The following is a 48,252-nucleotide window of genomic DNA, read 5'->3' on the forward strand; positions in this document are numbered from 1 at the left end:
TCGCCAGGGTGCGGGCGGCCGTGTGGGCGCGCCGCGACGGCCTGGTGGTCATCGCCCGAACCGACGCGATGCGTGGTCTGGGCCTGGACGCGGCGATCGAGCGCTGTCGGCTGGCGGTGGACAGCGGTGCCGACGCGGTCATGGTCGTCGGGCTGGCGGAGCTGTCCCAGGTCCGCAGGGTCGCCACCGAGGTGGATGCACCGCTGGTCGTGCTGGTGCACGACTCCGGCGGGCTGTCCGACTGCTCACCCACCGACCTCGGGGCGGCCGGCGCCGCCCTCGCCGTCCATCCCGGCACGGTGCGCGCCGCGGTCGTGGCCGCGGCCGGACGGGCGCTGCGCGCGCTGCGCGCCGACGGGACCAGCGTCGCCGTCCGCGGCGATCTGGCCACCGCGGCGGAGTGGAACGAGGTGACGGCCGTGGCCGCACACCTGGAGATGGAGCGGCGCTTCCTGGACGCCGGTGGCCTCCCGGCCGACGTCACGGGAACAGGGCGGTGAAGCGCCAGTCCAGGACCGGGCGGGGTTCCTCGCCGGGGACGGACCGGGCCGTCACGCGGGACCGGAGGTCGACCGCCCGCCCGGCGGGCAGCTGACGCGTGCCCTCCACGTCGACGACGCTGGCGAGCGTGTCCCCCTCGCGCACCGGACCCAGGTGGTCGCAGTGCCGCCAGGACAGCACGGTGAGGATGTCGGGGAAGGCTCGGGTCACCTGGCTCAGTGCGACGCCGATGGTGTGGCCGCCGTAGACCAGCCGGCCCGAGGCGCTGGACGCGTCGTCGTGGTGCGCCCGGGCGACGTTCAGGGTCAGTCGGGCCAGCTCGGGGGCGCTGGAGACGACGTCGCCGCCGGTGACCGACCACGCCCGACCGGCCTCGAGGAGGGAGCCGGGCGCCGCGCCGTACAGGTCTCCGACCGCCGCGAGGTCCCAGCCCCACGCGCCCGGGTCGGCGGCGACGGCGTCGGTGCCGACCAGGGCCAGGTCGTCGGCGGCACCGGTGCGGACGCCCTGGTCGCGCAGCGGCAACATCGCGCAGCGCCAGTAGTCCAGGACGGGGCGCCCCTCCTGGTCGCTGGTGGTGATCCGCAGGGCGGCCAGGCCGGTCGCCGGCCGGCCCTCGCGGACGGTGTTCTGGCGCAGGGCCACCACCTCCGTGCGGCTGTAGAGGGTGTCGCCCAGGGAGGGCAGCCGCCGGAAGGCGAGCCCCCGGTAGAAGAGGTTGGCCACCACGTGGTGGGTGACCGACGTCGACTGGCCGATGGAGACGTCCCAGACCAGGGACGGCGCGGCCGGCGGCCGGTCCTGCCCGGTCACGCGGCGGCCGAACTCGTGGTCCAGCGCGATCCGCAGCCGGTCGCCCACGATCGACTGGTGGGTGGCGGCCAGCCCCTCGGTCAGCGTCAGGCCCGACGCATTGTGCAGGACCTGCCCGACGCGCAGCTCCTCGAACCAGGGGCCCTCCGCCGTCAACCGCTCGTCCACCGTGCTCACGCTCCGTCCTCCGCCGGATCTCCTGCTGACCGTGCCAGGACCCGGCGGGCCGCGGCGGCCACCGCCTCGTCCAGCATCTGCCCGTGCAGCTGCGCCGCCCCGGCGCCGGCGACGGCCGCTCGGGCCAGGGTGTCCAGCACCTCCCGCGCGGCGGCCACCTCGCTGCCGGAGGGGGTGAAGGCCGCCGTGATCGGCTCGAGCTGGGCAGGGTGGATCGCCCACTTGCCGTCGAAGCCGAGGTCCCGGGCCCGTCCGACGTCCCGGGCGAAGTGCTCGTCCACGCCGACGCCGAGGTGCGGTCCGTCGATGGCCTGGATGCCGGCCGCGCGGGCCGCCACCAGCAGCGCCTGCTGCGCCGGCAACCACAGGTCGAGCCGGTCCGGCGCGGGGGCGGTCATGCCCAGGGACGCGGCCAGGTCGGCGTAACCGAGGACGAGCGAGACCAGCCGGGGGCTCGACCGGGCGATCTCCTGCACCCGTTCCAGCCCCGCCGCCGTCTCGATCAGCGCCTGCACGGTCATGGGCACGACCGCCGCGCGGCCGGCCTCCGCGCCGGCGAGCAGCCGGTCGACGAAGGCCAGGTCGCCGGCGCTCTCCACCTTCGGCACGACGACGGTCGCCGGCGGGCGGGGGAGGACGGCCAGGGCGAGCAGGTCGGCGTGGCACCAGGGGGAGCCGGGCGCGTTCACGCGCACCGTCAGGATCGGCGCCCGGCGCGGCTCGAGGTCGTGCAGGGTGGCGACGAGCAGCTCGCGTGCGGCGTCCTTGTCGCCCACGGCGACGGCGTCCTCCAGGTCGAGGACGAGCTCGTCGGCCGCGCTCCCCAGTGCCTTGGCGACCTTGCGGGCGTCACCGGCGGGCACGGAGAGCACGCACCGGCGCCGGCCCGGCGGTGGAGGGACGGCGGATCCGGTCATCTGCGGCCTCCTCGAGAAGGGACGTGAACCTCGCACATCCGGGAGAGCGACTGATATTGTGTATTTTGTACCATCGTACGTGGCCGCTCAGCCACCGTGTGAATGGAGACCGCGTGACCACCCTCGCCGCACAGCTGGCGCAGTGGGCCGCCGGCCTGGCCCCCACGGACCAGGACCTCGAGCTCGCCGACCGCTCCCTGCTCGACACCCTCGCGGTCACCGTCGCGGCGACCGACGACCCCATCCGCCAGGTCGCCGCCGACCTGCCCGAGGCGGCGCGCTGGGCGACCCTCGGCCACGTCCTCGACTTCGACGACCTGCACATGGAGTCGACCACGCACATCAGCGTGGTCACCGTCCCCACGGTGCTGGCCGCGGGTGGTGGCGCTCGGGCCTACCTCGCGGCCGCCGGTGTCATGGCTCGGCTCGGCACGGCACTGGGCTGGCCGCACTACTCCAGCGGCTGGCACGCGACCTGCACCGCCGGAGCCCCGGCCGCGGCCGTCGGCGCGGCCGTCTCCCTCGGCCTGGACGCCGACGGCATCGCGCGTGCGATCGCCCTGGCCGTGCCCGGCGCCGGCGGCGTCCAGCGGGCCTTCGGCACCTCCGCGAAGTCCCTGCAGGTCGGTTTCGCGGCGGAGGCCGGCCTCCGTGCCGCGCGGCTGGCCGCCGCCGGCGCGACCGCCGACCTGACCGCCCTCGACCAGTGGCTGGCGCTGGTCGGGGGGGACCCCGCCCGTGCCGACCTGTCCGGGCCGGCCGTTCCGGGTGGCCTCGCCATCAAGGTCTACCCGTGCTGCTACGCCCTGCAGCGGCCGATCAGCGCCGTCCGGGACCTGCTCGACGGCGGCGTGCAGCCCGGCGACGTCGACCGCATCCGGTTGCGCACGCCGGCCGGCACCGTCCAGCCGCTCATCCACTCCCGGCCCGGTACCGGCCTGGAGGGCAAGTTCAGCCTCGAGTACTCGGTGGTCGCGGCCCTCCTGGACCGCTACCCCGGCTTCGCCAGCTTCACCGACGACGCCGTCCGCCGGCCGGAGGTCCGGGACCTGGTCGAGAAGGTCGACATCGAGCTGACCGAGGGCGGCGACTGGCTCCTGACCGGCACGCTCGACGTCGAGCTGGTGCTGCGGGACGGCAGCACGCGGACCACCGGCCTGGACCTGCCGCCCGGTTCGCCCGGCCGTCCGCCGTCGCCCGAGGAGATGGCGGCGAAGGTGCGGGACTGCGCGGGACCCGCGGCCGACGCCGTCCAGCAGGTGACGTGGGCCGACGCGGCCGACTTCCTGCGCACGACCGTGGACCGGGCACCGATGAGCCACGCGCCCGTGTCGGCGTCCGCGGCCTCGACCGAGGCCTCCTGATGGTGCGCCCCCTCGACGGCATCACCGTGGTCAGCATCGAGCAGGCGGTTGCGGCCCCCTTCGCCACCCGGCAGCTGGCCGACCTGGGCGCCCGGGTGATCAAGGTGGAGCGGCCCGGGGCCGGTGACTTCGCCCGCGGGTACGACGAGTCGATCCAGGGGCAGTCCAGCTACTTCGTGTGGCTCAACCGCTCCAAGGAATCGCTGACCTGCGATCTCAAGTCCCCGGACGGGGTCGCCGTCGTCGAGCGCCTGCTCGAGACCGCCGACGTGTTCGTCCAGAACCTCGCTCCCGGTGCCGCGGCGCGGCTGGGACTGGGCGCGCAGCAGCTGCGGGCGAAGTTCCCCCGGCTCATCGTCTGCGACGTCTCCGGCTACGGCAGCACCGGGCCGTGGTCGGGTCACAAGGCCTACGACCTGCTCATCCAGTGCGAGGCCGGGCTGGTGTCCCTGACCGGCACGCCGGAGCAGCCGGCGAAGGTGGGCATCTCCGTGGCCGACATCGCAGGGGGCATGTACGCCTACAGCGGTGTCCTCACCGCCTTGCTGCAGCGGGGGATCACCGGGGAGGGCTCCGTCGTCGAGGTCTCCCTCTTCGAGTCCCTCGCCGAGTGGATGGGCTCCCCCGCGTACTACACCGCCGGGTCCGGCCGGTCCCCGGCCCGGGTCGGTATGGAGCACGCCACGATCGCGCCCTACGGCCCCTTCACCGTCGGCGACGGGGCCGTCGTCCTGCTCGCCGTCCAGAACGAGCGCGAGTGGAAGTCGCTGTGCGAGCAGGTGCTCGGGGACCCCGCGCTGGCCACCGACGAGCGGTTCGTCCGCAACTCGGCCCGCGTGGCCAACCGCGAGGAGCTCAACGCGCTCATCACCGCGCGGCTCGGGCGGCTGGACGAGGCGCAGGCGGTCTCGCTGCTGCAGGACGCCGACGTCGCCCACGCCCGGGTCAACGACGTCCAGGGCATGCTCGACCACCCGGTGCTGTCGGGCCGCGGCCGCTGGCGCACCGTCGGGACCCCCGGTGGCCCCGTCCAGGCGCTCGTGCCGCCCGCGACGGTGAGTGGCGTGGAGCCGCGGATGGACCCGGTGCCCGCCGTCGGCGAGCACACCGACCAGCTCCTGGCCGAGCTGGGCTTCGACGCCGACGGCGTGGAGCGCCTCCGCCGGGTGCGTGCCGTATGAGGTCCCTCGTCGCCTCCAGTGCTCGACCAGTGCCCTACGAGAGGAGCTCCTCATGACCGAGCTGAACGAGGAAGAACAGGCCATCGTCGACACGGTGCGGGAGTTCGTCGACCGCGACGTCCGCCCCGCCGTCCGGGACCTCGAGCACGCCAACGAGTACCCCGAGAAGCTCATCGAGCAGATGAAGCAGCTGGGCATCTTCGGGCTGGCCATCCCCGAGCCCTACGGCGAGGTCGGTGTCTCGACCGTCTGCTACGCGCGGGTCACCGAGGAGCTCGCGCGCGGCTGGATGAGCCTGGCCGGAGCCATGGGCGGTCACACCGTGGTGGCCAAGCTGCTGCTGGCCTACGGCACGGAGGAGCAGAAGGAGCGCTACCTGCCGCGCATGGCCACCGGCGAGATCCGCGCGACGATGGCGCTCACCGAGCCCGGCGGCGGGTCGGACCTGCAGGCGATGCGCACCACGGCGGTCAAGGACGGCGATGACTACGTCGTGACCGGATCCAAGACGTGGATCACCAACGCCCGCCGCTCCCAGGTCGTGGCCCTGCTGTGCCGGACCGACCCCCAGGCCTCGCCGCCGCACCGCGGCATGAGCATCCTGCTGGCCGAGAAGGGCCCCGGCTTCGAGGTCTCCCGCGACCTGCCCAAGCTCGGCTACAAGGGCGTGGAGAGCTGCGAGCTGTCCTTCGACGGCTACCGGACGCCGCAGTCCTCGCTCCTGGGCGGGGTCGAGGGCCAGGGCTTCCCGCAGATGATGAAGGGGCTCGAGGTCGGCCGGATCCAGGTGGCGGCCCGGGCCAGTGGCGTGGCCAGTGCGGCACTGGCCGACGCGCTCAGGTACGCCCAGGAGCGCGAGTCCTTCGGCAAGCCCATCTGGCAGCACCAGTCGGTCGGCAACCTGCTCGCCGACATGGCCACCAAGGTCGCTGCCGCCCAGCAGCTGATCTACCACGCCGCGCGCCGCTACGACGGCGGGCAGCGCACCGACATGGAGGCGGGGATGGCCAAGCTGTTCGCCTCCGAGATCGCGGCCCAGGTCACCCTCGACGCCATCCGGGTGCACGGCGGCTACGGCTACTCCACCGAGTTCGACGTCGAGCGGTACTTCCGCGATGCGCCGCTGATGATCGTCGGCGAGGGCACCAACGAGATCCAGCGCAACGTCATCGCCGCGCAGCTGGTCAAGCGGGGCGGCCTGTGAGCCCGCGGGTGGAGCACGCACGCCCAGGGCCGCACCGGTCGGCCCGGGACGGCCGCCCGGGCGCGGCGGAGCGCCGGCCAGGTGCCCTCGTGGGTCCATGGCCGCACGCCCGCCGCTCATCCGGTGATCAGTACAGCTCCTCCGGGAGACCGATCCCGGTGAAGGCGGTCACGTCCAGCAACCGGGCGACCGGCACTCCCGCATTGTCGAGGAAGTCGCAGATCTGCCGGTGGTGGAAGGCCGCATGGAACCGCTGCAGTCGCACCAGTTCCGAGAAGGCGGTGTCGCCGCGGTTCGAGACGACGAACGGGTCGTCGACCTCGGGGAGCTCGCTGACCTCCAGGAGGAACGCCTGCCAGGTGCGCGAAGCCCGTTCCACGTACGTCCTGACCTGCTCCGTGGTGTGCAGGTAAGCCTCGACCTGGAGATCGGCTTCGCCGGTGTACCAGGCGAAGAAGTGCTCCCGGTAGGCCGCGGGCAGCAGGTCGATGGGCCGGCAGACGTTGACGGTCAGGTTGCGGGAGTCGCGTCCCCGGGACAGCGTCGGCTCGAGCAGCTGATCCCACTCGTAGTGCCCGACGAGGCGCACCCAGTCGTCCAGGACGGCCGCGATGTCCCAGGCCATCGGCAACCATGGCTCGGCGGCCGACCCGCTCTCGTCAGGCATCCCGAGGATGCCGCGCAGTTGAACCGGATGGATGATCGGCACGGGATCGCCGTCGACGAGGACCGACGGGATGATCGGCTTGCCGACCGCCTCGTGGCGTTGCTGGCCGGCACCGCCGTCGATCGCGTTGAGCAGCACGAGATCCGTGCCCTGGCTGCCGAGGAACTCCTCGACCGCGGGGCTCTGCAGGAACTGCTTCGCCGCCGCGCAGTGGGCCTAGCCGGGCCTCCAGAACAGCACCAGTTCGCGCATCTGCGCACCCTGCTCCCTCGACGTGTCCGGCGGTGGATTCCAGCCGGGCGTCCGACGGTAGCGCGGCACGCCCCGGTCGGCCTCCCGGTCACCGGGCCGGGGCGCCGATCCTGCGCACGTCCAGCGGTCGTCGTCCTCGATCCACCCGCGGCACCAGAGGTGGACCGAGCTGGGGAGGGGGGCCGGTGACCGGCACGCCCGCCACCGTCGTCGCCGAGGAGCTCAGCGCGGTCCCGCTGCCGGGGTCACTGACCGGTGGCCGCCTGGGCGCGGAGGTGCTCGGCCAGCAGGTCACCGGCGTGCACGATGTGCAGGCGCATCGCCTCGCGTGCCTTCTCCGAGTCGCCGGCCTCGAGCGCGTTCAGCACGTCGTCGTGGTCGTGCAGCGAGGCCTGGCTCCACCCCTCGATGGTGAGGAAGAACGGCTCGGGCACGTACCGGACGGCGACGCTGAGCATCCAGGCCAGCTTGGGCGCGTTCGCGTGCAGGTTGATCAGCCGGTGCACCTGCCGGTTGTGCGCCACGACGTCCTCGGGACGGCCGGTGGCCATGGCGTCGCTGAGCTTCGCCTGGTGGGCGCGCAGCGTGGCGATCCACTCCGGGTTCGTCGCCGCGGCCGCCCGGGCGGCCAGCTCGCCGGCGATCTCCGCCTGCACGAGGAACAGGTCGTGCACGTCGTCGGGCGACAGCGGGGCCACCATGAACCCGCGCCGCGGCTCGAAGGTCAGGAAGCCCTCGCCGCGCAGCGCCTGCAGTCCCTCGCGAACCGGCGTGGCACTCACGTCGAGCTCCTCGGCGATCCGGTCCAGCCGGACGAACTCACCGGCCTCGAGCTGCCCCGACATGATCAGCGACCGGACGTGAGCCGCGACCTCCTCGCTCAACGGCCGGCGCTCGGGCCGCTGCCGAGCGGAGGAGAAGGGGGTCGTCATGGGCACTCGTCTCTCTCCGGGGTGGCAGTCGGCGAGACGGACTTCCGAGAAATGGCCGACCGGAAGAGAAATATATCCTACTGGAAGCGCTCGATGGACAGGAGAATCCGTGATTTCCATGCGAACTGGTGAGACCTCGAGAAGAAGCTCCGGGGGTCTCCGCGCGCCGGCCGCGACCGGGGTCCGGCGATGACCGCGACGGTCGCCGGGCCCACCGCCGGGCTGGCCGCCGGGCTGGGGGCCGCCGCCCGGACCGGACTGCCCGACGACGTCCGCCGCGAGACGGTCCGGTCGCTGCTGAACGTCGTCGGCACCAGCGTGGGCGCCGCCGGAACCCCCGAGGTCGACCTGCTGGTCCGGCACGCCCAGGCGCACGGAGCCGCGGGCTCCTGCCCGGTCCCAGGGCGGCGGGAGACCCTGGAGGCCTCCCAGGCCGCGCTGGTCACGGGCTTCGCCGCCCACCTCGACGACTTCGACGACACCCACCTGGCCACGGTCGTCCACCCGGGTGCGGCCGTGCTCGCCGCCGCGCTGCCGTTCGTGGCGCAGGGCGAGGTCGCACCGCTGCGACTGCTCGACGCGCTCGCCCTGGGCATCGAGGCCCAGTTGCGGGTCGCGCTGGCGATGACGCCCTCCCACTACGACCAGGGCTGGCACGTCACCGGGACGGTCGGGCCGCTGGGTGCCGCCGTCACCGCCGGGCTGCTGCGCGGCCTCGACGACCAGCAGCTCACGCACGCGATCGCGATCGCGTCGAGCACCAGCCTGGGGCACCGGCAGGGCTTCGGGACCATGGTCAAGCCGTTCCACCCCGGCAAGGCGGCGGCGAACGGCCTGCTGGCCGCAGCGCTGGCCGGCCGTGGCTCGACCGGGGCGCCGGCGGCCCTGGAGGGCCCGCGCGGCTACTTCCGCGGCATGGCGCCCTCGGTCGACCTCGACCGCGTGACCGCCGGCCTGGGATCGACCTGGGACCTGCTGGACAACACCTACAAGCCCTATCCGTGCGGGATCGTCAGCCACCCTGCGATCGAGGCGGCGGAACGCCTCTCCGCGCGGCTCGCCGGCACCGCTCCGGTCGCGGTGCGCGTGCGGTGCCACCCGCTGGTGGTCGAGCTGACCGGCAACCCGGACCCGCGCACCGGTCTCGAGGCCCGCTTCAGCACCGTGCACGGTGTCGCGGTGGCCTTGGCCGACGGGCGCGCCGGCCTCGCGCAGTACGAGGACGGGCGGGTGGTGGCCGAGGACGTCACGGCCCTGCGCGGCCTGGTCACCCTGGTCCCGGACGACGCCGTCGCCCGGGACGAGGCGGTGGTGGAGGTCGAGACGGCGGACGGGCAGCTGGTGGAGCACGTGGAGCACGCGCGCGGCAGCCTGGCCAGGCCGCTCACCGACGCCGAGCTCGACGACAAGGTCGCCGTCCTGGTGGAACGGACCCTGCCGGGCCGGGGCGCCGATGTCGTCGCCGCCGTCCGGTCCCTGCCCGAGCGGTCCGACACGGCGTTCCTGATCCCTGCCCTCACCCCGGAGACGACATGACCACCACTGGTACGACCACTACCGCGCCGAGCAGGGTGCTGGCAGGGTGGGCCAGCACCCTGCGCTGGCAGGACCTGCCCGATGGCGCCCGCAGCGCCGCCCGGCGCACCCTCGCCAACGTCGTCGGCCTCGGCGTGGGTGCCGCCGACCACCCCGCCGTGGTCACGGCGATGGGCGCGCTGGGCGACCTGGGTGCCGCCGGCGACTGCTCGGTCCTGGGGCGCGCCGAGCGGTTCGGGATCACCTGGGCACCGCTGGTCAACGGGATCGCCATGCACGTCGAGGACTTCGACGACACCCACCTGCGGACGGTGCTCCACCCGGGCGCGCCGGTGGTCGCCGCGGCGCTGTCGGTCGCCGAGTCCACCGGGGCATCGGGGGCCGAGGTCCTGACCGCGGTCGCCGCTGGTGTGGAGGTGTCCTCCCGGGTGGGCAACGGCATCTGCCCAGGGCACTTCGACCTGGGCTGGCACGTCACCGGCACGATGGGGCACCTGGGCGCCGCGGTGGCTGCCGGGCGGTTGCTGGGGCTGGACCCCGAGGCCATGCACCACGCACTCGCGCTGGCCGCCACGCAGGCCGCCGGTCACACCCAGCAGCTGGGCACGATGACGAAGTCACTGCATCCGGGCAAGGCGGCGGCCGACGGCGTGGAGGCGGCGCTGCTGGCCGCGGCGGGCTTCACCGGTCCCGACGAGCCGATCGAGGGCCGGCGGGGACTCGCGGCCCTCATGGCGCCGGAGGTGGAGCTCGAGGAGATGCTGCGCGACCTGGGGTCGGTGTGGGAGCTGGAGGACAACGCGTTCAAGCCCTACGCCTGCGGCATCGTCAGCCACCCCGTCATCGACGCCGGCGTCGCGCTGCGCGAGCAGGGCGTCGACCCGGCGCAGATTGCCTCGGTGGAGGTCGTCGTCCGGCCGGTGGTGCTGCAGGTGATGGGGGTGGAGGAGCCACAGGACGGGCTGCAGAGCAAGTTCTCGGTCTACCACTGCTTCGCCGTCGGGCTGCTGGACGGCGCTGCGGGCCCAGCGCAGTACAGCGACGAGCGGGCGACCGACGCCGAGGTCGTGGCGCTGCGGCGCAAGGTCCGCGCGGTGACCGATCAGGACATGCCCAAGGACGCCTGCCGGGTCGAGGTCGTGCTCCAGGACGGGACCACCCTGAACGAGGTGGTCGACCACGCCACCGGGAGCGTGGAGCGCCCCATGAGCGACGAGCAGCTCCGGGCGAAGTTCGAGCTCGTCGTCCGCCCGGTGCTGGGGGAGCGGACCGGAGCGCTGTGGGAGGCCGCCTTCGGGCTGGCCGACCTGCCGTCGGTGGCGCCGCTGCTCGAGGCGTCCCGCCCGGCCTGAGCGACGGGCTGCCGACGACCGACCGACCGATCGGCCCGGGTCCCACCGGACACGGGCCGGTCCGTCGTCGGAAACCTGAGTCCGGCCTCAGGCCAGGGCCGGTGGTGGTGCCCGGAAGATGCGCAGCCACAGCGGCATGAGGATGTTCACCGCGATCTGGCGGGACATCTGCGCGATGACCACCAGGTGCAGATCGCTCGGGCTGGCGGCGGCGAGCACGATCATCTCCGGCGCCCCGCCCGGCGCGGTCATCAGCACGCAGGTGAGGAACGACCACGGGGTGAGCAGGGCCAGCGCCACGGCGACGAGCAGCGAGAGGACCATCGTCCCGCCCACGCCGGCCAGCCCGCCCAGCGCCGCCCGACGCTTCACCCGGGCGTCCTGGGCGAGGTACTCGCCGACGGTGATGCCGAGCAGCGCCTGACCGACGATCGAGTGCAGGTAGGGCACCTCGAGGGGGTCGGCGCCGCTCACCAGCGCGCGGTAGGCCAGCGCGGCGACCAGGCCGAACACCATCGGGCCCAGCAGCGAGGCGACCGGCACGTGCAGGCGGGTCGCGATCGCGGAGGCGACGAACGCGCCGCCGAGCAGCAGGATCCAGCTGCCGTAGCCCGCGCCGTCGGTGGGCAGCAGGCTCGGCACGTCACCGGGCTCGACCGTGGGAGCGCCGCCGATGAGCAGGATGACCGGGACGATCGAGACGACCACCGCGACGCGGGCGCCCTGCACCAGCGCCACCAGCGTGGGCGACCTGCCGCGGTCCGCGGCGACCGACGCCATGATGCCGATGCCGCCGGGCAGTGTCGCCAGGCCGGCGGTCAGCAGGTCCACGCCGCCCCAGCGGGCGTAGGCGCGGGCGACGACCACGGCGCCGATGAACGCGATGAGCACCGCGCCGAGCAGCAGGGCCAGGTAGGCGAGCTCCTCGCCCATCGACTGGGCGGCCAGGACCGGGCCCAGGCTCACCCCGACCAGCACCTGGCCGGTCTTGCGCGTGGCGGCGTTGGGAGCGTGGGCGAGCGCCGCCTTCCGGAAGAACGCGCTGACGATCCAGCCGGCCGCGAGCCCGCCGAGGACCCAGACGAACTCCTGCCGCACCAACAGGTACAGCCCGGTGCTGAGGACGGTGGTCAGCAGCAGTTCGGCGGGGAGGAGCCAGAAGCTCCGGGACCGCCCGCCCGCGGACGTCTTCCTCACGCGAGGACCGAGGCCCGGGCGCCTTGTGCTCCGGGGCCGCGAGCTCCTCGGCGCCACGCCGCAGAATAATCGCGCACTGTAATCGTAAGGTCACTCAGTGCCAAACCTGTGGTGTGCCAGGTAACGGACACGTCACTCCTAACGATGGAGGTTGACTTCTGGTGAACTGGACCACACAGTCGTATCACGTACTTCATGCACGATATCGAACCGCCCAGACCCTGGAGGCAGCATGACGACACGCTCCACACGCGCCCGCCGGTTGAGCATCCTGCTCGTCCCGATGTTCGCGGCGGTTGCCTGTGGCAACGCGGCGAGTTCCGGCGGTGGGGGCGGCGACGCCGAGGCCCCGCTCGCCGGCGAGCGGATCAGGTTCATCGTCCCCACGTCGGCCGGCGGTGGCTTCGACACCACGGCCCGCCAGCTGCAGCCATACCTGGAAGAGGCCCTCGACGCCACGATCGTCGTCGAGAACCTCGAGGGTGGTGGCTACGCCATCGGTACCCAGGCTGCCATCAACGCCGGCGGGGACTGCAAGACGATCCTGTTCCACGCCGTCCCGCACGTGACGTTCTCCTACCTGACGCAGAACGTCGACTACACGATCGACGACCTCGCGCCCCTGGCCGGCGTCAGCATCGAGCCGGGCATGTACCGCGTCCGCGACGACGCGCCCTGGGAGACGATGCAGGACCTGATCGACGACGCCAAGGCCCGTCCGAACGAGATCCGGCTCAGCGTCAGCGACCTGACCACCAGCAACTTCGTCGCGGTCAAGCAGCTGCAGGAGCTCACCGGCGCAGACTTCAACGTCGTCCCCTACGACGGCGGTGGCCCTGCCCGTACGGCGCTCGTCGCCGGCGAGGTCGACGTGACCGAGGCCGGTGTCTTCAACAGCCTCGCGATCGACGACGGCACCCGGGTGCTGGCCGTCAACCAGCCCGAGAACCAGTGGCCGGACGTCACCGACGACGCGCCGACCACCAGCGAGGCGCTGGGCATGGAGGTCCCCTCGGACGCCTCCAACTACGGCATGTTCGCCCCGGCCTCCTGCGAGGAGGAGAACCCCGAGGCCTACCAGGCCCTCGTGGACGGCGTGCAGACCGCCATGGAGAACCCGGAGTTCGTGTCGACGCTCGAGAAGCTCGGCGAGGCCGACAAGCTCTTCTACCTGAGCCCGGAGGAGTACGGCGACCTCGCCCAGGAGAGCGCCGACGAGATCAGCGGCATCCTGGAGGAGGACCCGGACGCCTTCGAGGTCGCGAACTGATCGCATCAGCTCGGCACTGAGCCGCTCGGCGGCTCGGACCCGTACAGCACTGGACTCCCCGCTCATCCGTGAGCGGGGAGTCCGCTGCTGTACGGGCGTGGCCCGCCGGTTCGGACGCCCGGCGAGCACCCCGCACGGAACGGGCCCCCCGGTGGCGCTGCCGCCGGGGGGCCCGTCCTGTCGTGCGGAGGTCGGCGGGTCAGCCGGCGGGGGTGGCCGCCGCGATCAGGTCGGCGACGGACGTCGCCCGGTCCACCTGCCACACGCGGGTGGCGAGCAGCTCGGCCCGCTCGCGCCCCAGGATCCCGTCGACGAGGTCGTGGAACTTCTCCTGGAGCTCCTCGTCGGAGATGCGGTTGCCCGGGGTGCCGGTGGCCGCGTCGACGCGGATCGTCAGCTCCCGGCCGTCGGTCAGGCGGGCCGTGGCGATCGCGGCCTCGTGCGGCACCTGGTCGGAGGGGACGACCGAGATGCGGGACATCAGGCTGCGGACGTCCGGCCGCACCACGTTGGCGTCGGTGAACTGCCGCTCGCGGGCGGTGCCCTCGATCAGGGCGATCGAGCAGGCGAACTGGACGCTGAACTTGCCCTCGAGGGCCGTCAGCGGGTTCGTCTTCCCGGTCAGCTCGGCGACCAGCGGGTGCACCTGCAGTTCGATCGACTCGACGTCCTCGGGCCGGACGCCGTGCTCGCTGCCGAGGCTGCGCACCGAGTCGATCGGCGGGTGCGTCACGACGCCGCAGGCGTAGGGCTTGATGCCGTTGCGGAAGATCTCCCACCGGTCGCCCAGCCCGGACGTCAGGTCCTCCGGGGTGGACCTCGTGGACATCACCGAGAACATGCCGCGGCGGCCCTCCAGCGAGTCGGGGGCGGCCACGTAGCCGCCCTCGGCCAGCAGCGCCGACAGCAGCCCCGCCTCGGCCGCGTGGCCGGCGTGGAAGGACTTCGTCATCGCGCCGAACTGCTCGCGGTGCCCGGCGGCCTGCGTGGCCGCCAGTCCGAGGGCGTGCGGCATGAGCGCGGGGGACAGGCCCAGCAGTCGGGCGCTGGCGGTGGCCGCGCCCAGGGTGCCGGTGGTGCCGGTCATGTGCCAGCCGATGTCGTAGTGCTCGGGGTACAGGGCGACGCTCACCCGGGCGCTCAGCTCGTAGCCGAGGGCGTGCGCGGCGAGCAGGTCGGCGCCGGTGCCTCCGCGCCACTCCGCGAGCGCCAGGCCGCTGGCGTACAGCGGGGTGGTCGGGTGCAGGATCGTCGGGATGTGCGTGTCGTCGAAGTCGAAGACGTGCGCCGAGATGCCGTTCACCAGGGCCGCGTCCGTGGCCCGCAGGCGGGCCGTGGTGCCGAGGACCGCCGCCTGCGGCTGACCCCCCATGGCCTGCATCGTCCGCGCGACGATCGTCGGTGCCTCCTCGTGGACGGCGCCGATCGCCGTGCCGAAGAAGTCCAGCAGGCACCGCTTGCTCTCGTGCAGCACATCGGCGGGCAGGTCCTCGGTCCGCGTCCGGGAGACGAAGGTCGCCAGCTCCCGGGTCGCCGCGGATACCCGCTCGTCCATCGTGTCCGGGTCCTGGGTGGTCGCTGGTTCCGGGGCCATGGTTCTCCTTGGGTTGGGTCGGGTCGGATCGGGTTGGCTGGGGGGATCAGTTGCCCTGGTCGTCGCGGGCCGTGCCGGCCACCGGGACGGTCGGCTCGATGCCCTCGGCGCCGACGACCTCCCGCCAGGCGTCGAAGCCGACCTGGAACGCCACGACACCGGCCTCCGGGAGGGAGATCTCGATCGCCTCGAGTATTTCCTGGGGGCTGAGACCCAGGTCGAGCGCGACCCGGATGTGGCTCTGGATGTGCTCCTTGGAAGCCCGCATGACCGTCAGGCTGACGATGAAGATCAGCTCCTTGACGGTGCGGTCCAGGGTGCGCTGTTCGAGGTAGGCGGCCTTGACCAGACCGTTGGCGGCGGTCAGCACCTCGAAGTCGTGCTTGGCCATCACCTTGTGGTAGTCGAGCACGTATCCCCGCGAGCGGACCATGTCGTCGACGTACTGCTGCTGCTGCTCGGGTGTGGCCATGGCTGGGCTCCTCGGTGATCGCGGGCGCCGCGGGCGCGGGCCCGTCGGCTGTGGGTGTGCCTCCTCGCGGCGGTCCGGGCCGCCGCCTCAGTCGCCCCTCGGGCCCGGTCGCACGCCCGCGCGCGCCGCCACGTAGGCGGCGATCTCGGTGTGGTCGGCCCCGGCCTCCCGGTCCTGCGCCGCAGCGATCCACTGCTCGAGGCAGCCGGCCGACAGCGGCGAGGGCGTGCCGGTGTCGTGGGCCAGGTCCAGGGCGGTGCGCAGGTCCTTGACCATCAGGCGCATGGCGAACCCGGAGTCGAAGGTGCCGGAGAGCACGAAGCGCGCCATCTTGACCTCGGTGGCGTGGTTGCGGCCCGTCGACCCGTTGAGAACGTCGAGCATGACGGCGGGGTCCAGTCCGAAGTTCGACCCGATCGCGAGGACCTCGGAGGCGGCGGCCAGGCCGACGGCCGAGAGCAGGTTGTTCAGCGCCTTCATCGCGTGGCCCGCCCCGGCGGGGCCGACGTGCACCGGCTCGCCGAGGGCGGAGAGCAGGGCGTGCACGCGGTCGACGTCGGCAGGTTCCCCGCCGGCCATGATCGCCAGCTCGCCGGTCCGTGCCCGTGCCACGCCGCCGGACACCGGGGCGTCGACGAGCGCGATGCCGCGGCTGCGGGCGCCGGCGGCGAGGGTGACCGTGCTCGCGGGGCGCGACGAGCCCATGTCCACGACCGTGCTGCCCCTCGCCATCACCGCGAGCAGCCCGTCCGGCCCGTCGAGCACGCTCTCGACCGCGGGGCTGTCGGGCAGCATCAGGACGACCGTGCCGGCCGACGCCGCGGCGTCCCGGAGGCCGGCGGCTGCGACGGCCGTGGCCTCGATCGTCCGGGCGAGGGAGACGGTGCGCTCCGGGTCGACGTCGTGCACCGCGAGGGAGTGGCCCGCGCCGGCCAGCAGCGTCGCCATGGGCGAACCCATGGCGCCCAGGCCGAGGAACAGGACATCGTGCTCGTGACCGTGGTCCACCCGGACTCTCCTGCCTGCTGCGGACGCCGAATGCGACGCGTTGCGCGTGCCTCGAGCATCTGTGTTCCAGATCGCACCTACCTGATGTACGGTACATGATCCATGAGGGAGGCTCGATGACTACTTCGTCCCGGTCGACCGGTGACGTGCGGCCCGGAATCGGCAGACGGCTCTGGCTGGTGTCGGTACCGTTGTTCGCTCTCGTCGTGGCAGGCGGGATCCTCGCGGTGTCGGGGGAGATCACCGGCCGCGAGGGCACTTATCCACGGGTGCTCGCCGGGATCATCATCGTGCTGGCGCTCATCTCGATGCGCAGCGACTACGTGATGGCCCGCCGCGACGAGCACGACGGGGCCGGCCCCATGGCCGTGCCCGGCGAGGAGCACGGTGCCCCGGCCGCGCCGCTGCACGAAGAGGGCGCCGAGGACTTCGAGGGCAGTCGGGGCGCGGGCGTCGCCTGGAAGCGCGTGCTGGCGCTGACCGCCGTCACCTTCCTGGCGATCTACCTGATGTCCTGGCTGGGCTTCTTCATCCCCGCCACCCTGCTCGTCGGCGGTGGCCTGATCGTGCTGGGTGTCCGCACCTGGTGGAAGGTCGCCACCTACACGGGCGGCCTCGTCGTGGGCGCCTACCTGTTGTTCGTGGAGGCGCTCGGCGTCCCCTTCCCGCCTGCCCCCTGGAGCTGACGTGCCGTTCGACGAAATCAGCGCCGGGCTGGACCTGCTCTTCCAGGCCGGTCCTCTCGCGTGGCTCCTCCTCGGGGTGACCCTCGGGTTCGTGGTGGGTGTCCTCCCCGGCCTGAGCACCTCGAACACCGCAGCGCTTCTGCTGCCGTTCTCCATCGGCCTGCCGCTGGAGTCCTCGCTGGTGCTGATCGTGAGCATCTACGCCGGTGCTGCCTTCGGCGGCGCGGTGCCGGCCATCCTGGTGAACGTGCCGGGTGAGACCGGGTCGGCCGTGACGGCCCTCGACGGCTACCCGATGGCCAAGCGCGGTGAGGGCGGCTACGCGATCGGCATCGCGCGCATGGCCTCGGTCCTCGGTGGCGTGATCAGCGGGATCGTCGTGCTGCTGGTCCTCGAGCCGCTGGGCGGGCTGGCGCTGAAGTTCGGCGCCCGCGAGATGTTCGTGGTCATCCTGCTGGGCTTCGTCGTCGCCTCCTCGATCATGGGCTCGAACGTGCGCAAGGGGATCCTGGCCGGCGTGCTGGGGCTGCTCCTGGCCACCGTCGGTGCCAGCCCGCTGACCGCGCAGAACCGCTTCACCTTCGACATCCTCGACCTCTACGAGGGCATCCCGTTCCTCCCGGCGCTCATCGGCGCCTTCGCGATCAGCGAGATGCTCCTGCTCGCCGGGTCGAAGGACCCGACGAAGCCGGGCGGGAAGATCGTCGGCCTCGGCGGCATCCGGCAGCAGCTCAGCGATGCGCTGCGCGGTGTCAAGACGACCCTCGCCCATCCCGTCGCGGTGCTCCGGGCGAGCAGCATCGGCATGTTCCTGGGCGTCATCCCCGGCGTCGGCACCTCGATCGCCAACTTCGTGTCCTACGGGCTGGCGAAGCGGCAGTCCAAGGAACCGGAGCAGTTCGGCAAGGGCGAGCCCAAGGGCGTCATCGCCTCGGAGGCCTGCGACAACGCGGTCACCAGCGCCACGCTCGTCCCGACGCTGACCCTCGGCATCCCGGGCAGCGCCACGATGGCCGTCGTCCTGGCCGCCTTCTACCTGCAGGGCATCGCGCCCGGGCCCCGGGTGCTGGTCACCAACAGCGCCGAGGTCTACGCGGTCGTGCTCGCCCTGCTCGTCGCCAGCCTCCTGATCCTGCCGCTGGGGATCCTGCTGGCCGCGCCGCTGACCCAGATCAGCCGGATGCCGATCTCCTTCCTGGTCCCGGGCGTGGTCTTCGTGTCGCTCGCCGGCGCGTTCGCCAGCCGGTCGTCGCTCTTCGACGTCGCGCTCACCGTGATCTTCGGCGTCGTCGCCTACATCATGCGACTGCACGGCTACCCCGTGATCCCGCTCATCCTGGGCCTGATCCTCGGTCCGCTGGCCGAGGAGTACCTGCTGCGCGGGCTGACGCTCGGCAACGACCAGATGAGCTACTTCTTCGACTCCGCCGTCGTCAACGTGCTCTGGTTCCTCCTGGCCGCGATGGTGGTCTACCTGGTGGTCTCCGGGCGCCGGGACGCGGTGCGCCGCCGGCGCCGCGCCGAAGGCTCCGGACCCGCCGGTCCGCAGCTCCTGGAGGAACCTGCGGACCGGCGCGTATCGACCGTGAGCACGACCGCGGGCCGTCCCGGGCCCGACGGCGTGACCGGTGAACGACCGGCGGACGGCGCATCGCCCCCGTCGCAGGCCCCTGACGACAGGAATGCACCATGACCGTTGCGCTGGTGACCGGTGCCACGAAGAACATCGGCTACGCGATCGCGTCCGCCCTGGCGGCACAGGGAATCACCGTCGCGCTCAACGGCCGCGACGAGGCCGTCGTCGGGGAGGCGGTCGAGCGGCTGTCCGCGACCGGGGCCACCGTGCTGCCCGCCGTCGGGGACATCGCCAGCGAGCAGGGCGTCGCCGCGCTGGTCGACGACCTGCTGGGACGGGTGCCCCAGGTCGACATCCTGGTCAACAACGCCGGGATCCGCGCCCACGGACCGCTCGTGGACACCGACCTGGCCGACTGGCAGGCCGTCCTGGACACGGTGCTCACCGGCGCCTTCCTCACCACGCGCGCCCTGCTGGGTGGGATGTGCGACCGCGGGTGGGGCCGGATCGTCAACATCGCCGGCGTGAGCGGCCAGAGCGGGGCGGCGAACCGACCGTCCGTGGTCGCCGCCAAGAGCGGCCTGATCGGCCTCACCAAGGCCACCGCCCACGAGGCCGCCGCTCGTGGCGTCACCGTGAACGCCGTCTCGCCGGGTCTCATCGACACCCAGCGCTCGGCCACGCGCGGCGACCACGCCGTCGCCGACGCCCACTACAAGCAGATGGCCGCGGCCGTCCCGCTGCAGCGCCAGGGGAAGCCCGAGGAGGTCGGCGCCCTGTGCGCGTTCCTCTGCTCGGACGCCGCCGGGTTCATCACCGGGCAGGTCTACGGCATCAACGGCGGCGTCTACATGTGACCGCCGCCTCCCCGCCCCATCCCGCTCCCAGCACTGCTCGAGGAGAAACCGTGCGTTCAGAGATCAGTCCGGAGACAGCCCGGCTGGCGGAGTTCGTCGCCGCGGCCCGGACCGCCGAGGTCCCGCCCGCCGTGGCCGAGAAGGCCGCCATGCACGTGATCGACACCCTTGCCGCCACGCTCTCGGGCTCGTGCCTGCCTCCCGGCGTGCGCGGAGCCGAGTACGTCCAGGACATCGGTGGTCGGCCGGTGGCCACCGTCCTCGGCGCCGGCGGGCTGCGTACCGACGTCGTGTCGGCGGCGCTCGCCAACGGGATGTCGGCACACGCCGACGAGACCGACGACTCCCACGCCGCCTCGATCAGCCACCCCGGTTGCGCGGTCGTCCCCGCCGCGCTCGCCGTGGCCGAGCAGCAGGGCAGCTCCGGGCAGGAGTTCCTGCGCGCCGTCATCGCCGGCTACGACGTGGGGCCGCGGGTGGTGCTCGCGATGGGCCACCCGCGTCTGGACACCGAGCGCAGCGGTCACAGCACCCACGCGCTGGTGGGCCTTTTCGGTGCCGCCGCCGCGGCCGCGGTCCTCTACGGGCTCGACGAGCGTGGTGTGCGGCACACGCTCTCCTACGCCGCCCAGAGCGGATCGGGGGTGACCAGCTGGGTCCGCGACGGCAACCACGTCGAGAAGGCGTTCGTCTTCGGGGGCATGCCGGCGTCCAACGGCGTCCGGGCCGCGGCCATGGTCGCCAGTGGCTGCGACGGTGTCGACGACGTCTTCGCCCAGCAGCCGAACTTCCTCGATGCGTTCTCCGACGACGTGCGCCGCGACCGCCTGGTCGACGGGCTGGGCGATCGGTACGAGGTCGTCCAGACCAACATCAAGAAGTTCGCCGTCGGGTCGCCGGCGCAGGCCGCCGTCCAGGCGATGCTGGACCTCGTCGGCGAGCACGACTTCGACCCCGGCACCGTCGAGGACATCGAGATCGTGTTGCCGCACGACCTGGCGCGGGTCGTCGACGGCCGGGACATGCCCGACATCAACTGCCAGTACCTGGTCATCGGGACGATGCTGGACAAGGCGTTCAGCTTCGCCATGGCGCACGACGACGAGCGGATGCGCTCGCCCCAGGTCGCCGGCCTGATGGCCAGGACCCGGCTGCGGCCGGACCCGGAGAAGGCCGGCGTCCGCACCGCCGAGGTGACGGTGCGCACGTCCGACGGCGGCGAGTTCTACCGCTACGTGCCGGCCGTCCGCGGCACGGTGGACGACCCGATGAGCCGTGAGGAAGTGCACGCCAAGGCGCTCGACCTCATCGCCCCGGTGATCGGGGAGGACTCCTCGACCGCCCTGCTGGGCAAGCTCTGGGCGCTCCAGGACCTCGGGGACGTCAAGGAGATCGTCGACCTGATGGGCTCGCAGGCCGGCGCCTGATCCGTCCACCACGGCGCGTGGACGACACGCGCCCCATCCATGAGCAAAGGTGTTCCCTTGACGAACGACATGCACTTGACCCTCGGCGTGCTCGAGGGCGACGACATCGGCCACGAGATCGTGCCGGCGTCGGTGGAGATCGCCTCGGCCGCCGCCGAGCGCGCGGGGCTGCGGATCGACTGGCGGCACCTGCCCATCGGGCGGCGCGCGCTGGAGCAGGTCGGGCACACCCTGCCCGAGGGGACGCTGGAGACCCTCGGCACCCTGGACGGCTGGATCCTCGGTCCCATCGGCCACCGCGAGTACCCGAAGGTCCCCGAGGCGATCAACCCGCACCCCATCCTGCGGAAGAGCTTCGACCTGTTCGGCAACGTCCGGCCCACGCGCTCGTTCCCCGACATCGGTTGCTTCTACGACGACATCGACCTGGTGATCGTGCGAGAGAACAACGAGGGCTTCCAGCCCGACCGGAACGTGGTCGCCGGCAGCGGCGAGTTCCGGCCCACCGAGGAGGTCACGATCTCCGTCCGGGTCATCTCCCGCACGGGCAGCCGCAAGGTGGCGGAGGCGGCGCTGGCCATCGCGCAGTCCCGGCCGCGCAAGAAGCTGACCATCGTGCACAAGAACACGGTGTTCAAGCTCGGCTGCGGCATGTTCGTCGAGGAGTGCTACAAGGCCGCGGAGAAGTTCCCCGACGTGGAGGTCGACGAGGTCATCGTCGACACGATGGCCATGCGCCTGCTGCGTGACCCGCAGTCCTTCGACACGGTGGTCACCACCAACATGTTCGGCGACATCCTCACCGACGAGGCGGCCGGCCTCGTCGGCGGGCTCGGCATGGCCCCGGGGCTCAGCGTGGGCCGTGGCGACGTCGCGATGGCCCAGGCCACCCACGGCTCCGCTCCGGACATCGCCGGGAAGGGCATTGCCAACCCCTACGCGATGATCGAGTCCACCCGCATGCTCCTGGAGTGGCTGGGTCGACGCCGCGACATCCCCGAGGCCGTGACGGCGTCGGAGTACATGCTCGCCGGCATCGAGGCCGCGCTCGCCGATCCGGCGACCCGAACCCCGGACATCCGCGGTACCGGCACCCAGCGGGAGATGATCGACGGGATCCTCGCCGGGATCGCCGGCTGACGTTCGCGCACGACGACGCGGCCCCCGGGCCGGGCGCAGGGAGCACCCGGCCCGGGGGCAGCTGACCACACCCCGGTGAGCGGCCGTCCCTGCGTGGGGAACCGACCGGGATTTCGCGCGCATCGTGACTCCAGGAACCACGGGTGCCGATGACCCTCCGGCGCCTCGCGGCGATGGGGGACCGGCGGCAATCGTGCCGGTGTGGAGCGTTCCTGCTGCCACAATGGACAATGCGGCAGGGCTCGGTCGCGACTCGCGCCCCTATCCTCCGGCGACGATCCGCCGTGCACCCGGCGGCCTCAGGAAAGAGGTGGACCGATGGACGACACCGACCGCGCTGTGCGTGACGAGCTCGAACGGCGGCTGGCCGTTCTCGCTGTCGAGGAACGGGAGGCGCCGCAGCCGGCATTCCCCCGCTCGGACATGGTCGCCCTCGTCGCGATCGTCGTCCTCTCGATCGTGCTCGGCCTGATCGTGGGGATCGCCTGATGGCCGCGCACGAGGACGTGAGCCGCGAGGCGACCTTCGGGTCGCTCCCGGTCACGCGCGACGAGCGGGTCTGGAACTTCGCCGACTTCACCTGGGTGAACGTCGGCCTGGCGATCGCCACCTGGGCGTTCCTGGTCGGCGGGGCGACGGCCCTGATGGTGGGCTTCGCCGAGGGCCTGCTCGCCATGCTCATCGGGAACGCGATCGGCGTCGTCATCATGCTGCTGGCCAGCGTGGTGAGCAGCCAGCGCTACGGGGTCGAGCAGTACACGATCCTGCGCAGCGTCTTCGGCTTCGGCGGCGTGGCGCTGATCGTCTTCACGATCATCCTGTTCACCGAGATGGGCTGGTCGTCGCTGCTCAGCGTGATGTTCGGCCGGGCGGTCAGCCAGGTCTCCAACGAGAGCCTGGGCACCTCGATCGACCCGAACGGGCTGGCGGTCACCGCCTTCGCCCTGGTCGCGATCGCCGCCGCGTGGTTCATCCTCGCCAAGGGCCCGCTGACCATCCGGTTCCTCAACCGGATCGTGGCCCCCGGGCTGGCGGTCCTCACGGTCGGCATGATCGTGCTGCTCTTCACCGAGACCAGCTGGTCGGAGCTGATGGACGCGGCGCCGTTGGCGCCGTTCGAGGACGACGCGCTCAACTTCGCGATCGCCGTGGAGTTCAACCTCGGCGTCGGCTTCTCGTGGTGGCCGGTCATGGGCAGCCTCGCCCGGCTGACCACGACGCCACGCGCGGCCATGTGGCCGGCCTTCATCGGCCTCTTCGGCGCCACCATCCTGGCGCAGGTGGTCGGCATGGCCGCCGCGCTCACCCTCACCGACTCCGACCCGACGGTGTGGATGGTGCCGCTCGGGGGTGCCTGGCTCGGCGTGCTGGCCCTGCTGTTCGTGGCCTTCGCGAACCTGACGAGCCTGGCCTCGATCGTGTACTCGACGTGCCTGGCGCTGCGGCAGGCAGGTGGCCGGTTCCTCACCGGGGTGCCGTGGCCGTGGCTGTGCGGCGGCTTCTTCGTGCTGCCGGCCGTCCTGGCGTTCTTCCCGGGTCTCCTCTACGACCAGTTCCTGCTGTTCGTGCTGTGGACCGGCGCCTTCCTGGCCGCGATCTGCGGCACGGTCATCGCGGACTACTTCGTGCTCCGCAACCAGCGGATCGACCTGCGCGGCCTCTACGGCCGCGGGTCCGCCAGCCCGTACCACTTCACCGGCGGGTTCAACGTCGCCGCGCTGGTGTCGGTCGGGCTGGGGGCGCTGACCTTCATCCTGCTCTACAACCCGATCACCCTCGAGACCCGCGGGGCCTTCACGTTGCTGACCGCATCGGTGCCCGCGGTGGTGGTGGCCGGCGTCGTGCACGTCCTCCTCACGGTGCTGCTCGTCCGCCGGGCGGGCCAGGGGGGCTACGACGCCGCTCCCGGCGCGCAGCCGGCGGCCGGGACGGCGCAGCAGGACCGGGTGCTCTGATGGCGCGGACCGCACGCGCCGCCGTCCACGACGGCACCGGTGACCGGTTGGAGATCCGGCCGGTCACCGTTGCCGACCCGGGGCCCGGGGAGGTGCTCGTCCGTCTCGGTGCCTCCGGTGTCTGCGGGTCCGACCGGCACGTCCTGGACGGCGAGTGGCACCTGCCGTCGCCGACCGTCATGGGGCACGAGGGGGCTGGCGTCGTCGAGGCGATCGGCCCCGGCGTGCGGGACGTCGCGGTCGGCGACCACGTCGTGCTCTCCTGGTACTACCCGTGCCGGCGCTGCCGGGCCTGCGCGCAGGGCAAGGCGTGGGCCTGCACCGGCACCCGGTCCGGGGAGTGCCTCCTGCCCGACGGCACCACCCGGCTGACCGGTGAGGACGGCGGAACGCTCTACCCGTACCTCGCCGTCGGCACGATGAGCGAGTACACCGTCGTCGCGGAGTCGGCCGCCGTCGCGATCCCGAAGGAGGTGCCCTTCGAGGTCGCCAGCCTGATCGGCTGCTCGATCACGACGGGGGTCGGCGCGGTGGTCAACAACGCGCAGGTGCCGGCCGGGGCCTCGGCCGTGGTGCTCGGCTGCGGCGGGGTGGGCCTGGCCGTGGTCATGGGGCTGGCGCTCGTCGGCGCCAGTCCGATCATCGCCGTCGACACCAGCGAGGCCAAGCTCGATGCCGCGCGCTCCTTCGGCGCCACGCACACCGTGCGGGCGGCCGGCGACGACGTCGCGGCCCGGGTGCACGAGATCACCGGCGGTGGCGCGGACTTCGCGTTCGAGGTCATCGGGCGCACCGAGACGATCGAGCAGGTCCCCGGCCTGCTGGCCACCGCGGGCACGGGCGTGCTCGTCGGCCTGCCGGGCGAGGGGCAGAAGGCGGCCATCGACGTCCTCGAGCTCGCGGAGGCGGGCAAGACGCTGGTGGGATCCAACTACGGGGGAGCGGTGCCCAGCATCGACTTCCCCCGGCTGGCCCGGCTCTACCTCGAGGGCAAGCTCCCCCTGGACCGGCTGATCTCCGACCGGGTCCGGCTGGACGAGGTCAACGAGGCGTTCGACGCGATGCGGGCCGGGGAGCGGACCCGCAGCGTCATCGTGTTCGACTGAGGACGTGGACCGCCACCCCGTCGTCGCCGCCCTGCAGCTGGTCGCCGGCCGCGGCGACAAGGAGGCCAACCTCGAGGCGATCGAGGAGCTCACCGCCGCGGCGGCGCGCGACGGGGCGGTCGTGGTCGTCGCCCCGGAGATGGCCGTCACCGGCTACTGCTGGCCGGACGAGGACGAGGTGCGTGCCCTCGCCGAGCCCCTCGGCGGCCCGGCGGTGCAGCGGCTCACGGCGCTCGCCCGGCGCACGGGTGTCTGGGTCGTCGCCGGGCTGCCCGAGGTGGACGCCGACCTCGGCACCCTGCACAACAGCTGCGTGCTCGTCGGCCCGGAGGGCCTGCAGGGTGCCTACCGCAAGATCCACCCGTTCCTGGCCGACCCCTTCTGGGCCGTCGACGGCAACGCCGTGCCGCCGGTCTGGAACACCCCCGCCGGGCGGGTGAGCCCGATGATCTGCGCCGACCTCGACTACCCGGAGATGGCCCGCTTCGCCGCCCTGGCCGGGGCCGACTGGGCCGCGGTGCCCACCGCCTGGGTCGACGAGCCCGGCCCCAGCGCCACCTGGCGGCTGCGCGCCTGGGAGAACGCGTTGCCCATGGTGGTGGCCGACATGGCCGGTGCCGAGCTGGGCGTCCAGTTCAGCGGCGGCAGCGCCGTCCTGGACCACCGCGGCGGGGTGCTCTCCTCCCGGGACGCCGGACCGGGCCACGTGGTGGCGACCCTGGACCTCGACGCCGCGGCGCGGGCCCGGACGGAGCTGCTCGGCAGGCGCCGTCCTGCCGAGTACCGGCCGCTGGCGTTGAGCAGGCGGTGGCCACGGCGCTCCGTCGACAGCCTGTTCGGCGCGGCCCCGACGGAGGACCGGGTGGTCACGGCCGTCCTGTCGGCCGTCCCCGGGAAGGTGCCCGTGATCCCCGAGGGCGTCGGGCTGGCCGTGCTCCCGGCCTTCCACCTGTGCGGCGGAGCACCGCAGGGGCGCGCGGCCGCCGAGGCGGCCGCCGTCGCCTGGCCCGCTGCGCTGCAGCGCCTGCGCGAACTGGCCGCCGCCGGGGCGTGCGAGGTGGTGACCTCGCTGGTGGAGGCCGGAGACGGCGGAGTGCTGCACCACACCGTCGTCGCCGTCGCGCCGGATGGGGAGCCGGTGCGTCACCGGGTCACCCACCTCGGCCGGCACGCGTCCTGGGCGACCCCGGGCGCCGGGTCCGACCGGCCCGTTCCGCGGCCGTGGGGCCGCCTCGCCCTGCTCGCCGGCGAGGAGCTGGAGGCCTTCGAGCCCTCGCGCGTGCTCGCCGTGCACGACGCCGACGTGATCGCCGTCCCCGCCGCCGTCGACTGGCCGTGGCCGGTGGCCTTCGCCGGCTCCGAGGTGCCGCTCGGGGCAGAGCTGCAGGCGCCCGACCCCTGCTTCGCCCACCCGGCGCGGCTGCGCGCGGGCGACTCGCACGTCTGGATCGCGCTCGCCAACGCCGAGCCGGCAGGGCCCGGGCACGGTGTCCCCGGAGGCGTCTTCGCCCCCGATCACGTCCGCGTGCCCCGTGCCGAGGTGCTCGCCCGGGCGGAGGGCTGGACCGTCCTGGGCTGCGCCACCCGGGCTCCCGACGACCTCGGGCGGACCTGCGAGGACAAGCCGCAGCTGGTGCGCCGTCGGACGGACCTCCTGGCCGGTGCGCTGCTGACGTCGAGGGCCTGAGCCGCCGGGCTCACACCCGGCGCAGGATGTCCGGGCTCAGCTGGTCGACGGCGGTGTGCCCGGTCAGCCCGAGCGTCAGGTCGAACTCGCCGACGACGTCCTCGACGACCTGGCGGACGCCCTGCTCGCCGGCCAGCGCCAGGCCCCAGGCGAACGGGCGGCCCAGCAGCACCGCCGTGGCCCCGAGCGCCACCGCGGTGAACACGTCGGCGCCGCTGCGGATGCCACTGTCCAGCAGCACCGGTACCCGCCCGGCGACGGCGCCGAGCACCTCCGGCAGCGCGTCCAGCGCGGCGATCGAGCGATCCACCTGCCGGCCGCCGTGGGTGCTGACGACGAGGCCGTCCATGCCCTCGTCGAGCGCGCGGCGGGCGTCATCGGGGTGCAGCACGCCCTTGAGCAGGATCGGCAGCCGCGTGCGCGAGCGCAGCCAGGCCAGGTCGTCCCAGCTGATCGACGGTCGCGAGTAGATGGACAGGAACGTCTCGACGGCGGCCCGCGGCAGCGGCGAGCGCAGGTTGTCCCGGAAGCTGCCGGGCCACGCCCGGGCCATCGAGACCAGCGCCTTCACCGCGGCGGGCGTCGGGCGCGGCTGGGCCTGCTCCGGGCCCGGGGCCGCGGCCCGCTCCTCGACGAGCCGGCGGAACACCGGGTCGGAGGTGTACTGGGCGATCCCCTTGCCCAGGGCGAAGGGCAGGTGGCCCAGGTCCAGGTCGCGCGGGCGCCAGCCGAGCATGGTCGTGTCGAGGGTGACCACCAGGGCGTCGCAGCCGGCGGCCTCCGCGCGGCGGACCAGGCTCTCCACCAGCTCGTCGGAGGTGGACCAGTACAGCTGGAACCACCGGGGCGCGTCGCCCATCACGGCCGCGCAGTCCTCCATCGACGCCGAGCCCTGGTTGGAGAAGACCATGGGGACGCCGGTGGCCGCGGCGGCCCGGGCGACCGCGACGTCGGCCTCGGGGTGGACCAGTTCCAGCGCGCCCACCGGCCCGAGCAGCAACGGCGCGGGCAGCCGGCGGCCGAACAGCTCGACGGAGGTGTCGCGGGCGCTGGCGTCGCGCAGCACGCGCGGGACGACCGCCCACTTGTCGAACGCCGCCCGGTTGGCCCGCTGCGTGACCTCGTCGCCGGCACCACCGGCCACGTAGGCGTACGCCCGGGCGTCGAGGGCGCGCTCGGCCCGCTCCTGCAGCCGGCGGATGCCGACCGGGACCGAGGGGGAGCGGCCGAACACCCCCGCCCGGTACACCTCGTTCTGCCGCCGCCGTCCCGCGCCCGCTCCGTCCACGCGGCCACCGTAGTGATCGCGATCTCATCGTGGCCGCCGGGTGGCCGGATCATGGCCGGCTGATGACTCCCACCGGACGGATCCGGGACGAATTCGCAACACGCCGCGCGACACGCACGACACGCGCGTAACGGGCTAGCAACGAAGCGTCACACCAGTCATCATCTGAAACTCCAGTGCATCGGTTGGGGGGCAGCGCTGACGAGCAGTTTCGAGCGGAACGCCGGGCCGACGTGGACCACGTCGGCGCGGTCGGCCCGCGGCGCGCTCTCCGCCGGTGTCGTGACCGGCCTCCTCACCGTGCTGCTGGCGGGAAGCGTGGCCCTGGCCGCCCCCGCCACCGCGATCGGGGACCCCACCCGCCCGGACTCCCGGGTCACCCACGGACCGAGCTGCCGCCCGGGCGGGATCGTCGTCGAGGTGGTCGCCGGCACCTCCTCGTACAGCGTGCGGCTGTCGACCACCCGGCAGCCCGCGGGTGAGGACGAGGTCACCCTGGCTCCCGGCGCCTCCGCCGTGCTCCGGACGGGTGACGTGGCCCCCGGCGAGACGATCGACCCGCGGCTGGAGTTCACCGCCCTCGACGGCTCGGGCGCCACCTACGTCGACGAGCTCGAGGACTACACGCTCACCCGCCCGACGACGGAGGACTGCGAGGCGGCGACGTCCCCGCCGCCGGCGCCCCCGGCTCCCTCGGCCACCGTGCAGCCCGGCAGCCCGAGCCCCTCCCGGACGAGCCCGCGGCCCCCGGCCACGACGCCGCCGAGCAGCACGGGGAGCACGACCGCCGGCAGCACGACCACCGGCACCGCCACCACGAGCGCCACCCCGTCGCGGACGACGAACGGGACCGCCCCCTCCCGCACGTCCGGCGCCGTGCCGACCGTGGACGGGCCGGGCCGCGGGGACGGGCAGGCCGTGGTCCCCGGGGGCACGGTCTCGCTGACCGGCGCCGGCTTCCTGCCCGGCGAGCGGGTCGAGGTCCTGCTGCACGGCACGGACATGGTCCTGGCCACGGCCACCGCGGGGACCGACGGCCACGTGCACGTCGACGTGCTCATCCCCCCGGAGGCGACGCTCGGGCCGGCCACCCTCGACCTCGTCGGGGTGGACTCGGCGCAGTCCGCCGGGGTGCGTCTGCAGGTCGCCGCCGCCGAGCAGGCGGTGGACCCGGCGCCGCGGGGAGCGGTGTCGCTGGCCTCCCTCGTCGCGGCCGCGACGGCGCTGGTGCTCACCGCGGCCGCGCTGGTCTCGGTCGCCGGGAGCCGGCACGCCGAGCGTCGCGGGCACACCGGGCCGCGCACTTCCTGACGGCGGTTTCGCGGTTCCCCGATCAGGGGACGAAGGGCCCGTGCAACGGTCCGAGGACGCGCTCGCGAGTGGTGTCCCTCGGGACGCCACCAGTCTTCCCGGAGTCGCTCCCCGCCCCGCCGAGACGTGGCTGCGCATCGTGCAGGTGCACGACCGCATCACCCGGCGGGTCGACTCGGCTCTCCACCGCCACCACGACCTCTCGCTCACCGGGTTCGAGGCGCTGCGGCGCATCGCCGAGTCACCGGGTGAACGGGCCTCGATGGGTGACGTCGCCGACGCCGTCGGCCTGTCCCGTCCCGGCGTGACCAGCACGATCACCCGGCTGGTCGAGCAGGGGCTGGTCGTGCGGGAGCGGGCGGGCCGCGACCGGCGGCTGCTGCACGCCACGCTGACCCCGGCCGGCCGGGAGCGGGTCGAGGCGGCCGCCGTCACGCACGACGAGCTGGTCGCCCACCTGCTGACCATGCTCGGCGACGACGCCGTGCTGGTCACCGACGCCCTGGCCCGCGTCTCCGCGGCCACCCGCGACCGCCGCTAGGGCCCGGTCGAGGCGCCCGCGCGCCGTCGACCAGGGGCGCCGCCGGTCGCGCCGCGGACGCTTCAAGCCCGTAGTGTTTCGCCGTTCCGAGATCGGGCAGGACGCGATCATGCTCGCGCAGGTGACAGTGGTCGTGCCGACGATCGGGCGTCCGTCGCTCGACGCGCTGCTCGACGAGCTGGCGGCCGCGCCCGGGCCGCGCCCGGCCGAGCTGATCCTGGTCGACGACCGTCCCGCGGGTCAGCCGCTGCAGCCGGACCGTCCCGGGCTCCCGCCCGTCCGCGTGGTGCGCACCGGCGGCGGCGGACCGGCCCGCGCCCGGAACCTGGGCTGGCGCAGCGCGCGCACCGGGTGGATCGCTTTCCTCGACGACGACGTCGTGCCCGACCGCGACTGGTACTCCCGGCTGGAGGTCGATCTGGCCGGCCTGCCGGCCGGCGTCGCCGGCAGCCAGGGCCGGGTGCGCGTCCCGCTGCCGGAGCACCGCCGGCCCACCGACTGGGAGCGCGGCACCGCCGGCCTGGCCACCTCCAGCTGGATCACCGCCGACCTCGCCTACCGCCGCGCCGCCCTGGCCGCGGTCGGCGGCTTCGACGAGCGCTTCCCCCGGGCGTTCCGCGAGGACTCCGACCTCGCCCTGCGGGTCATGGACACCGGCTCGAGGCTCGTCCGGGGCGAGCGGTGGATCACCCACCCCGTCCGGCCGGCCGACCGCTGGGTCAGCGTGCGCGTCCAGGCCGGGAACGCCGACGACGTCCTGATGCGCCGGCTGCACGGGCCCGACTGGCGCGACCGGGCCGACGCCGCGCTCGGCCGCCGTCCGCAGCACACGGCGGTCACCGCCGCGGCGCTGGCCGCCGTCGGCCTGGCCGCGGCCGGACGGCCGCGCGCGGCGCTGGCCGCCGCGGCCGCCTGGGTGGCCGGCACCGGTGAGTTCGCCTGGCGGCGGATCGCGCCGGGGCCGCGCGACCGTGCCGAGGTCACCACGATGCTGGCCACCAGTGCGCTCATCCCGCCGCTGGCCACCTGGCACTGGCTGAAGGGCGTGGTGCGGCACGTCGGCGTCCGCCGCTGGAGGGGCCTGCCCGACCTCGTGCTGTTCGACCGCGACGGCACCCTCGTGCACGACTACCCCTACAACGGCGACCCCGAGTGGGTCCGCCCGGTGGACGGCGCCCGGGAGGCGCTGGACGCGCTGCGCGCCCGCGGTGTGAAGGTCGGGGTCGTCAGCAACCAGTCGGGCGTGGCCCGCGGGCTGATCACGACCGACCAGGTGGACGCGTGCATGAAGCGGCTCGACGAGCTGGTCGGCCCGTTCGACACCGTGCAGTACTGCCCGCACGGCCCCGACGACGGCTGCGACTGCCGCAAGCCCGCCCCCGGGATGGTCACCGCCGCCTGCGCCGAGCTCGGGATCGACCCCGCGCGCTGCGTGGTGATCGGCGACATCGGTGCGGACGTCGAGGCCGCGGCCGCGGCCGGCGCCGTCGGGATCATGGTGCCCACCCCGGTCACCCGCCGCGAGGAGGTCGAAGCCGCACCGCAGCGAGCGGAGGACCTGGCGGAGGCGGTCGGGCGCGTGCTGGCGGGCGCGTGGTGACCGCGCCCCGCCCCCGACGGCGCACCGTCCTCGTCGCGCGGCTGGACAACGCCGGGGACGTGCTGCTCCAGGGCCCGCTGGTCCGCGCGGTGGCCGCCGGGGCCGACCGCGTCGTCCTCCTGGCCGGCCCGGCCGGCGCCGCGGCGGCCGAGCTGCTGCCCGGCGTCGACGAGGTCTGGACCTGGGCCTGCCCCTGGATCCTCGGCGACCCGCCGCCGCTGGACCCTGCCGACCTGGCCGCGCTCACCGAGCGGGTCCGCGACCTGGCGCCCGACGAGGCCCTGGTTTCCACGTCCTTCCACCAGTCGCCCCTGCCCCTGGCCCTGGTGCTCCGCGCGGCCGGCGCGCCGCGCATCTCGGCCATCAGCGTCGACTACCCCGGCTCGCTGCTCGACGTCCGGCACCGGGTCGACGACGACCTGCCCGAGCCGGAGCGCGCCCTCTCGCTCGCCCGGGCGGCCGGCTTCGAGCTGCCCGACGGCGACGACGGACGCCTCGCCGTGCGGCGGCCCCTGCCCCCGGTCACCCACGAGCCGGGCTACGTGGTCGTGCACCCGGGGGCCTCGGTGCCCGCCCGTGCCTGGCCGGCGGAGCGCTGCGCGGAGGCCGTCGAGGCGCTGGCCGACGCCGGCCACCGGGTGCTGGTCACCGGCGGCCCGGCCGAGCGGGAGCTCACCGCGGCCGTCGCCGGTACGCGCGGCTTCGACCTCGGCGGGGCGACCACCCTGGCCGAGATGGCGGCGCTGCTGGACGGGGCCGCCGCGGTCGTCGTCGGCAACACCGGTCCGGCGCACCTGGCCGCCGCCGTCGGCACGCCGGTCGTGTCGCTCTTCGCACCCGTCGTCCCCGCCGCGCGCTGGGCGCCCTACGGCGTGCCCAGCGTGCTCCTCGGTGACCAGCTCGCCCCGTGCCGCGACACCCGGGCCCGCGAGTGCCCGGTGCCCGGCCACCCCTGCCTGACCTCGGTGACGGCGCCGGACGTCGTCGCCGCCGTCGACAAGCTCCTCAGCACGGTCCAGCAGCCGGCCGTTCTCCGATCCCCCGCCGCGGCCCGAGAGGCGGCGGCGAACCTCCAGGGGAGAACGTGAAGATCCTGATCTGGCACGTGCACGGGTCCTGGACGACGTCCTTCGTCCACGGCGAGCACGAATACCTGCTGCCGGTCACCCCGGACCGGGGCCCGGACGGCCTCGGCCGGGCCCGCACCTGGGACTGGCCGGCATCGGCCCGGGAGGTGACACCCGAGCAGCTGCGCGACGAGCACGTCGACGTCGTCGTGCTGCAGCGCCGCCGGGACCTCGAGCTGGTGCGCGAGTGGCTGGGCCGCGAGCCCGGCCGCGACCTGCCGGCGGTCTTCCTCGAGCACAACGCCCCGGGGCTGGAGCCGGGTGACGGGCCGGTGCCGCACACCCGGCACCCGATGGCCGACCGGGCCGAGATCCCGATCGCGCACGTGACCTCGTTCAACGAGCTGTTCTACGACAACGGCCGGGCCCCGACGACGGTCATCGAGCACGGCATCGTCGACCCCGGCGAGCGCTACACCGGCGAGCTGGCACGTGCCGCCGTCGTCACCAACGAGCCGGTGCGCCGCGGCCGCACCGTGGGTGCGGACCTGCTCCCCGGGCTGGCCGCGGCCGCCCCCGTCGACGTGTTCGGGATGGGCCTGGCCGGTCTGCACGAGCAGTACGGCCTGGACCCCGACCGGGTCGCGCTGCACGACGACCCGCCGCAGGCCGCCATGCACACGGAGCTGGCCCGCCGCCGGGTCTACGTGCACCCGGTCCGCTGGACCTCCCTCGGGCTGTCGTTGCTGGAGGCCATGCACCTGGGCATGCCGGTCGTCGGGCTGGCCACCACCGAGGCCGTGGAGGCCGTCCCCGCCGAGGCCGGGGTGCTCTCCACCCGGCCCGAACGGCTGTGGGGGGCCGTGCGGCACTTCCTGGCCGACGAGGACGCCGCCCGGCTGGCCGGGAAGGCTGCCCGCGCGGCGGCCCTGGAGCGGTACGGGCTGGACCGCTTCCTGCGCGACTGGGACCGCCTCCTCCAGGAGGTGACCCGGTGATGTGCCCGGCAGTCCGGCGAAGCCGGTCCGCTCCTGCACCGGAGGTGGGTCGATGAGGATCGATCTGGTGTCCGAGCACGCCAGCCCGCTCGCCGCCATCGGCGGTGTCGACGCCGGTGGGCAGAACGTGCACGTCGCGGCCCTGGCTGCCGGGCTCGCCCGGCGCGGGCACGAGGTCACCGTGCACACCCGCCGCGACGACGAGTCGCTGCCCGAGCGGGTCGTCGTGCAGGACGGCTACAACGTCGTGCACGTGACCGCCGGCCCGCCCGAGCAGCTGCCCAAGGACGAGCTGCTGCAGCACATGCCCGCCTTCGCGCGGGTGCTGCGGCACGGCTGGGCGGCGGCCCGGCCCGACGTCGTGCACGCCCACTTCTGGATGAGCGGCCTGGCGTCGGTCGAGGCCTCGGCCAGCCTGCTGCAGCCGGTGCCGGTGCTGCAGACCTTCCACGCGCTCGGCTCGGTCAAGCGGCGCCACCAGGGCGACGCCGACACCTCGCCGGCCGAGCGCGTCGACCTCGAGCGCGGGCTCTGCCGCGACGTCGGCCACGTCGTGGCCACCTGCTCCGACGAGGTGTTCGAGCTGCGCCGCCTGGGGCTGCCCAGCGACCGCGTCTCGATCGTGCCCTGCGGCGTCGACACGTCGGTCTTCACGCCGCGCGGCCCGGTCGCCCCGCGCGGGGACCGGAAGCGGCTGCTGGTGCTGGGCCGGCTGGTCGAGCGCAAGGGCCAGGACGACGCCGTGCGGGCGCTGCGGGCGGTGCCCGACGCCGAGCTCGTCGTCGTCGGCGGGCCCGCGCCCGACGCGATCGACGCCGATCCGGAGGTGCGGCGGTTGCGCGGCATCGCCGCCGAGGCGGGCGTGGCCGACCGGCTGGTGTTCGCCGGCTCGGTCGCGCGGGCCGACGTCCCGGCGTGGGTGCGCTCGGCCGACGTCGTGCTGGCCGTGCCCTGGTACGAGCCGTTCGGCATCACCCCGCTGGAGGCCATGGCCTGCGGGCGTCCCGTCGTGGCCACCGCGGTCGGTGGCCTGCAGGACACCGTCGCCGACGGCGTCACCGGCGACCTCGTCCCCCCGCGGGACCCGGCCCGCCTGGGCGAGGTGCTCGCCGCGCTCCTGGCCGACGACGAGCGCCGTGCCGCCTACGGCGCGGCCGGTGTGCGTCGCGCCCGGGCCCGCTACCGCTGGGACCGCGTCGTCGCCGACACCGAAACCGTCTACCGGCAGGTCCTCGCCCGCCGCCGTCCCGTGGAGGTCGCAAGGTGAAGTGCTCGACAGCACGGCGCAGCCGTTCAGTTCCTGCACCGGAGGTGGGTCGATGAGCATCCCCCCGCACTCCTTCCGGGAGAACGTGGTCGCGCAGGCCCCGGCGCCCCAGGGGCGGGCGCAGGGGGCGGCTGCCGCCTTCCCGATGCCGGACACCTGCACGCACCTCACCGGTGCCGACCACGTCGCGTCGCTGACCGCGGCGCTCGGCTCGCTGGACGCCCAGCTGCCGGCGCTGGACCGCTGGGGTCGGCTGGCCGCCGAGGTGCTCTGCGGTCCCGGGCGCGGGCGGCTGCTCGCCGCCGGCAACGGGGGCAGCGCCGCGCAGGCCCAGCACCTCACCGCCGAGCTGGTCGGCCGCTACCGCGCGGACCGGCCCCCGTTCTCGGCGATCTGCCTGACCGCCGAGACGTCCTCGCTGACCGCGATCGCCAACGACTACCCGGCCGACGAGCTGTTCGCCCGCCAGGTGGAGGCGCACGGCCGCGAGGGCGACGTCCTCGTCCTGCTCTCCACCTCCGGGCGCTCGCCGAACGCCGTCGCCGCGGCCCGCCGGGCCCGCGAGTGCGGCATCACCGTGCTGGCGATGACCGGCCCGGCGCCCAATCCGCTGGCCGCCGTGGCCGACGACGCCGTCGCCATCGACTCGCCGTGGACGGCCACCGTGCAGGAGTGCCACCTCGTCGCGCTGCACCTGCTCTGCGCCGCGTTCGACGAGGCGGTGCTCGCCGAGCCGGCCCGCGTGCCGACCGGCCCGTCGTTCGAGGCGGCGACGTGAGCGCCCGGCCGCTGGTCGTCGTCGGCGACGCGCTGCTCGACGTCGACCTGGTCGGGAGCGCGTCCCGGCTCACCCCCGACGCGCCCGTGCCGGTGGTCGAGGACATCGAGCGCCGCGAGCGTCCCGGCGGGGCGGCGCTGGCCGCGGTGATCGCGGCGGCGGCAGGATCCCGCGAGGTCGTGCTCGTCGCCCCGATCGACTCCGACGACGGGGCCGCCCGCCTGCGCGAGCTGCTCGCCGGCCGGGTCCGGCTGATCGCGATCCCGGCCGGCGGGGGCACCGCGGTCAAGCAGCGGGTGCGCGTGGGGGACCACTCCGTCGCACGGCTGGACAGCGGTGCGCCGGTCGCCACGCTGGGCCCGCTGCCGGCCGAGGCGGCCGAGGCGATCCGGGACGCGGCAGCGGTGCTCGTCGCCGACTACGGCCGGGGGACGACGGCCGCGGCCGACGTCCGCGAGGCGCTCGGCGCCGCCCGTGGGCCGGTCGTCTGGGATCCGCACCCGCGCGGCGCCGACCCGGTGCCGAACGCCCGGCTGGTGACGCCGAACGGCGCCGAGGCGGCCCGCGTGGCCGCCGACGCCGCCACCGGGAACGGCCTGGCCGCGGTGGGGGCCCGCGCGGAGGCCCTGATCCGGCTGTGGGGCGTCGGCGCGGTCGCCGTCACCCTCGGCTCCCGGGGTGCCCTGCTCTCCTACGGCTCCGGGGCGCCCATGGTCGTGCCGGCGGTGGCGGTGACCGGCGGTGACCCGTGCGGTGCCGGCGACTCGTTCGCCGCCGCCGCCGCGCTGGCGCTGGCCGACGGCGCGGTCACCGGCGAGGCGGTCGCGGCAGCCGTGGCGTTCGCCTCGGCGTTCGTCGCCCGCGGCGGGGCGACGGCGTGGGACGCGGGCGACGCCGCCGGTGCGGCCGGGCGGCCGGACGCCGTCGCCGACACCGGTGCCGAGGGGGTCATCGCCCAGGTGCGGGCGTCCGGCGGCACCGTCGTCGCCACCGGGGGCTGCTTCGACCTGCTGCACCCCGGCCACGTCGCCACGCTCCGCGCCGCCCGCGGCCTCGGGGACTGCCTGGTCGTCTGCATCAACTCCGACGCCTCGGTCCGCCGGCTCAAGGGGCCCTCGCGGCCGCTGGTGACGGCGGGGGACCGGGCGCGCGTGCTCGAGGCCCTGGAGTTCGTCGACGCCGTCGTCGTGTTCGACGAGGACACCCCGGCGGAGGTGCTGGACCGGCTGCGGCCCGACGTGTGGGCCAAGGGCGGCGACTACGCCGGCGCCGACCTGCCCGAGGCCGAGGTGCTGCGCACGTGGGGCGGGCAGGCCGTCGTCCTGCCCTACCTCGACGGGCACTCGACGACCGCACTGGTCGAGCGCTCCCGGGTGTGGTGAAGGACCCCGCTGCCCCCCACGGCTCGCACGCTCGCCGCGAGACCCTGCAGCGGGGCCGTTCCAGGCCCGTCACCGTCGTGCTGCGGCCGCTCGGGCTGGGCGACCTGCTCACCGGCGTCCCTGCGCTCCGCGCGATCCGGGCGGCGGTGCCCGACCACCGGCTGGTGCTCGCCACCACGGCGGCGCTGCGGCCGCTCGCCGAGCTGATCGACGCCGTCGACGAGGTGCTGCCCGCCCGGGAGCTCGAGCCGCTGGCCTGGGACGGCCCCCCGCCGGAGCTCGCCGTCGACCTGCACGGCAAGGGGCCGGCCTCGCACGTGGTGGTCGCCGACCTGCGGCCGCAGCGGCTGCTCACCTTCGGCAGCCCCGGCTATCCCGGGCCGACGTGGTTCCCCGACGAGCACGAGGTGCGGCGCTGGTGCCGGCTGGTCTCCGAGGGGCTGGGCGTCGACGCCGACCCCGACGCCCTCGACCTGGCCGTCCCCGCCGTGCCCCCGCCGGTGCGCGACGTAGCCGTCGTCCACCCCGGGGCGGCCTACCCGGGCCGGCGGTGGCCGCCGGACCGGTTCGCCGCCGTCGCCCGGCACCTGGCGGACGCCGGGCACGACGTCCGGATCACCGGCGGACCCGCCGAGGTCCAGCTCGCGCGGTCGGTCGCCGCGGGGGCAGGGCTGGGCGACGACGCCGTGCTGGCCGGCCGCACGACGTCCCTGGAGCTCGCCGCGGTGGTGGCTTCAGCGCGCGTGGTGGTCTGCGGCGACACCGGCGTCGCCCACCTGGCCACGGCCTACCGGCGTCCGTCGGTGGTGCTGTTCGGGCCGGTGCCGCCCGCGCTGTGGGGTCCGCCCCCACGGGAGCAGCACGTCGTCCTCTGGCACGGCGACGGCACCGGCGACCCCTGGGGCACCGAGCTCGACCCGGCGCTGGCGAGGATCACCGTCGACGAGGTCACCACGGCCCTGGACCGCCTCTTGGCCCCGTCCGGAGGCTCGCCCCGAGCGTGCGAGGGGTGAGAGGGACGGGGTCCTCTTTCAGTCGCGCTGGCGGAGGGCGTCGAAGAGGACGGTCTGCAGGTCGTTCTCGTCGACCGCGGAGTACGCCGCCCCACCGGTCGCCTCGGCGATCTGCTCCAGCGCTGACAGGTCGGCGTCCGGCCCCAGCGCCACGCCGATGACCTTGACCGGCCGGTCGGGGTCGGCCTCCGCAGCCAGCGCGACCAGCAGGTTCTGCAGGCTGATGCCCGCGTCGTCGTCCTCGTTCGTGCCGTCGGTGAGCACCAGCACGCTGTTGACCGCGGTCGGGTCGTAGTCGTCCCGCGCGGCCCGGACGGCGGCCAGCGTGGTGTCGTACAGACCCGTGCCGCCGGGGGTGAGCCGCTCCGGGATGGTGTCGAGCTGGTCGTCGAGCACGTCGCGCTGCGGGGTGCCGCCGACGTCGGCGTCCAGCTCCCGGGTGGGCACCAGCGCCGTCCAGTCCTGCTCACCCTCCAGCTGGTAGGCGAACGCCCACAGGCCGAGCGCGAAGTCGCCCGGCACGAGCGAGAGCGTGCTCTTGGCGGCGTCGCGGGCGAGGGTGGCCCGGGTGCCGTCGCCGACCGGGGCCTTCATGGACGTGGAGACGTCGAACACCGCCAGCAGCCGGGAGGGCGCCGCCAGACTGGACAACCGGGTCAGCAGCGCCTGCACCTGCTGCACGTCCAGGGGCAGCGACGCCGGCATCTGCCCGGCGATGCCGGACTCGCCGCCGGCCCGCGGCGGGGCGCCGCCCTCGGGGCCGCGGAACCCGGCCTCCTGGACGGCTGCCAGCGCGTCCTCGGACCGCAGCCGGCGCACCACGGCCTCCACGGCCGTCTGCTCGGCGCCGGACGCCGCCCCGACCCGGAGCACCGGGTAGTCCAGCGCCGGCGTGCCCTCGGCCGGGTAGACGGCCACCAGGTTGGCCTCGGTCACGCTCTCGTTGGCCGCGTACACCTCCTGCTCGCTCACCGGCACGAGCGGTGCGTCGGCGGCGCCCCCGGTGCCGGTGGCGAGCGCGTCGGCGGGGGAGGGGGCGGTGTTCCGGGCGGCGGACAGCACGGCCTGCACGACCGCGTTGTCGGCCTGCTCGTCCCCGCCCAGGGAGCTCCGGACGGCGGCCAGGGCGGACAGCCCCTCGGCGCTGGCGGCCAGGTCCGGCACGGCCAGCGGACGACCGGTGCCCAGCGCCTGCCCCCACGTCGGTGCCTGGTTGGACCAGCCCAGCTCCTCGACGGCGGCGCGGCTGGTGGCCAGGACGACGGGGGAGACCGCCATCGACCCCATGGGCTGCAGCTCCCCGTACCCGGACCGGGCGGCCCACAGCGAGGAGTCGGGCACCCAGACGTCGGGCAGCGCCGCGGCCTCGAGGGCGCCGAGGGAGCCGGCGGTCTGCACCGGCTCCTGCGCGGTGACGGCGGCCTCGACGCACACGTCGTCGTCGGTCGTGGGGACCTCGGCCAGCAGCTCCTCGGCGAGCCCGCCCAGCTCCGGGGCGACGGTGACGTCGACGGTCACGCGGTCGTCGCAGCCGCGGGTGGTCAGCCACCAGGTGAGCCCGCCGCCCAGCAGCAGCACGACGAGGCCTGCGGCGAGGAGGACGGGGGGCACCGTACGGCGCCGGGCAGTGGGATCGGCGTGGCGGCCCATGCTCGCTCTCTGGATCGACTCGGGGTTGGTGCGGCTCCCCCCGAGCCCGCCCCGTCAGAGTAGAGGGGACGACGAGCCTCTCGGTGTGACGCCGACCACGATCGGTGATCGGCCCTGGTCACACCGCCGTCGGACGGCTGTGTCCGACGGCTGCGTCAGACGGCCCGGGCCTGCTGGGCCGTGCGGTGGGCGGCGAACCACTCGACGGTGCGGCGCAGCCCGTCCTCCGAGGCCACCTGCGGCCGCCAGCCGAGCAGCTCCTGGGCGCGGGTGGTGTCGGGGCGGCGCACCTTCGGGTCGTCGACCGGCAGGTCGATGAAGTCGATCGGTGACGAGGAGCCGGTGAGCTCGACGATCCACTCGGCGAGCCGCAGCATCGACAGCTCGTCGGGGTTGCCGATGTTGATCGGTCCGGGCTGGTCGGAGAAGGCCATCGCCAGGATGCCCGCCACGGTGTCGTCGACGTAGCAGATCGAGCGGGTCTGCGAGCCGTCGCCGGCCACGGTCAGCGGGCGGCCGTCGAGGGCCTGGCTCACGAACGCCGGGATGGCGCGGCCGTCGTCGGCCCGCATGCGGGGACCGTAGGTGTTGAAGATCCGGACGATGCCGGTGTCGGTGCCCTTCGACGTCCGGTAGGCGGTCGTCATCGCCTCGCCGAAGCGCTTCGCCTCGTCGTAGACGCCGCGCGGGCCCACCGGGTTGACGTTGCCCCAGTACTCCTCGGTCTGCGGGTGCTGGAGGGGGTCGCCGTAGACCTCGGAGGTCGAGGCGAGGACGTACCGGGCCCGCTTCTCGTGCGCGAGGCCGAGCGTGTGCAGGGTGCCGAGGCTGCCGACCTTGAGCGTCTCGATCGGCATCTTCAGGTAGTCGATCGGGCTGGCGGGGGAGGCGAAGTGCAGGACCAGGTCGACCGGGCCGGGGACGTGCACGAACTCGCTCACGTCGCAGCGCACGAGCCGGAAACCGGGGTGCTCCATCAGGTGCAGCACGTTGTCGGGTGAACCGGTGAGGAAGTTGTCGAGGCAGACGACCTCGACGCCGCGCTCGAGCAGCTGCTCGCAGAGGTGGGAGCCGAGGAAGCCGGCCCCTCCGGTGACGACCGCCCGGCGGATCGTGCGTGCCTCGCGTACCGGTCCGGTCACCATCGCTGCCTCCTCCTCGTGCGGGCGCGGCTGCCGCGCTCGGGGGCGTCCTACCCGGCGATCCCGGCCACACACTTCGGCACCGAAGTGTCCGGTCTCCCGGCCGGTGGAACGGCGACGGGCCGCCGGCTCCCGGAGGAGACCGGCGGCCCGCCCGTGACGTGCTGGAACGGTCACCCTTCAGGGGCCCGCGCCGAGCGTGCGAGGCGTGGGGGAAGGGTGATCCTTCGTCAGCCCTCGTAGGCCTCCTCGTCGGGGATGCCGTTGGCCGGCGGGGTGGCCGGCTCCTTGTCGAACTCCTCGATCGGGGCGTCGCCGATGTCCGTCGTGCGGACCGGCTGCACCTCCTCGGAACCGTTGCCGACGATCCGCTCGATCGTCATGCCGCTGGTGCCGAGGTGGCTGTCCTCGGAGTAGCGGAACGGCGCGAACACCGGTCCCTCCCACTCGGCGCCGACGGCCTCGACGGCCTCGACCAGGCCCTCGCGGGTCGGGTTCTGACCAGCGGCCTGCAGGGCCTGGGTCATGGTGTAGGCCTGCGACATGCCGTAGACGCGGTAGTTGCTGAGCTCGCCCTCGCCACCGCACTCGTCCCAGATCCGGGAGAACTCCTGGATCCACGGGTTGTCGGTCATGTCGACCGTCGGCAGGTAGCCGGTGGTCAGCGCGCCGTCCAGCAGGGCGGCGTCGGAGACCTTGCCCTCGCTGAAGCGGTTCAGCAGACCGCCGACGAGGTTCGGGTCCGAACCCACGTTGGAGTAGAACCACTGCGGGTCGTAGCCGAGCTGCAGGGCAGTCAGCTGCGAGAGGGCCGTGTAGCTGGGCACGTTGAAGCCGACGACGAAGTCGGCGCCGGCCGCCTGCAGCGCCGCGATCTGCGGGCCGACGTTCGTGTTGCCCGGCACGTACCGCTCGGCCGCGACGATCTGGTCGTCGAGGTACTGGCGGATGCCCTCCTCGCCGTCCTGGCCGAAGTCGTCGTCCTGGAGGAAGAGGCCGACCTTGGCGTCGGGGAACTCGTTGGCGATGTACTCGCCGATGATCTTGCCCTCGCTCAGGTAGTCGGTCTGCCAGCCGAAGGACATCGGGTACTCCTCGGGGTTCTCACCCCACAGGAGGGAGCCGGAGGAGACGAAGAGGTCCGGGACGCCCTCGTCGTTGAGGAAGTCGACGACGGCGCTGTGGGTGGGGGTGCCCAGGCCGCTCATCATCGCGAAGATCTCTTCTTCGAGGACGAGCTCGTTGGTGACCTGGCTGGTCTGGCTCGGGTTGTAGGCGTCGTCCTTGAAGATGAACTCGATGTCGCGGCCGTAGACACCGCCCTCCTTGTTCAGGCAGTCGAAGTACGCCTGGACGCCGGTGGGGATCTCGCTGTAGCCGGGGGCGGCCACACCGGTCAGCGGGTAGTGCGCGCCGAGCTTGATCGAGTCCTCGGTGACGCCGATGTCGGAGGCCTCGTTCTCGCCGCCACCCTCGGCGGACGACGAGCTGCCGTCGTCACCGCCGCCGCAGGCGGCGAGGGTGGAGGCGACGGTGGCCGCGGCGATGGCGGTCATGAGACGACGGGAGGATCTGGACAACAGTTCTCCTCTGGTGCGGCCCGGGCGTCGGTGCCCGGGAGTCGGGGTGGGGTGGAGCGGTCGGGAGCAGCGGATCGGACGGGTGGTGCTCACCCCCCGTTCGCGCCGGCGGCCTTCGCCTGCGCGGCCGACCCACGCCTGGCCTTGGCGGTCATCCGCCGGAGGCGGATGGTGCCCACGAAGCCGGCGGGGGCGAAGATCATCGCGACGATCAGCACGACGCCGTAGACGAAGGGCGCGAGCTGGGCCGCCTCGGTGCCGTTCAGCCCGAAGTCCGAGCCCAGGTTGGTCACGAACGGCGGCAGGAAGACCAGCAGGGCCGAGCCGAGGAGCGCACCCAGCAGGCTTCCCAGGCCACCGATCACGATCGCGGTGAGCAGTGCCAGCGAGAGCACCAGCGTGAAACCGCTGGGCGCGGCCAGCCGGACCACGATGGCCAGCACGCCGCCGGCGAGCCCGGCCGCAGCCGCGCTGACGACGAACGCCAGCACCCGCCACGCGCCGAGGTTGATGCCGGCGAGCTCCGCGGCGACCTCCTGGTCCCGCACCGCCCGCCAGGTGCGGCCGATCCGGCTGCGCACCAGGTTGGCGAGGAAGAAGTAGGTGATCAGCAGGCAGATGACGCCGACGTACGCCAGCCACTTGGTGCTGGACGCGTTGTTCCCCGACACCGTCTGGACGAAGCTCTCGAAGGCGTCCGGCGCCTGCGGTGCGCGCACCCGCATGCCCTGCTCGCCGCCGAAGATGTCGTGGAAGTAGATCGCCAGGCCCGGCAGGCCGACGGCGAGCGCGAGCGTCGCGCCGGCGAGGTACGGACCGTGCAGGCGGGCGGCGGCCACACCCACGAGCGCGCCCACCACGGTGGCCACCACGATGGCGGCCAGCAGGATGACCGGCAGCGGGAGCGGCTCGTCGGCGTCCAGGAACAGGGCCGTGGTGTAGGCGCCGGCGGCCATGAGGGCGCCGTGCCCGAGCGAGATCTGGCCGTTCATGCCGGTGAGGACGGTGAGACCGCCGGCGGCGATCGCGTAGTAGCTGAGCGTCGCGATCTGGGAGTTCTGGTACGGGCTGCTGACCTCCAGCAGCACGACGGCGAGCACCGCGGAGAGGACCAGCACCACCAGGTGGCGCGGCAGGGTCGACTGCGGCAGGAAGGAGCGGCCGGTCCCGGTGGGGGCCGAGGGCGCGTTCGCGCCCGCGGTGGACGTGGTGGGGGCGTCGTCCGTGGCCTTGCCGGCGGCTGCGGACGTGGGGCTCTGCAGGTCGCTCATGGTCATGCCCTCCGAGCCGTGGTGCTGCTGAACAGGCCGCCGGGACGCACCAGCAGCACGACGATGAGGATCACCAGGGCGGCCACGCTGACCAGCGCGCTGCCGCGCTCCACGTAGCCGTTCACGTAGCTGAGCGCGAGACCGAGGATCAGCCCGCCGACGATCGCGCCGACCGGTGAGTCGAGGCCGCCGATGATGGCGGCGACGAAGCCGAAGACGATGAGCGAGTCCATGTAGGCGGGGTAGACGAACCCGCCGCCGGCGATCAGCAGGCCCGACAGGGAGCCGACGACGGCGGCCAGGCCCCACCCGAGGGTGAGCATCCCGCCGACCTTGACGCCCAGCAGCCGGGCGACCTCCTGGCTGAAGGCCGAGGCCCGCATGGCCAGCCCGACGCGGGTGAACCGGAAGAGCGCCACGAGCAGCGCCATCGTGATCAGCACGGAGCCGATGACGTAGAGGCTGGTCGGGGTCAGCGGGATCGTCGACCCGCCCACCTGGAAGCCGCGGACGCCGAAGGGCGTCGGGAAGGACTGGAACGAGGAGCCGAAGATGATGGCGATGAGGGCCTGGATGGCGACGAAGAGGCCCAGGGTGACGATGACGGCGTTGAGCTCGGGCCCCCCCTCGACCGGTCGGATGATCACCCGCTCGACGAGCGCGCCGAGGACGAACCCGGAGACGAGCGCGACGACCAGCGCGACCCAGTAGGACTGGCCGGCCTGGATGAGGGCCAGGGCGATGAACGTGGTGGCCGCGGCCATCGAGCCCTGGGCGAAGTTGACGATGCGGGTGGAGCGCCAGATGAGCACCAGGGCGAGGGCGAAGGCCGAGTAGATGATGCCCTGGGTCAACCCGGTGATGGTGACGTTGACGAAGTAGTCCACGACAGTGGGAAGCCTTCCTGGCAGAGCGTGAGGGTCAGAAACCGAGGTAGGCGTGCCGGAGGTCCTCGTCGCCCATCAGCGTGCTGGCGGAGTCGGTGACGACGACCCGGCCGAGGTTGAGGACGACGCCGACGTCGGCGACCGACAGGGCGCTGCGTGCGTTCTGCTCGACCAGCAGGACCGAGAGGCCCTCGGCGTCGACCAGCTGGCGGAGCAGGCCGAAGATCTGCGCCACGATGCGCGGGGCCAGGCCCAGCGACGGCTCGTCGAGGAGCAGCACGCGCGGCTTGGCGAGCAGGGCCCGGCCGATGACCAGCATCTGCCGCTCACCGCCGGAGAGCGTGTGGGCGGCGTTGTTCCGGCGCTCGGCGATGCGCGGGAAGAGGTCGTACACCCGGTCGAACTCGTCCTTGCCGACCTTGCCGCGGAACAGCGCGCCGACCCGCAGGTTCTCGTCCACGGTGAGCTCGGCGATGACGCCGCGGCCCTCGGGGACGTGGGCCATGCCCCGACCGACCATCGACTCGACCGAGGCCTTGGTGATGTCCTCGCCGTCGAGCACGACCCGGCCGGCCACCGGACGGACCAGGCCGCTGATGGTGCGCAGCAGGGTCGTCTTGCCGGCGCCGTTCGCACCCAGGACCGCGGTGATCCTGCCGGCCTCCGCCGACAGCGAGACGCCGTCGAGCGCGCGGACCGGGCCGTAGGCCGAGCTCAGGCCCTCGACCTCCAGGAGGCGGGTGGTGGTGGCGGTGCCGCCGGTCGTCCCGGTGGCCGACATCGCGGTGCTGCCGTGGGTCTCAGCCATGGGTCCGCCCTCCATCGACGTTGCTCAGCTCGGCGGCGTCGGCCTCGGCGTCGACGGCGTCGCCCAGGTAGGCCTCGGTGACCGCAGGGTCGTTCTGCACCTGCTCCGGGGTGCCGGCGGCGATCTGCTTGCCCGAGTCGAGGACGGTGATCTGGTCGCAGACCCGCATGACCAGGTCCATGTGGTGCTCGACCAGCAGGACGCTCATCCGGCCGACGACCGAGCGGATCAGCTCGCCGAGCTCGTGCATCTCGTCCTCGGCCAGACCACTGGCCGGCTCGTCGAGCAGCAGCAGGTCGGGTTCGGCCACCAGGGCGCGGGCCAGGGCGACCCGCTTCTGCACCGGGTAGGGGAGCGAACCGGGGTAGCGGCCGGCGTAGCGCTCGGCGTTGAGCTCGGTGAGGGCGCGCATGGCGCGCTCGCGCAGCAGCCGCTCGTCCTTGTCCGAGGAGGGCAGCGCGAGGAACGCCGACAGGAAACCGGCCTTGCCGTGGCGGTGCGCGCCGACCATGACGTTCTCGAGCACGGTCATGCCGGGGAAGAGGCCGACACCCTGCAGGGTGCGGGCGACGCCGAGCTTGGTGAGCTGGCTCGGGCGCAGCCGGCGCATCTCCTCGCCGCGCCAGGTGATCCGCCCGGACGTGGGCCGGACCAGGCCGCAGGCGACGTTGAACAGCGTCGTCTTGCCTGCGCCGTTCGGGCCGATGAGGCCGTGCACCTGACCCGGCTCGACGACGAGTGAGACGTCGGTGAGCGCCAGGACGCCGCCGAAGGCGACGTTGATCCCGGTCATCTCGAGCCGGGCGGTGGGCCCTGAGTCGTGCGTTAGCTGGCTGCCGGTCGGCTGCGCCAAGGGGCCCACTGCTCCTCTGCGTCGGGGAGATGGCCGTTCCGGAGGTGTCCGGACGGCGACGATTGGGTCACGAGTACGTCCCGCTGAGACTGCCCCCCGGTGTCACCGGTCACAATGGGCGCAGAGCACAGCGATGGAGTTGCGGCGTTGTGCTGTGTGTCACGGACGGGGAGGTGGGCGGGTGCAGCGGTTCCGACCGGAGATCTCGGCTCGCCTGGCCGAGCTCGCGCCACTGCTGATGGCCGAGCTCGAGGACATGACCGACCGCATGCTCGAGGTGCTGCTGCGCAGCGAGGCCGCCTACCGCGACCTGCTGGTGACGGAGGAGGAGCTGCGCGCCTCGGTCCGCCGCGGGCTCGAGCAGGGGCTGCGCACGCTGATCGACGGCTGGGCCGACGACGGCGACGGTGACCGCAGCGGAGCCCGCGCCGTCGGGCGCCGCCGGGCGGCGCAGGGCGTACCGCTGGAGGCGGTGCTGCGGGCATACCGCCTCGGCGGCCAGACCACCTGGGAGGGGCTGCTGTCGGTGTCCCAGCGCAACAGCCAGGGCCACGACGTGCTGCTCCTGGAGGTGGCCGGCTCGGTCTGGCGCACCAACGACGCCGACTGCGCCGCCGTCGCGGAGGGCTACCGCGAGGAGCAGCGACGCCTGGCCGGTGTCGACGAGCAGGCCCGCCAGCAGGTGCTCGACGGCCTGATCGACGGTCGCGGCAGCGACCCGGCGTTCGTGCGGACGGCGTCGGAGCTGCTGGCCATGCCGCTGGGCGGCCGGTTGATGGCCGTGGTGGCGCTGCCCGGGCCCGACGGCGCGCCGGGGCTCGACGCCCCCGCCGAGGGGCTGCTCAAGCGCGGGGTCCGCTCCGTGTGGGGCGGCCGCGGCGGCGCGCAGGTCGGGGTGGTGGGGCTCGGCGCCGTGCGCCCGGCGGACCTCGTGTCCCTGCTGACGGCGGTCGCCCGGGGGCCGGTCGGGGTGTCCGACGCCGTCGAGGGTGCCGCCGCCGCGGGGGTCGCCTACCGGCTGGCCGAGACCGCGGCGCGGACGCTGCCCGCGGGGGACAGCCGCGTCGTGAGCATCGACGAGCGGCTGCCCGAGGCGCTGCTGAGCAACTCGCCCGAGATCAGCTCACGCCTGGTGGGCCAGTCGCTGGGCGGCCTGCTGGACCTGCCCGACGACGAGCGGGGCGTCCTGCTGGACACGCTCGAGGCGTTCCTCGCCGCCGACGGCTCGCCGACCCGCGCCGCCGATGCGCTGTACTGCCACCGGAACACCGTGATGCACCGGCTCCGGCGGATCGAGTCGGTCACCGGGCGCAAGGTCACCGACCCGCGGTCCCGGCTGCTCTGGCAGCTGGCGCTGCTGGGCGCCGGCTGCCGTCAGCCCACCACCCGCTCGGCCTGAAAGAGGACCCCCTCCCTCTCGACCCTCGCACGCTCGGGTCGAGCCTCCGGAGGGGGGCCGGGCCAGGCCTCCCGCTACTGGAGGTAGTTCTCCACCTGCGGCTCGGGACGGGCCTCGGCCTCGTCGGGGTCCTCGCCGTACTGGCGCTTGGCGCGGCGCTGCCGCAGCAGGTCCCAGCACTGGTCGAGGTCGGCCTCGAGCTTGTTCATGCGGGCGCGGGTCTCGTCGGTGTGCTCCTCGCCGTCGCGCAGCGAGTGCTCCTCCTCGACCAGCGCGTGGATGCGGCTGAGGATGTCGGTCTCGTCCATGCCCCGGTCCCTGCCCGTCGGCGCGGGCGTGAAACCGGAGCACCCGGTCAGGCGTCGGGCAGCCAGCCCTCGACGAACGCCGCGCGCCGCCGGTGCACCGCCCCGCCGGCGCGGCCGAGCGCCAGCAGCGCCGCGCGCTCGAGCGGGACGCGCACCGTGCGCCGGTCCACGGCCCGTCGCGCCACCGCGTTGCCCCATCCAGTAGCGCTCCATCTCCGGGTCGACCATCTGCGTGTCG

The 48,252-nt window shown here is 73.9% G+C and carries 43 protein-coding genes and 1 pseudogene (1 of these 44 cut by a window edge); 26 read left to right on the plus strand and 18 right to left on the minus strand.

The features are described 5' to 3' along the window. Positions 1-500, plus strand: the 3' portion of a protein-coding gene (locus C5507_RS03125; RefSeq protein ID WP_158657488.1) for an isocitrate lyase/PEP mutase family protein. The gene continues 403 nt to the left of window position 1, outside the view; only the last 500 of its 903 coding nucleotides appear in the window; its start codon lies beyond the left edge, outside the window; the stop codon is at positions 498-500. Here the strand turns inward: C5507_RS03125 and C5507_RS03130 are convergent. Next, entirely contained in the window at positions 481-1,491 is a 1,011-nt protein-coding gene (locus tag C5507_RS03130; protein WP_207225897.1) for a MaoC family dehydratase, read from the minus strand. The genes C5507_RS03125 and C5507_RS03130 overlap by 20 nt on opposite strands. After that, positions 1,488-2,408: an HpcH/HpaI aldolase/citrate lyase family protein gene (locus C5507_RS03135; protein WP_104527068.1), complete on the minus strand. Its 921-nt coding sequence runs from the start codon at positions 2,406-2,408 to the stop codon at positions 1,488-1,490. Before C5507_RS03135 ends, C5507_RS03130 begins: the two co-directional genes overlap by 4 nt. A 113-nt stretch (positions 2,409-2,521) precedes the next feature. On the opposite strand from C5507_RS03135, the gene C5507_RS03140 reads away from it, so the two are divergent. Genes C5507_RS03140 through C5507_RS03150 form a run of 3 tightly spaced genes read left to right on the plus strand, consistent with a single transcriptional unit; the run spans position 2,522 to position 6,157 of the window. After that, the gene (locus C5507_RS03140; protein ID WP_104527069.1) at positions 2,522-3,772 is read left to right on the plus strand and encodes an MmgE/PrpD family protein; all 1,251 of its coding nucleotides are present in this window, start codon (positions 2,522-2,524) and stop codon (positions 3,770-3,772) included. Further along, positions 3,772-4,953, plus strand: a complete 1,182-nt coding sequence (locus C5507_RS03145) for a CaiB/BaiF CoA transferase family protein (RefSeq protein ID WP_104527070.1) — start codon at positions 3,772-3,774, stop codon at positions 4,951-4,953. Before C5507_RS03140 ends, C5507_RS03145 begins: the two co-directional genes overlap by 1 nt. Before the next feature lie 52 nt (positions 4,954-5,005). Beyond that, positions 5,006-6,157 (plus strand): acyl-CoA dehydrogenase family protein, encoded by a 1,152-nt coding sequence (locus C5507_RS03150; protein WP_207225898.1) that lies wholly within the window; start codon positions 5,006-5,008, stop codon positions 6,155-6,157. A 127-nt stretch (positions 6,158-6,284) separates the two neighbouring features. On the opposite strand, the gene C5507_RS03155 is transcribed toward C5507_RS03150, so the two are convergent. Continuing rightward, complete coding sequence (locus C5507_RS03155; RefSeq protein ID WP_104527071.1) at positions 6,285-6,962, minus strand: hypothetical protein; 678 nt, start codon at positions 6,960-6,962, stop codon at positions 6,285-6,287. Positions 6,963-7,321: 359 nt separating this feature from the next. Next, on the minus strand, positions 7,322-8,008 hold the full coding sequence (locus C5507_RS03160; RefSeq protein WP_104527072.1) for a GntR family transcriptional regulator: 687 nt from the start codon (positions 8,006-8,008) through the stop codon (positions 7,322-7,324). 189 nt (positions 8,009-8,197) lie between these two features. Here C5507_RS03160 and C5507_RS03165 point away from each other — a divergent pair, with 189 nt between their 5' ends. Both C5507_RS03165 and C5507_RS03170 read left to right on the plus strand, forming a co-directional pair. After that, a complete protein-coding gene (locus C5507_RS03165) occupies positions 8,198-9,544 on the plus strand; it encodes an MmgE/PrpD family protein (RefSeq protein ID WP_104527073.1) in 1,347 nt (448 codons plus the stop codon). Next, positions 9,541-10,896: an MmgE/PrpD family protein gene (locus C5507_RS03170; RefSeq protein WP_104527074.1), complete on the plus strand. Its 1,356-nt coding sequence runs from the start codon at positions 9,541-9,543 to the stop codon at positions 10,894-10,896. Before C5507_RS03165 ends, C5507_RS03170 begins: the two co-directional genes overlap by 4 nt. Positions 10,897-10,983: 87 nt before the next feature. Here C5507_RS03170 and C5507_RS03175 read toward each other — a convergent pair whose 3' ends face one another. Then, complete coding sequence (locus C5507_RS03175) at positions 10,984-12,093, minus strand: AbrB family transcriptional regulator (RefSeq protein WP_158657489.1); 1,110 nt, start codon at positions 12,091-12,093, stop codon at positions 10,984-10,986. 232 nt (positions 12,094-12,325) lie between these two features. Between C5507_RS03175 and C5507_RS03180 the strand changes: the two genes are divergently transcribed. After that, positions 12,326-13,363: a tripartite tricarboxylate transporter substrate binding protein gene (locus C5507_RS03180; RefSeq protein WP_104527076.1), complete on the plus strand. Its 1,038-nt coding sequence runs from the start codon at positions 12,326-12,328 to the stop codon at positions 13,361-13,363. A 199-nt stretch (positions 13,364-13,562) separates the two neighbouring features. On the opposite strand, the gene C5507_RS03185 is transcribed toward C5507_RS03180, so the two are convergent. The 3 genes from C5507_RS03185 to C5507_RS03195 form a co-directional block, all read right to left on the minus strand. Next, complete coding sequence (locus C5507_RS03185) at positions 13,563-14,957, minus strand: MmgE/PrpD family protein (protein WP_104527077.1); 1,395 nt, start codon at positions 14,955-14,957, stop codon at positions 13,563-13,565. A gap of 46 nt (positions 14,958-15,003) precedes the next feature. After that, entirely contained in the window at positions 15,004-15,429 is a 426-nt protein-coding gene (locus C5507_RS03190; protein ID WP_104527078.1) for a carboxymuconolactone decarboxylase family protein, read from the minus strand. Between the two features lie 87 nt (positions 15,430-15,516). Beyond that, positions 15,517-16,437 (minus strand): NAD(P)-dependent oxidoreductase, encoded by a 921-nt coding sequence (locus C5507_RS03195; protein WP_207225899.1) that lies wholly within the window; start codon positions 16,435-16,437, stop codon positions 15,517-15,519. Between the two features lie 206 nt (positions 16,438-16,643). Between C5507_RS03195 and C5507_RS03200 the strand changes: the two genes are divergently transcribed. The 9 genes from C5507_RS03200 to C5507_RS03235 all read left to right on the plus strand — a co-directional run bounded on the left by C5507_RS03200 (position 16,644) and on the right by C5507_RS03235 (position 26,871). Continuing rightward, positions 16,644-17,123: a tripartite tricarboxylate transporter TctB family protein gene (locus C5507_RS03200; RefSeq protein ID WP_158657490.1), complete on the plus strand. Its 480-nt coding sequence runs from the start codon at positions 16,644-16,646 to the stop codon at positions 17,121-17,123. A gap of 1 nt (position 17,124) precedes the next feature. Further along, positions 17,125-18,816: a tripartite tricarboxylate transporter permease gene (locus C5507_RS03205; protein WP_158657491.1), complete on the plus strand. Its 1,692-nt coding sequence runs from the start codon at positions 17,125-17,127 to the stop codon at positions 18,814-18,816. Further along, positions 18,813-19,556, plus strand: a complete 744-nt coding sequence (locus C5507_RS03210; protein ID WP_104527081.1) for an SDR family NAD(P)-dependent oxidoreductase — start codon at positions 18,813-18,815, stop codon at positions 19,554-19,556. Before C5507_RS03205 ends, C5507_RS03210 begins: the two co-directional genes overlap by 4 nt. 50 nt (positions 19,557-19,606) lie before the next feature. Next, the gene (locus C5507_RS03215; RefSeq protein WP_158657492.1) at positions 19,607-20,983 is read left to right on the plus strand and encodes an MmgE/PrpD family protein; all 1,377 of its coding nucleotides are present in this window, start codon (positions 19,607-19,609) and stop codon (positions 20,981-20,983) included. 57 nt (positions 20,984-21,040) lie between these two features. Continuing rightward, complete coding sequence (locus tag C5507_RS03220; RefSeq protein ID WP_207225900.1) at positions 21,041-22,123, plus strand: isocitrate/isopropylmalate dehydrogenase family protein; 1,083 nt, start codon at positions 21,041-21,043, stop codon at positions 22,121-22,123. 318 nt (positions 22,124-22,441) lie between these two features. Next, positions 22,442-22,612, plus strand: coding sequence for a hypothetical protein (locus C5507_RS22085; protein WP_158657493.1), 171 nt, complete (start codon positions 22,442-22,444; stop codon positions 22,610-22,612). Then, positions 22,612-24,078, plus strand: a complete 1,467-nt coding sequence (locus C5507_RS03225; RefSeq protein WP_104527083.1) for a purine-cytosine permease family protein — start codon at positions 22,612-22,614, stop codon at positions 24,076-24,078. Before C5507_RS22085 ends, C5507_RS03225 begins: the two co-directional genes overlap by 1 nt. After that, positions 24,078-25,184 carry an alcohol dehydrogenase catalytic domain-containing protein gene (locus C5507_RS03230; protein ID WP_104527084.1) on the plus strand — a complete coding sequence of 369 codons (1,107 nt, stop codon included), beginning with the start codon at positions 24,078-24,080 and terminating at the stop codon, positions 25,182-25,184. The genes C5507_RS03225 and C5507_RS03230 overlap by 1 nt, the downstream gene beginning before the upstream one ends. 4 nt (positions 25,185-25,188) lie before the next feature. Beyond that, on the plus strand, positions 25,189-26,871 hold the full coding sequence (locus C5507_RS03235) for a nitrilase-related carbon-nitrogen hydrolase (protein WP_104527085.1): 1,683 nt from the start codon (positions 25,189-25,191) through the stop codon (positions 26,869-26,871). 10 nt (positions 26,872-26,881) lie between these two features. Here the strand turns inward: C5507_RS03235 and C5507_RS03240 are convergent, their stop codons facing one another. After that, positions 26,882-28,159 carry an alpha-hydroxy-acid oxidizing protein gene (locus C5507_RS03240; RefSeq protein WP_104527086.1) on the minus strand — a complete coding sequence of 426 codons (1,278 nt, stop codon included), beginning with the start codon at positions 28,157-28,159 and terminating at the stop codon, positions 26,882-26,884. 282 nt (positions 28,160-28,441) lie between these two features. On the opposite strand from C5507_RS03240, the gene C5507_RS22090 reads away from it, so the two are divergent. The 9 genes from C5507_RS22090 to C5507_RS03285 all read left to right on the plus strand — a co-directional run bounded on the left by C5507_RS22090 (position 28,442) and on the right by C5507_RS03285 (position 38,116). Continuing rightward, positions 28,442-29,470, plus strand: a complete 1,029-nt coding sequence (locus tag C5507_RS22090; protein WP_158657494.1) for a hypothetical protein — start codon at positions 28,442-28,444, stop codon at positions 29,468-29,470. A 40-nt stretch (positions 29,471-29,510) separates the two neighbouring features. Continuing rightward, a complete protein-coding gene (locus tag C5507_RS03250) occupies positions 29,511-30,011 on the plus strand; it encodes a MarR family winged helix-turn-helix transcriptional regulator (protein WP_104527087.1) in 501 nt (166 codons plus the stop codon). A 109-nt stretch (positions 30,012-30,120) separates the two neighbouring features. After that, the gene (locus C5507_RS03255) at positions 30,121-31,611 is read left to right on the plus strand and encodes an HAD-IIIA family hydrolase (protein ID WP_104527127.1); all 1,491 of its coding nucleotides are present in this window, start codon (positions 30,121-30,123) and stop codon (positions 31,609-31,611) included. Continuing rightward, positions 31,608-32,699, plus strand: coding sequence for a glycosyltransferase family 9 protein (locus tag C5507_RS03260; RefSeq protein WP_104527126.1), 1,092 nt, complete (start codon positions 31,608-31,610; stop codon positions 32,697-32,699). The genes C5507_RS03255 and C5507_RS03260 overlap by 4 nt, the downstream gene beginning before the upstream one ends. Beyond that, a complete protein-coding gene (locus tag C5507_RS03265) occupies positions 32,696-33,676 on the plus strand; it encodes a glycosyltransferase (RefSeq protein WP_104527088.1) in 981 nt (326 codons plus the stop codon). Before C5507_RS03260 ends, C5507_RS03265 begins: the two co-directional genes overlap by 4 nt. Positions 33,677-33,728: 52 nt before the next feature. Continuing rightward, complete coding sequence (locus C5507_RS03270) at positions 33,729-34,943, plus strand: glycosyltransferase (protein ID WP_104527089.1); 1,215 nt, start codon at positions 33,729-33,731, stop codon at positions 34,941-34,943. 52 nt (positions 34,944-34,995) lie between these two features. After that, positions 34,996-35,721, plus strand: a complete 726-nt coding sequence (locus C5507_RS03275; RefSeq protein WP_242611290.1) for a D-sedoheptulose-7-phosphate isomerase — start codon at positions 34,996-34,998, stop codon at positions 35,719-35,721. Then, complete coding sequence (gene rfaE2, locus C5507_RS03280; protein WP_104527090.1) at positions 35,718-37,103, plus strand: D-glycero-beta-D-manno-heptose 1-phosphate adenylyltransferase; 1,386 nt, start codon at positions 35,718-35,720, stop codon at positions 37,101-37,103. Before C5507_RS03275 ends, rfaE2 begins: the two co-directional genes overlap by 4 nt. 77 nt (positions 37,104-37,180) lie before the next feature. Next, positions 37,181-38,116 carry a glycosyltransferase family 9 protein gene (locus tag C5507_RS03285; RefSeq protein WP_242611291.1) on the plus strand — a complete coding sequence of 312 codons (936 nt, stop codon included), beginning with the start codon at positions 37,181-37,183 and terminating at the stop codon, positions 38,114-38,116. Between the two features lie 18 nt (positions 38,117-38,134). Here the strand turns inward: C5507_RS03285 and C5507_RS03290 are convergent, their stop codons facing one another. The 7 genes from C5507_RS03290 to C5507_RS03320 form a co-directional block, all read right to left on the minus strand. Further along, positions 38,135-39,727, minus strand: a complete 1,593-nt coding sequence (locus C5507_RS03290) for a substrate-binding domain-containing protein (protein ID WP_242611292.1) — start codon at positions 39,725-39,727, stop codon at positions 38,135-38,137. Positions 39,728-39,921: 194 nt separating this feature from the next. Then, positions 39,922-40,911, minus strand: coding sequence for a UDP-glucuronic acid decarboxylase family protein (locus tag C5507_RS03295; protein WP_104527092.1), 990 nt, complete (start codon positions 40,909-40,911; stop codon positions 39,922-39,924). Positions 40,912-41,138: 227 nt separating this feature from the next. Then, positions 41,139-42,464 (minus strand): ABC transporter substrate-binding protein, encoded by a 1,326-nt coding sequence (locus tag C5507_RS03300; protein WP_104527093.1) that lies wholly within the window; start codon positions 42,462-42,464, stop codon positions 41,139-41,141. 113 nt (positions 42,465-42,577) lie between these two features. After that, complete coding sequence (locus tag C5507_RS03305; RefSeq protein ID WP_165400483.1) at positions 42,578-43,759, minus strand: branched-chain amino acid ABC transporter permease; 1,182 nt, start codon at positions 43,757-43,759, stop codon at positions 42,578-42,580. Between the two features lie 2 nt (positions 43,760-43,761). Beyond that, positions 43,762-44,646 (minus strand): branched-chain amino acid ABC transporter permease, encoded by an 885-nt coding sequence (locus C5507_RS03310; RefSeq protein ID WP_104527095.1) that lies wholly within the window; start codon positions 44,644-44,646, stop codon positions 43,762-43,764. A gap of 34 nt (positions 44,647-44,680) precedes the next feature. Further along, entirely contained in the window at positions 44,681-45,454 is a 774-nt protein-coding gene (locus C5507_RS03315) for an ABC transporter ATP-binding protein (RefSeq protein ID WP_104527096.1), read from the minus strand. Continuing rightward, positions 45,447-46,316, minus strand: coding sequence for an ABC transporter ATP-binding protein (locus C5507_RS03320; protein ID WP_104527097.1), 870 nt, complete (start codon positions 46,314-46,316; stop codon positions 45,447-45,449). The genes C5507_RS03315 and C5507_RS03320 overlap by 8 nt, the downstream gene beginning before the upstream one ends. A 172-nt stretch (positions 46,317-46,488) precedes the next feature. Here C5507_RS03320 and C5507_RS03325 point away from each other — a divergent pair, with 172 nt between their 5' ends. Next, a complete protein-coding gene (locus C5507_RS03325; protein WP_104527098.1) occupies positions 46,489-47,706 on the plus strand; it encodes a PucR family transcriptional regulator in 1,218 nt (405 codons plus the stop codon). A 74-nt stretch (positions 47,707-47,780) separates the two neighbouring features. Here the strand turns inward: C5507_RS03325 and C5507_RS03330 are convergent, their stop codons facing one another. Both C5507_RS03330 and C5507_RS22625 read right to left on the minus strand, forming a co-directional pair. Then, the gene (locus C5507_RS03330; RefSeq protein WP_104527099.1) at positions 47,781-48,014 is read right to left on the minus strand and encodes a DUF2630 family protein; all 234 of its coding nucleotides are present in this window, start codon (positions 48,012-48,014) and stop codon (positions 47,781-47,783) included. A 47-nt stretch (positions 48,015-48,061) separates the two neighbouring features. After that, positions 48,062-48,252 (minus strand): annotated as a pseudogene (locus C5507_RS22625) (hypothetical protein); the annotation flags it as partial.

It is taken from the genome of Blastococcus saxobsidens (assembly GCF_002938435.1).
Classification (GTDB): domain Bacteria; phylum Actinomycetota; class Actinomycetes; order Mycobacteriales; family Geodermatophilaceae; genus Blastococcus; species Blastococcus saxobsidens.

Bases quoted from the DNA above. Each gene is read 5' to 3' on its own strand.
- C5507_RS03135 (WP_104527068.1), bottom strand. From the start codon at position 2,408: ATGACCGGATCCGCCGTCCCTCCACCGCCGGGCCGGCGCCGGTGCGTG.
- C5507_RS03165 (WP_104527073.1), top strand. From the start codon at position 8,198: ATGACCGCGACGGTCGCCGGGCCCACCGCCGGGCTGGCCGCCGGGCTG.
- C5507_RS03210 (WP_104527081.1), top strand. From the start codon at position 18,813: ATGACCGTTGCGCTGGTGACCGGTGCCACGAAGAACATCGGCTACGCG.
- C5507_RS03300 (WP_104527093.1), bottom strand. From the start codon at position 42,464: ATGACCGCCATCGCCGCGGCCACCGTCGCCTCCACCCTCGCCGCCTGC.
- C5507_RS03160 (WP_104527072.1), bottom strand. From the start codon at position 8,008: ATGACGACCCCCTTCTCCTCCGCTCGGCAGCGGCCCGAGCGCCGGCCG.
- C5507_RS03180 (WP_104527076.1), top strand. From the start codon at position 12,326: ATGACGACACGCTCCACACGCGCCCGCCGGTTGAGCATCCTGCTCGTC.
- C5507_RS03230 (WP_104527084.1), top strand. From the start codon at position 24,078: ATGGCGCGGACCGCACGCGCCGCCGTCCACGACGGCACCGGTGACCGG.
- C5507_RS03170 (WP_104527074.1), top strand. From the start codon at position 9,541: ATGACCACCACTGGTACGACCACTACCGCGCCGAGCAGGGTGCTGGCA.
- C5507_RS03315 (WP_104527096.1), bottom strand. From the start codon at position 45,454: ATGGCTGAGACCCACGGCAGCACCGCGATGTCGGCCACCGGGACGACC.
- C5507_RS03145 (WP_104527070.1), top strand. From the start codon at position 3,772: ATGGTGCGCCCCCTCGACGGCATCACCGTGGTCAGCATCGAGCAGGCG.
- C5507_RS03305 (WP_165400483.1), bottom strand. From the start codon at position 43,759: ATGAGCGACCTGCAGAGCCCCACGTCCGCAGCCGCCGGCAAGGCCACG.
- C5507_RS03185 (WP_104527077.1), bottom strand. From the start codon at position 14,957: ATGGCCCCGGAACCAGCGACCACCCAGGACCCGGACACGATGGACGAG.
- C5507_RS03190 (WP_104527078.1), bottom strand. From the start codon at position 15,429: ATGGCCACACCCGAGCAGCAGCAGCAGTACGTCGACGACATGGTCCGC.
- C5507_RS03330 (WP_104527099.1), bottom strand. From the start codon at position 48,014: ATGGACGAGACCGACATCCTCAGCCGCATCCACGCGCTGGTCGAGGAG.
- C5507_RS03255 (WP_104527127.1), top strand. From the start codon at position 30,121: ATGCTCGCGCAGGTGACAGTGGTCGTGCCGACGATCGGGCGTCCGTCG.
- C5507_RS03225 (WP_104527083.1), top strand. From the start codon at position 22,612: ATGGCCGCGCACGAGGACGTGAGCCGCGAGGCGACCTTCGGGTCGCTC.
- C5507_RS03270 (WP_104527089.1), top strand. From the start codon at position 33,729: ATGAGGATCGATCTGGTGTCCGAGCACGCCAGCCCGCTCGCCGCCATC.
- C5507_RS22085 (WP_158657493.1), top strand. From the start codon at position 22,442: ATGGACGACACCGACCGCGCTGTGCGTGACGAGCTCGAACGGCGGCTG.
- C5507_RS03150 (WP_207225898.1), top strand. From the start codon at position 5,006: ATGACCGAGCTGAACGAGGAAGAACAGGCCATCGTCGACACGGTGCGG.
- C5507_RS03295 (WP_104527092.1), bottom strand. From the start codon at position 40,911: ATGGTGACCGGACCGGTACGCGAGGCACGCACGATCCGCCGGGCGGTC.
- C5507_RS03275 (WP_242611290.1), top strand. From the start codon at position 34,996: ATGAGCATCCCCCCGCACTCCTTCCGGGAGAACGTGGTCGCGCAGGCC.